This is a genomic window from Pantoea eucrina (assembly GCF_002095385.1).
Taxonomy (GTDB): Bacteria; Pseudomonadota; Gammaproteobacteria; order Enterobacterales; family Enterobacteriaceae; genus Pantoea; species Pantoea eucrina.
On the sequence record NZ_MIPP01000019.1, the window covers coordinates 1 to 57,671 of the forward strand.

Sequence of the window (57,671 nt, forward strand, 5' to 3'; positions counted from 1 at the left end):
GGCGGCAGGTGTCAGCCTGCGCACCGGGCGCTGGCAGCTGGCGGCGCTCTGCCCGCTGGCGCTGGCGCTGCTGGTGGGATTTGCTATTCCCGACCGGATACGGGACGCCAAACAGCCGCAGAACTTTGTTCGCCACATAGAGGAGCGGCTTGCGCAGAGCCGCTTTATCCTGGCGGATAATCCCGGCGTCGCCTCGGCGATCGCCTGGCAGCTCAAACGCAGCGATATCTTTTTTTACAGCAGCAAAGGCGAGCTGGAGTATGGTCTCAGCTATGCCGATGCCCGAAAGCGCTACGTTGCCGGAGCGGAGTTTGCCGACTGGCTGCGCGTCCATCGCAGAGAGGGTGGTGTCGCGCTGGTACTGATGCTGGATGCCGGGCAGAAAACGCCGGATGCGATGCTGCCGGTGCCGGATGATGTCTGGCAGCAGGGACGGCTGGTTTATTACAGCTACCGTCGCGCGCCATGAATCTGCTGCTGATTGTTCTGGTCAGCCTGCTCAGCTGTGCAGCCCAGCTCTGTCAGAAGCAGGCCGCGCTGATGGCGTCAGGCGGCAGGCGCATGGCGCTCTGGGTCGCGCTCAGCCTGCTGCTGCTGGGGGCGGCGATGCTGCTCTGGCTGCTGGTATTGCGCAGTGTGCCGGTCAGCCAGGCCTATCCGATGCTCAGCCTTAACTTTGTGCTGGTGGCGGCAGCCGCACGCCTGATCTGGCGCGAAGCCTGTACGCTGCAGCAGTGGCTGGGCACGCTGCTGATTGTCGCGGGGGTGGCGCTGATGGGGAGTCAGCTATGAAAGGTACAGGGCTGGCGCTCGTAAGCGTCGCGCTGGTGACGCTGGCGCAGCTGATGCTGCGCAGCGCGATGATGGAGTTTCCCGCGTTCAGTGCGCTGCTGCAGGGCGGCGCACGCCCTGTGCTGATGCTCTGCGCCGGCCTTGCAGCCTACGGGTTATCGATGCTCTGCTGGCTTGCCGCGCTGCGCTATCAGCCGCTCAGTCAGCTCTATCCGCTACTCAGTCTGAGCTACGTACTGGTCTGGCTGGCTGCTGTCGTTCTGCCGTGGTTTCATGAGCCTTTTCGCTGGAGTAGCCTGGCGGGCGTAGTACTGATTGTGGCGGGCCTGCTGGCGGTATCGCTGCCGCGCGGTAAAAAACAGGACTACTGATATGCGCTTAGTCAGCACGATACGGGGCTGATGTAAATCACTCAAAGAAGCAGCGGAGCCGCTCAGCCTGATGTTTTAGTATCCCTTCAGTTGCCTTCCAACCCGTACGCATCAGGACTGAATATGACCGGTAAACTAAGCAGCGACCGCCTCTGTATTAATCGAAAAATTGCTCCCGCTCTGAGCATCAGTGAATTTTTTGCGCTGGTGGCAAAGCTGGGGCTGCACAAGGTTGAAATCCGCAACGACATGAAAAGCGGCAGCGTGACCGACAATCTCGGTGGCGCGCAGGTCAGCGCGCTGGCGCGCGAGCACGATCTGACTATCGAAACAATCAATGCGGTTTATCCATTTAACCAGCTCAATGATGAGGTTCTGGCAAAGACCCGCGGCCTGCTGAAAGACGCAGCTGAAAGCGGTGCCAGAGCGCTGGTGCTCTGTCCGCTCAACGATGGTGCGCCGGTCAGCGACGCACAGACTATCGATGCGCTGCAAACGCTGGCGCCGCTGTTTGCAGAATACGGCATTCAGGGACTGGTTGAGCCGCTGGGATTTCCGCAGAGTTCGCTGCGCTCTGCCGCGCAGGCGCAGCAGCTGATTAAACAGGCCGGGGTGCCGTTCAAAATTGTGCTGGATACCTTCCATCATCATCTTTATGAAGGTGCCGAAGCGGACTTTGCCGGGCACGTCAACGTGCATGAGATTGGCCTGGTTCACCTATCCGGCGTGACCGATACGCGGCTGGCGGCAGAGCTGACGGATGAAGAGCGTATTATGCTCAGCGCCGATGACAGACTGCAGACAAAACAGCAGGTGGCCCGCCTTGAAGAGATGGGGTATCGCGGGATCTATGCGTTTGAGCCTTTCTCATCGGTGATGGAGAGCTGGAGCGCTGCTGAAATTGAGCAGCAGATCCGCAGCAGTATCGACTATCTCAACCGCTAACCGCAACCGGCTCAGGAAACAGACTATGACACTCAATATTGGCGTAATTGGCACCGGTGCAATCGGTCGTGAACATATCCGGCGCTGCAGTCAGGTGCTGCAGAACGCGCGCGTAGTGGCGCTGAATGATATCGACCGCCGTCAGTGTGAAGAGGTCGCAGCTGCGCTACAGCTGCAGGCGGAGATCTACGACAGCGCGCACAATCTGATTAATGCGCCTGACGTACAGGCCGTGCTGGTGACCTCCTGGGGTCCCACTCATGAAGAGTTTGTGCTGGCGGCGATCAAAGCGGGCAAGGCGGTGTTTTGTGAAAAGCCGCTGGCAGTGACGGCGCAGGGCTGTATGAACATCGTTGAAGCGGAGATGGCCGGCGGTAAAAAACGCGTACAGGTCGGCTTTATGCGACCTTATGACAGCGGCTATCGCGCGCTGAAGCAGGTGCTGGAGAGCGGTGAGATTGGCGCGCCGCTGATGCTGCACTGCGCGCATCGCAATCCGGAGGTGGGTGACAGTTACACCACGGATATGGCGATTACCGATACGCTGATCCATGAGCTGGATGTGCTGCGCTGGTTGCTGAATGATGATTACGTCAGCGCGCAGGTGATCTGGCCACGCAAAACGCGCCACGCCAGTTCACACCTGAAAGATCCGCAGATTGTTCTGCTGGAAACGGCGCAGGGTACGCGCATTGACGTCGAAATTTTTGTTAACTGCCAGTATGGCTATGACATTCAGTGTGAAGTTGTCGGAGAAAGCGGCATTGCCCGGCTGCCGGAACCTGTGGCGGTGCAGACGCGCAGTAACGCAGCGCTCTCTGTGGCCATCCTGACCGACTGGAAAAAGCGCTTTATCGATGCATACGATGTGGAGCTGCAGGCGTTTATCAACAATGTGCTTGCCGACGAGCTGACCGGACCTTCGGCTTGGGATGGTTATGCGGCGGCGGTGGCAGCAGACGCCTGTGTTGCCGCTCAGAAGAGTGGCGATATTGTTCAGATTACGATGCCGCCCCGTCCGGCTTTTTATCAGTAATCCCGCCTGAACCGCGCGCCTGCTCTGCAGGCGCGCTGCTGTCATTATCTGCTTACAACCCTGCCAGTCTGTTTTTGCGTTTTGTACTCTACATACTAGTACATGATGTGTATCATCCCGCCTTTGCTAATTTTCTGAGTCGTCTTAATGTCAGTACCTCAACTCACGCCGCGCCAGCCCTCAGTCTGGTGGGGCGCTATGATCATCTGTGGCACCGTTGTGGGTGCCGGTATGTTTACGCTGCCTGTGGTTATGGCAGGAAGCTGGTTTGGCTGGGGCGTGCTGCTGCTGTTTATCAGCTGGGGCGCGATGCTGCTCTCCGGCCTGCTGTTTATGCGCGTCAGCCTGCACTATACTGCCGGCGCCGGCTATGACACGCTGGTGCGCGATCTGCTGGGACGCGGCTGGGCAAGGCTCAACGGATTAAGCATCCTGTTTGTACTGGGTATTCTGACCTACGCCTATATTTCAGCCAGCGGCCCGGTCTATCAGCACTCCCTTAATCAGCTGGGTCTGCCGCTGACAGCGGCCGGTGCGAAAATTGCACTGACGCTGCTGGTTGCAGGGGTGGTGCTGCTCGGCACGCGTGGCGTGAGCCGGCTTATGACCTTCTGCGTAGTGGCAAAAATTGCGCTGCTTATTATGCTGTTCGGCGGACTCCTGATGCAGGTTGACAGCGCCTCACTGCTGCAGCCAGCGCCAGAAGGCAGCGCTTACTGGCCCTATGCGCTCGGCGTGCTGCCTTTCTGCCTGGCCTCTTTTGGGTATCACGGCAATATCACCGGGCTGGTGAGCTACTACCATCGCGACCGGCGCAGGATCGCGCGTGCGCTGCTGCTCGGGACCCTGATGTCGCTTGCGCTCTACCTGTTCTGGATCGTCAGCACGATGGGAAACCTGCCGCGCAGCGCGTTTCCGGGTATTGTCGCGCAGGGCGGGGATATCGCCGCCCTGATGGCGGCGCTGGGCTCGCATCTGCAGGTACCGGCATTAACCCTGATGCTGTCGCTCTTTTCCCATTTTGCCGTTATCGCTTCGTTTCTTGGCGTCACCGCAGGATTGTTCGACTATATCGCCGACCGTATGGGGCAGGGCGATACGCGCCGGGCACGGGTGAAAACGGCGCTGCTGACCTTTTTGCCGCCGCTGCTGGCGTCGATTGTCTGGCCACACGGGTTTGTGGCGGCCATCGGCTATGCCGGGTTGTTTGCCACCCTGTGGGCGGTGATCATCCCGGCCTTACTGGCATTGCGGGCAGAAAAGCGCTTCGCCACGCATAAAAAATCCTCGCTGGCGATCATCCTGGTACTGCTATTTGGGGGACTGAACATTGTGGCGTGGCTGCTGAGCTGGCTGGAGTGGTTGCCGCTATTTGGCGCAGGCTGACAGGAGAACGCGCTGGCCTGACGCCAGCGCGTTTTAAAAATCAGTTACCGCGATAGGTTGAATAGCCATACTGGCTTAGCAGCAGCGGTATATGGTAATGCTGATCGGTTTTCTCAAGATTAAAAATTACCGGAATTTCCGGAAAGAAAGTCTGCTGATTAACTGATTTATAATACTCCCCGGTTTTGAACACCACGCGATAAATACCTGACTGCGCCATTTTATCTTTCGGATAGAGTGCCGGGATCCGCCCCTGCGCATCCGTGGTGGCTTCTGCCAGTTTTGTCCAGTTATCGCCTGCTTTCTGATCCAGTTCTACTTTTACGCCGGCGGTGGGGATGCCGGTCTGCAGGTTGAGCACGTGCACGCTCACCGGGTTTTTCATGGTATCGGCCGCGGCGACGCCAGCGGTGCAAAGTAAAACAGCAGAAAGCAGAAGGTGTTGAGGTTTCATTTCATCGTCCTTTAATGTGAATGCGTGAAATGAAGCATAGAGGCTAAGGGCCGGAGCGCCTCACGCTGGCCGCAATCTGTGAAATTTCCCAGAGGGGTGCGGCAGGCGGAGCGCCTGCCGCAATGGATCACTTGTTGTTCTGTACCAGAGTGCCTTTCAGACCGTGCGGCTCTGAACGCAGATACTGCGGCGGAGCCTTAACGGTGGCGCCCAGCTCAGCGGCAGCGTGCCACGGCCAGTGCGGATCCCAGAGCATCCCGCGCGCCAGCGCAATCAGGTCCGTATCACCGGTGTGCAGAGCCTGTTCCGCCTGCTGCGGATCGGTTATCAGTCCGACACCGATTACCGGGATATCCACCACTTTGCGAATATCGCGCGCAAAAGAGAGCTGATAGCCTGGGCCGATATCGATCTCCTGATCGGGCGACAGTCCGCCGCTGGAGACGTGAATATAAGCACAGCCTGCGGCGGCCAGCTGCTGGCTGAACGCAATAGACTGCTCATTATCCCAGCCGCCTGCGACCCAGTCAGTTGCTGAAATACGCACGCCCACCGGTACTGAATCTGGCAGAGCATCGCGTATCGCCTGAAACACTTCCAGCGGATAGCGCATGCGGTTTTCCAGCGATCCGCCATATTCATCATCGCGCTTGTTACTGAGCGGAGAGAGAAACTGATGCAGCAGATAGCCATGGGCAGCATGCAGTTCAACCAGCTCGATACCGATGCGGACCGCGCGCTGCGCGCTGTCAACAAAGGCCTGTTTCAGGCGCATCAGCTCCTCTTTACTCAGCGCGTGTGGCGCCTGTTCGCCCGACTGGTAAGCCTCTGCGGAGGGAGCCACCGTCTGCCAGCCGCCCTGTTGAGCCGAAAGCTGCTCGCCGCCTTCCCACGGCACGGCACAGGAGGCTTTGCGACCTGCGTGACCCAGCTGGATACCTATTGGCAGGGTTGCCCATGGACGGATATCCTCCAGCACGCTGGCCAGTGCCGCCTCAGTCTCATCGTCCCACAATCCCAGATCGCCCGGCGATATGCGGCCGATATCCTCAACGGCTGTTGCTTCGATAATCAGTAAGCCCGCACCGGACAGGGCGAGCTGCCCCAGATGGATACGGTGCCAGGCGGTGGCTTTACCCGCCTCAGCGGAGTACTGACACATGGGCGCAATAATAATGCGATTCTCCAGCGAGAGCTGTCCCAGTTTCGTGGCGCTAAATAACAGACTCATCTTAACCTCATGTTTTCAGGGGATCTCAGGTGAAATAAGTGTAGATGGTCATCGGCGAACGGAGGCGGCCCGGCACAGGGATTCTGTTTCTAAGCGTTAACCGGAAAGATTTGGCTTTCTAGTTACAACATACCATTTTACTATAAATACACCCTCTTCAGCCGCGGCAATGATATCGCCTGGCAGGGCTTACGGTGGCCTTTAATTTACCTCTGAAGCGAGCAGAGATAACGATAAACAGCGGCATCCTGCGGATCCGGCCTGAAGCGCTGGCTATTACGACACTGAGCACAGATGGTACGATAGTGCCGGTTCAGTCCAAGTTCGCATAAAATACGCAGCCAGCCATTGGCTCCGTAGCACTGTTGTTCATAGATTTTTTCCCGCATCTTCTTAACGTCGAGACGCAATAACACAGCATTCAGATCGCTGTACTCAGGATGTTTTTTGGTTTTACCTATCCGGGTAAACATGAAATTGCGCATATAAAAAGGCGCTACGTTCTCTTTAACCTGAATAAGCAGATCGTCTACCTGCTCCACAAAAATCGTATAAATCATAATCCTGAGATAGAGCATAAACACCAGATTGTCCTGCTGCTGCGTCTGCTTGACCGACAGCGTACCCAGCTCTACGACTTTCCGGTTTTCCAGCCCGAGGGCGGCTATCTCTGCACCAAACAGCAGGGAGCAGGGCAGCTGCTGGTTTCGCTGAGCAATCACGCTGATTGTGCCGAGGATCTCCTGTTTTTTACGCGCCAGAAACAGGGTGCTGTCAGGATGAAGCAGGCCTTCGTTATAAAGGAACAGCGCACGCTTGCTCTTGATAATACCGCTACGCTGGTAGGCGCTATGCGTGACTTCCATGCCTTTCAAAAAATCGAGAAAAGCGGTCGCCGGCGCAATATCGATCAGCTTATCGCTATCATTAAGCAATCTGCATAGTTTGAGCGTTCTTTTACTCAGAACGCCATCGGATACTGCGCTGACAGTCACTGATTTCCTTAGCGAATCCACAATTATCCCTGACAATAGATTTTAGTATCGCTAATGTATTCAGGGTATCTAATGATTGGAATTAGTTTTGATCGAAAATTTAGTAATCACTGCTTAAAGCAAAATCTGTTATTCAGCTTAAAGAGCAGCAGCGCCACTGCAGCATTTTATGCTTAATGTTAAGCGGTATGTCGCACGTGCCTGTGGCCTCAGCGCAGTCTTTCAAAGTGTCTGTAACAGATAATACTGGAAAAAACCTGCTGAACGTTCGCTATAGCCGCTTGTCATTTTAAGAGCAATGTTTTTGCCCCGCACATGATTTTCAACATCACAATTTACAGGGGTATGACCAAAAATAATTAAATACCCTTTCTTATTAAGCAGCGTAATCAGTTTATCGATAACAGGTGTTGCCTGATCGTGCCTTATCACTTCATGATTGGCGAAGCGGCAAAAAATAATATCATACCTGTCACGGTCACCGGATTGCATAAAGTCGCTCTGTACAACCTGCGGCAGCTGCTGCCTGGCCTTCAGGACCATTTTTTCCGCGCGATCGGCAGCGAAATAGTTTAGCAGGGGAAGCTTTTGTTTTACTGAGGCAATGAAGGTTCCGGTAGAGCAGGCCGGGTCAAATACGCGGCAGTCGGGAAAAGCAATCTCACGCAGCAAATTTACGGTATGCCGGCGGAAGTGCGCTTCCTGTATGTCCAGCTTCTCCGGTGTACCGGCCATCTGGTCCCAGAATGATTCCGGGCATATAGCCTCATTCCCTTCATCATCCAGCGGCGGCCATGGAAAGTGGATATTGTAATCCGGGCAGGGGGGAAGTAATTTTTCACGCCACGCCGGATCGTCCGGCACTCTGATGCCGAGGGTTATTTCATCTTTGGTTTCATCCAGCGAAATGAGCGGGCCTTTTATCATATCGGGAAGAATGATGCTGTAAGCCACGTGGCTTAACGGCTTTCGTATGCCGGCAAAAATCGATTCAAAGGTTGTCATGATAAAAATATCATGCCGTTCCCGATTCGGGACCCGGATGTAAATTATTCTACTCATATCTGATCCTGATAGCTTCGGCAGGGAATAACGACGTTACCCAAACTGACCAGGGCAAATCGCTCCATACCGGGCATGACGGCACAGGCCAGTGATACGCCGGCAGGATCGCTGTCTATTTCTTTAAGCCATACAGATAATCCGGCCATTTCGCACAGGGTTGTCAGGCGGTGAAGGTGCTCTTGCAGAGTCAGTTCAGCGCGTTTCTCTGGCAGCTCAACGCTGACAGAAGCGAGGCTGCCAAAATCGGCAACAAGGCTGCGATATAATTTTTCATGCTCTCTCAGGTTATGCTGGTGTTTTTCCAGTTCCTCAGTAAAGCAGGTAAAATTATCGGCCAGTTTATGCAGCTGAACCAGTTCTTTGATAGCCCGGGCAACCGCATGGTCAGCATAGATTGAACAGCCAGCGCCGTAAATGTTTATCCCCAGGCGCGGCTTACTCTTACAGTAAGCAAGATAAACAGCAGGCAGTAACGGTTCTGAGGCATCAATAATATTGATTTCATCCTCTAAGGCAGACTGAGCATCATTGAAAAGTTTTTCAGCTGCAGGGGGCAGTGAGTCCGTATTAACAAGTCGGATCTCTTTTTGTACACCATAGAAAAATGTTTTTGCCAGCAGGATACCTGTGCAGTGCCGCTCTATTATTTCCCCGATGGCGTGAATCGCTGCTTCAGTAAAACCATAACCCGCAGCGATACCTGCATTACTGGTATAGCGTCGCGCTGCGCTATAGTCTGTAGTGTCTCCCTGAATGATATGGCTGAAATATTCGCAATCCGTTAAAAAAAGAGGCCAGAGCAGTGACGCACAACCCTTTTTATCTGTAAATTCTACTGCTGCAATTTTGGCGGGTGATGATTTCGCAAGAATAGTCAATGGCAACATCCCGCGAAGTTCTGCCTGCTGAATGACTGACCCGAAGGGATATAACCTGCTTTTCTCTCTGAGTGCCGGAAAGCTTCTGTAATGTTCATAAGCTTCATAGAGTGCACCAACGCTGGCTTCCTCTGCATAGCCTTTACCGCAGCCAGAAATCGGTTTGGTGCCACTTTCCCTGTTTAACAGCGTAACCGTAGCTGAAAGCGTATTGCCAAAGTTGTCATTTTTTATCTGTATATTCTGGCGGGAAAAATAACGCTCTATTGCTTTTCTTGACCGGGTAAGGGTGACAGATCTTTCAGGCAGGATAGTCATGATAAATGTCCATATTAAAGCGGCACAATAATGTGCCGCTGAAATGTTAGTCTTCAGACTGACTCTCTTCATCCGCCTGCGAGGCGGACGCTAACACTTCCTCTTCTTCAATAGTGAGTACGGCTTTGTTTGCATTCTCGCTATTGCTGTTGCTGATGCCTGAGTTCAAATATCCCATGATTAGACTCCTTTATTAGCAAGCTGCTGATTGCGGAGGGGATATATTTAATTAATGTCCATTCTTAATTCAAATCCTGAATAATAGAAATGTGCGCCAGATCAATTTATGTTTACTGAAAATTTTGGCGGTTTTATCTTTAATTTTTCATATTATTTTCCCGGAAATATTACCATTTAAAAAATAATTCCTTGCCGCTTTATCGTTCATTTTCCGGGTGATTGATTTTAAAGGTAATATCAGAATTTTTATCTGCGCGGCTATGCCTCTTTTTTTCTAAAGAATTTCCTGATGGAGTTGCATAAATCAATCATTTCTTATTCCAGGGGAGGTCGGGTTCAGTAAGAAAAAATGTTGATTATTTCCCTCGCCAAAAAAAAGACGGCCCGGGGGCCGTCAAACGCCCCAGCGGTGGTTAAACACCGGGGCAGCGAGGTCACACAATGATGAAGAGGTTAGCCTTTAACACCGCCCGCTGTCAGACCGCTGACCAGCCAGCGCTGTGCCAGCAGGAATACCAGCGTAATGGGAATGGCAGACAACACCGCAGCGGCGGCAAAGTCGCCCCAGAGATAGTTCTGCGGATTTAAATATTGCTGCATACCAACGGCCAGCGTATAGCTGTTAACGTCACGCAGCAGCAGCGAAGCGACCGGCACTTCGGTGACCGCGGCGATAAAGGCCAGAATAAAGACCACTGCCAGAATCGGCACCGACAGCGGCAGCAGCACCAGACGAAACGCCTGCCAGGGCGTTGCGCCATCCAGCGCGGCCGCTTCTTCCAGCGAGCCATCGATGGTTTCGAAGTAGCCTTTAATGGTCCAGACGTGCAGCGCAATGCCGCCAAGATAGGCAAAGATTACGCCGCCGTGCGTATTGAGTCCGAGAAAGGGCACATACTGACCCAGCCGGTCAAACAATGCATAGAGCGCGACCAGCGACAGCACCGCCGGAAACATCTGGAAGATCAGCATACCTTTCAGCAGGGTTGCGCGGCCGGCAAAACGCATGCGGGCAAAGGCGTAGGCACAGGTCGTGGATAGCGTCACGATACCCAGCGCGCTTATCGCTGCGATCTTCACCGAGTTCCACAGCCAGAGCAGTACCGGGAAGGGTGGCGGTGTGACGCTGCCATCCGGCTGAGTCACGCTGAATCCCAGCGCCAGCTTCCAGTGCTCCCAGGAGATCTGCTCCGGGATCAGCGAGCCGGTCGCAAAATTGCCGGAACGCAGTGAAATAGCGACCACCATCAGCAGCGGAAACAGGATGGCGGCAATAAAAACCAGCAGCAGCAGATGCGTCAGCAGCAAACGAAGCTTTTGTGATTTGGGTTGTACCATTGCCATAATTTTTCCTCAGTCAAACTTCATGCGCACGGCTTTCAGGTTGATGACCGCCAGTGCCCCGACCAGCATGAAAATCAGCGTTGCAATCGCCGCCGCGAGGCCAAAGTCCTGCCCGCCGCCGCCCTCAAACGCAATACGCCAGGTGTAATTGACCAGCAGATCCGTATAGCCGGCGGGCGTGGTAGTCCCGATCCGATCCGGTCCGCCGTTGGTAAGCAGCTGCACCAGAACAAAGTTATTAAAATTAAAGGCAAAGCTGGCAATCATCAGCGGCATAAGGGGCTTAAGCAGCAGCGGCAGCGTGATGCGGAAAAAATTCTGCAGCGGACCCGCGCCATCCATCGCGGAAGCCTCATACAGATCGTCCGGGATAGCTTTTAACAGCCCCATGCACAGAATCATCATGTAGGGATAGCCGAGCCAGGTATTCACGATGACCAGCATGGTACGCGCCAGCGCGGGATCGCTGAACCAGGCAGGCTGGACGCCAAACAGCGCCTTGAGCATGACGTTAACTTCACCAAAACTCTGGTTAAACAGCCCCTTGAAGATAAGGATGGAGATAAAAGCCGGTACGGCGTAGGGCAAAATCAGCATCACGCGGTAGATAGCCTTACCGCGCAGCGCTTCCCACTGCACCAGACAGGCCAGCACCATGCCCACTGCAACGGTCAGGATCACCGTCACCAGCGAGAAGATCAGCGTCCAGCCAAAAATGGCGAGAAACGGTTTCTGGATCCCTTCGTCAGTAAAGACGCGAACAAAGTTTTTCCAGCCCGCGTTAACGGTAAATCCAGGGCTCAGTTGTTCACTGCCCCAGCTGCCGTCAGCCGCAATCTGCTGGTAAAACCCCGTGTTCTGATTAGCCTGATAGCGTACGCCAGTTTGCTGATTTTTCAGCACGCCCTGGTGCCCGGCAACATAGAGCGGACGGGTACCCGAGAACTGGCGTAAGGAGCTCATCACCAGCTCACGTCCATCCGGCAACCGGGCACGGATCTGGCTTAGCGCCTGGCGATGCGTGGTGATGACTTTCAGCGTGGCGCGCTGAGTAGCGGGCAGCGGCGCCTGCTGCAGCGTCAGGGTCTGCGCGCCGCCGAAGTCGAACGGCGTGGAGACGTAGCGTTCATCGCTGCTGCTGTCGCTGAGCACCAACTGCCAGCGCCGATCGGCCGGGTAGAGCGCAAAATTCAGCCCGGCGCCATCCTGATACTGCCTGCCAAGCAGCACCTGCTGCGCCCGTTCCTGCGACAGCTGATTGGTACTGCTGTAATTGGTGAACGCGATAGCGATAGTGCAGGCCAGCGGAAACAGCACAAAAATAGCCATGCCGGCCAGGCCCGGATAGACATAGCGCCAGGCATAAGCGCGGCGATTAGCATAAATCCAGATGCCGGTTGCGCTGACAATCAGCGTCATGAGCGCAAACAGGTACTCTCCCTGCACATACATCAGCACCAGCAGATAGCCGACTAACAGACAGCAGCCGCCAACCAGTACGCCTTTCAGCATCTGGCTGTACCGTTCCGTTTTTCCTGACATGATCCGAAATTCCTCAACAGCTGATAAAAAGCCGGACAGCGCCGGCTTCAGACAGGGTTTACTTGTTCAGACGGGTCTGCGCATCTTTCAGCGCGGCGTCCACGCTCTGGCGTCCTTTCAGCGCGTTAAGGGTGGCAGTGCGCATGGCGTACCAGAAGGCGGACATCTGCGGGATGTTTGGCATGATATCGCCGTTCTGTGCGTTGCTCATGGTGGCGGCGATACGCGGATCTTTCTCCAGAATTGCCTGATACGATTTCAGCGCCACGGCGCCCAGCGGCTTGTCTTTATTGACCGCCTCAAGCCCGCTGTCGGTCAGCAGATAGTTCTCCAGAAACTCTTTTGCCAGCTCTTTGTTGGGGCTGGCGGCGTTGATACCGGCGCTCAGTACACCGACAAAGGTTTTAGAGGGTTTGCCATTGAGCGTTGGCAGGGTGGTCACCCCGTATTTGATGCCGCTCTTGTCGATGTTGCTCCACGCCCACGGACCATTAACCGTCATCGCCGTCTGCCCTTTATTGAATGCCGCTTCAGCGATGGAGTAGTCGGTATCCGCATTCAGCACTTTGGCTTTGACCTGATCCACAAGGAACTGCATGCCCGCTTTCGCCCCGGCGTTATCCACGCCGGTGTCTTTGATATCAAATCCACTTTGAGTGGGTTTGAAAGCATAGGCACCGCCTGCCGCCAGCAGTGGCCAGGTGAAGTAAGGCTCCTGCAGGTTAAACATGATGGCGCTCTTGCCTTTGGCGCGCAGCTGCTTGTCCAGATCGGCGATGGCTTCCCAGCTTTTTGGCGGTTCGGCGACCAGATCTTTGTTATAAATCAGCGAGAGGGACTCGACCGATACCGGATAACCAATCAGCTTGCCGTTGTAGCGCACCGCATCCCAGGTAAAGGGAAACAGCTTGTCCTGCACATTTTTGTCAGGTGAGATCTCCGCCAGCAGACCTGACTGCGCATAGCCGCCAAAACGGTCGTGAGCCCAGAAAATGATATCGGGGCCATCACCGGTGGCGGCCACCTGCGGATACTTCTCCTCCATCTTATCCGGATGTTCCACGGTGACTTTGATGCCGGTCTCCTGCTCAAATTTTTTGCCAACCTCGGCCAGTCCGTTGTAGCCCTTGTCACCGTTGATCCAGATAACCAGTTTTCCCTCTTCGATCTTTGCGAGAGCCGAAGCAGAGAACAGCACGGCGGAGAGCGCGGAGAGGGCGAATAAGCGCGAGACGGTTTTCATTGTCATAAGTCCATCCTGTAAACGAAAGCGGGAAGTAAGCGTCCCGTTTATTGTCAGGTTCTGCAGCACGGTTTCATCCTCCTGCTCTCTACGCCTGCAGGCGTAAACGCGTGATCCTGCTTGCAAAAATCCCTGTTTTTATGGGCTGGCGCACACTTTCTCCCGCTTTTTTCTGCGTCTGACATCACAAAAATTTCTTCATCCGGCAGCTGGCAGCCGGCACGCATCCTTTCTCCTCCTCCCGGCTCATCCCCCGTGCATTCACGTTGTGGTGGAGGATGTCAGCGGCTGCCGGGGCTTTCATGATGAGCCACAGAATCGGCCAGCAGTCATATCAGCCAACAGGGCACGTTGAGAGGAAAAGTATTATGGCGAGCGTTGCGTTACGTCATGTCTCCAAAACATGGGGTGAAACCGAAGTCTCGAAAGATATCAATCTTGAGATTGCCGAAGGTGAATTTGTGGTGTTTGTCGGACCCTCCGGCTGCGGTAAGTCGACCCTGCTGCGGATGATTGCCGGGCTTGAAACCATCACTAAAGGCGACCTGCTGATAGGCGGCAAGCGCATGAATGAGGTACCGCCAGCAGAGCGCGGGATCGGCATGGTGTTTCAGTCCTATGCGCTTTATCCGCATCTGGACGTTGCGGAAAATATGTCCTTTGGCCTGAAGCTGGCCGGCGTCAGGCGCGCCGAGATCCAGCAGCGTGTAAACCAGGTAGCCGAGGTGCTGCAGCTGGCGCATCTGCTGGACAGGCGGCCCAAAGCGCTCTCTGGCGGTCAGCGGCAGCGGGTGGCGATTGGCCGGACACTGGTGGCTGAACCGCGCGTTTTTCTGCTCGACGAGCCGTTATCCAACCTTGATGCCGCGCTGCGCGTCCAGATGCGCATTGAAATTTCGCGACTGCATAAACGGCTGAAGCGCACCATGATCTACGTTACCCACGATCAGGTAGAAGCGATGACGCTCGCCGACAAAATTGTGGTGCTCGAAGCAGGGCGCATCGCGCAGATTGGCAAACCGCTGGAACTTTATCACTACCCCGCCAATCGCTTTGTCGCCGGATTTATCGGTTCCCCGCGGATGAATTTCCTTCCGGTAAAAGTAACCGCCACCGCAATCGATCAGGTTCAGGTGCGTCTGCCCAACAATCAGCTGGTCTGGCTGCCGGTCGAGAGCACCGGCATGCAGATCGGCAGCAACATGTCGCTGGGTATCCGGCCTGAGCATCTGCTCTCCAGCGACATCGCCGATGTCACGCTGGAGGGAGAGGTGCAGGTCGTTGAGCAGCTCGGCAATGAAACGCAAATCCACATTCAAATCCCCGCCATCCGTCAAAACCTGGTTTATCGCCAGGAGGACGTGGTGCTGGCAGAAGAGGGCGCCCTGATGGGCATCGGCCTGCCGCCGGAACGCTGTCATCTGTTTCGTGAAGATGGCAGCGCCTGTCGCAGGCTGCATCAGGAGCCTGGTGTGTACCCTGCAAAACAATAAAAGCAATGATCTCAGGAGATAAATAAATGATAACTCTGCGCAAACTCCCCGTGGCGATCGCTATCGCTGCGGGTACCCTGTCCGCCTCCTCTATGGCGGTGGACTTCACCGGTTACGCCCGTTCCGGCATTGGCTGGACCGGCAGCGGCGGTGAACAACAGTGCTTCCAGGCGACCGGCGCACAAAGTAAGTACCGTCTGGGTAACGAATGTGAAACCTACGCCGAGCTTAAGCTGGGACAGGAAGTCTGGAAGGAGGGCGATAAGAGTTTCTATTTTGACACCAACGTTGCCTACTCCGTATCGCAGCAGAATGACTGGGAGGCAACTTCACCTGCCTTCCGCGAAGCCAACGTTAAAGGCAAAAACCTGATTGATGCTTTGCCAGGCTCTACTATCTGGGCCGGTAAGCGCTTTTATCAGCGTCACGACGTGCATATGATCGACTTCTACTACTGGGATATCTCCGGTCCCGGCGCAGGCCTGGAAGATGTTGACCTCGGCTTCGGCAAACTCTCTTTCGCCGCCACGCGCTCATCAGAAGCGGGCGGCTCCTACACCTTCTCCAGCGATCGCATCCGCGACTACGCAACCAGCACCGCGAACGACGTGTTTGATGTGCGCCTGGCGGGTCTGGAGACCAACCCGGATGGCGTGCTGGAACTTGGCGTCGACTATGGCCGTGCTAATGCGCGCGACGGGTATCGTCTGGAGGATGGCGCGTCCAAAGATGGCTGGCTCTTCACCGCCGAACATACGCAGAGCATGCTGAAAGGCTACAACAAGTTTGTACTTCAGTACGCAACAGACGCGCTGACTTCGCAGGGCAAAGGGCTGCCGCAGGGCACGAATATCAATAACGACGGCAAGATGTACCGCGTGCTGGATCACGGTGCCATCTCGCTGGCCGAGCGCTGGGACCTGATGTACGTCGCGATGTATCAGAACACCGACCTCGATAATAATCGCGGCAACGAGTGGTACACCGTGGGCGTGCGCCCGATGTACAAATGGACGCCTATCATGAGCACGCTGCTTGAGCTGGGCTACGACAACGTGAAGTCGCAGCAGGTCGGCGATCGCAACGGGCAGTACAAAATTACCCTGGCCCAGCAGTGGCAGGCGGGCGACAGCATCTGGTCCCGTCCGGCGCTGCGCCTGTTTGCAACCTATGCCAAATGGGATGAGAAGTGGGGCTATAGCAAAAATGCGGATGGCAACCTGACCACGCTGGCCGCAGCTGACAGCACCGGTAACGGCCTGTTCACCAACAGCCGGGGCGACAATGACGAGTGGAGCTTTGGCGCACAGATGGAAATCTGGTGGTAAACCTCAGCGTTACCCTGTAACAGAATGGCCGCACCCGTCGGTGCGGTTCACCGATTAGGCAGCGCTGGCCATTGCCTGGTGCCGGCGCTTCCTCCAGCTATCAGAGATAAAACGATGAAAAAAACGCTTACCGCGCTCTGCCTGAGCGCTGCGCTGCTGACCGGCGTTACGCTGCCCGCTGTCGCTGATATTAATCTGGTGCCGCAGGATCTCTCCACCGCGCCCGCCGTTTCACCTGAAACTCTGCAGCGCCTGAACTGGCAACCTGCTGACACGTCGCGTGCGGTAACCACTCAGCTGCGCGACAGCGGCACCGGAGATGCTCTGCCGGGGATCCGTGGTCCGGTTGCGGCGTATAGTCTGCCAGCCAGTCAGGGTGAGCTGACCGTTACGCTGAGCAGTGAGGTTGCTGACAACCGCGTGTTCGCGCCTAATGTACTGGTGCTCGATGAAAACCTGCGTCCGGCAGCGTGGTTCCCGTCGCAGTTCTTTGCTTACCAGCAGCCGGGCGTCATGAGCGCCGATCGTCTTGAAGGCGTAATGAAACTGACGCCGGTGCCGGGACAGCAGAAAATTTATCTGCTGGTCTTTACCACCGACCGGGATCTGACCCAGACCACCACGCTGGTCGATCCGGCCAAAGCTTACGCGAAAGGCACCGGCCATGCGGTTCCTGATATTCCCGATCCGGTTGCCACACACAGCCAGAGCGGCAGGCTGAAGCTGAAAGTCTCCACCAGTTCCGCGTCCTCTATTCTGGTCGGCCCGCTGTTCGGTTCATCGGCATCGGCTCCGGTTGTGATCGGCAATACTCAGGCGCCTGCGCCCGCTGCCGTGCGTCCCGCCTCTGCCGTGAAGCCGGTGCCGCTGGAAAACGACACCGAAAGTTACTTCAATCAGAATATCCGTCAGGCGGTCAGCCAGGGCAACATTGATAAAGCGCTGAAGCTTCTGAATGAGGCCGAGCGACTGGGGTCAACCTCAGCGCGGCAAACGTTTATCAGCAGTGTAAAAGGCAAGGGGTGAACCTGCCCCGACAGTGCTGAGTTGCAGCACCTGGTGCGCTCCGGCGCACCTTTTTTATTGCAGAAACCGCCCCGGTCCGGGGCGTCTGATCAGGGGTGCCGCTGACGCACGTGACTGACCTCCTGCAGCAGGTGCGTAATCCCTTCATCCGTAAACATCGCCTCCAGCGACAGCGTGAGCTTGCGGCGCCAGTTAGGGTAACTGTCCACCGTACCGGGCACGTTTACCGGCCGATCCATATCGAGCCACTCCTCCGGCTGCAGGCCAAGCAGGGCGCTGTTACTGGCCGCCACCAGGCGGTGAACCGCACGGTTTATCGCGCGGCGCATGGGCGCACGGCCGCGCTGAAGCGGATAGCGGTGCGCCAGCGCTCCCTGCTGCTGCAGCGTATGCAGCAGCGCCTTTTTTGCCGCCGCGCGCTCGCGGTACAGACCCGCCAGGATCGCTTTATCCGGATAGAGTCCCAGCCTGCTGCCCAGCGTTAAGTCATCACTCTGCCACCAGCCGCGCAGGGTAGGCATATCATGCGTGGTGACAACCGCCATCGCCTGCCGTGGCCAGGCTTCCGGCGCGCGAAACGCGCGCGTTGCCGTCTGCTCAAAGTAGAGCACTTTGTAGGAGTAGACGCCGCTGTCGCGCAGCTTAGCGACAATCGCTTCCGGTACGGTGCCCAGATCCTCACCTATCACCATACAGCGATGGCGCTGGCTCTCCAGCGCAAGAATGGCCAGCAGGGCATCAACCGGATAGTGAACGTAGGCGCCCTCAGCGGCCTTCTCATGTTGCGGGATCCACCAGAGGCGCAGCAGTGCCATTACGTGATCAATGCGCAGCGCGCCGCAGTCGCGCATATTGGCCCGCAGCAGATCGATCCACGGGGTAAACGCACGCATTGTCAGGATCTGCGGATCCATCGGTGGCAGCCCCCAGTTTTGCCCCAGCGGCCCCAGAATATCGGGCGGCGCACCCACGCTGGCCTGCAGACAATAGAGATCGCGTTCGCGCCAGGTCTCTGCGCCATCCTGTGCGACGCCTACCGCCAGATCGCGGTAGAGGCCAACCGGCATCTGCTGCGCGCAGCACACGGACCAGCAGGCCGCGAACTGAGAGGCAGCCAGCCACTGCAGCCAGAGGTAAAAGCGTACTTCGTCGCTATGTTCAATACGAAACGCCAGCACGGCGGCGCTGTCGGGATGCTGATACGCTTCCGGCCAGCTTTTCCAGCCGTACAGCGCAGGATTTTTGGCGCGCTGGTGCGCCTGCAGCGCATCAAACAACGCCTGACTCAGCAGGCTCTGTCCGCCCGCTTTAACAAACGCATCAAATTCCTGCATTACCGGTTCATCCGGCGAACGTCGCCTGAACTGTCTCCAGGCAAGGCGTAAGCCTCCAGCTTTAGCGCGGTAACGGCGGCGTAATCCACGTATTCGCTGTCACGCGCGGCCGCAAGCCGCTGTTGGGTATCAGGCTGCTGCCACCACGCCTGCGCCGCCTCACTGAGTCTGAAATCCTCCACGCTATTGACGTCGATATAGAGCACATTCAGCCAGCGGCGCGAGGAGGGGCTGTAAGGGCTGGCACCCTCAGGATTAGCCGGAAAGAGGGCGTGCAGCGGATTAAGCCCGATAAATGCGCCGCCGCGCTGCGCGATCTCTGCCGCCATCTGGCGCAGATCGCCAAAGTCGCCGATGCCCCAGTTGTGCTGCGATCGTAGCGTATAGAGCTGCACGCAGCAGCCCCAGAGCTTGTCGCCGGCCAGCAATGCCGGTGGCTCATAGCAGCGCGGTGGCGCAACAATCAGGCTGCAGCGCGACAGCAGCGCCGGCTGCGTCAGGGTCAGCTGATGATAGCCTTCCGGCAGTGCCGGCAACCGCAGCGTTTCACCAGGCTGGCACTCACCTGACCAGCGCTCGCCCGCTTCACTGGTCAGCTCCCATGCTGCCGCCCCGCTCAGCGCTGGCTCTACTACCACGGCTTCTCCGCCACGAAAAATCGCTACCGGGGGCAGCGCTGACGGTGTAGCGAGAGGCGGCTGTATGATCGTGTGCAGCCACTGCTCGGTGGCGGCCGGAATGCGGCGCGGTCTGCCGTGAGCATCAATATATTCCGGCGCGATCAGCGCTGCCGGAGTAAGCGTTGTCATTGTCATCTTCAGCGCACCGCCTGCCAGATTCGTTGCTGATAGTCACGAATAGCGCGATCGGCGCTGAACATGCCGCAGCGTGCGGTATTCAGGATCGCCGCGCGGGTCCAGGCTTCACTATCGGCCCAGCGTTTTTCTGCATCCTGCTGCGCATTGAGATAGTGACGGAAATCGGCCAGTACCAGATAAGGATCGCCACCCTCCGCCCCGAGACTTTTCACCAGCGCATCAAATGCCGTGCAATCGCCGTCGCTAAACGTGCCATCCTCCAGCGCCGTCAGCACCTGATGCAGCTGTTTATCTTTTTTGCGCCAGACTGCCGGGGCGTAGCCCGCGCTCTTCAGCGCGCTGACCTGCTCCACGGTATGGCCAAAGATAAAGATGTTCTCGTCGCCAACCTCGCGGGCAATCTCCACGTTAGCGCCATCCAGCGTACCGATAGTCAGGGCGCCGTTCAGCGCCAGTTTCATATTGCCGGTGCCTGACGCCTCTTTGCCGGCCGTGGAGATCTGTTCCGAGAGATCGGCTGCCGGGATCAGCCTTTCTGCGACCGAGACGTTATAGTCCGGGATAAACACCACTTTCAGCCGATCGCCCACGCGCGGGTCAGCATTTATCGTCATGGCAACTTTGTTAATGGCATAGATAATATTTTTGGCCAGCGCATAACCAGGTGCAGCTTTTGCGCCAAACAGCATCACGCGCGGCGCCAGGTTGGCCTGCGGATCGCTGACCAGCGTCTGCCACAGCGCAATAATATGCAGTAGCATCAGATGCTGACGCTTGTACTCATGCAGCCGTTTTATTTGTACATCAAACAGCGCGTCCGGATTGATCACAATGCCGGTTTTCTGTTCCACCCACTGTGCCAGATCGCGTTTGTTCTGCTGTTTGATGGCGCGATATTCTGCGCGGAATGAGGCATCCTCTGCCAGCGGCTCCAGCGCGCGCAGCGCGTCGAGATCGGTCAGCCAGGGTTTATTCAGCGAGCGGTCGATCAGTGCAGCCAGTGCCGGGTTGCACTGGTTGATCCAGCGGCGCGGCGTCACGCCGTTTGTCACATTGTGGAATTTCGCCGGCCAGAGCGCGTGATATTCCGGAAAAAGATCCTCTGTCACCAGTTTTGAGTGCAGGGCAGCAACGCCGTTAACGGCAAAACAGGTCACCACGCAGAGGTTAGCCATACGCACCTGATGATTATGCACCACCGCCAGTCTGGCCCAGATGGCAGCATTACCGGGCCACTGCGCCTCAACCTGCTGCTTAAGTGCCGCATTGATGGCATTCACAATCATTATGTGGCGCGGCAGCAGGGTACGGAATAGCGTCAGATCCCAGCACTCCAGCGCCTCCGGCATCAGCGTGTGGTTGGTATAGGCGAAGGTGCGCTGCGTCAGCTGCCAGGCGCTTTCCCAGCTGAAATCATACTCATCCAGCAGCAGGCGCATCAGTTCCGGAATCGCCAGAGTGGGATGCGTATCGTTGAGCTGAATGACTTCGCGATCGGCCAGCGTGTCAATAGCGTGACCCGCCTGCTGATGGCGGCGCAGAATATCCGCCAGCGAACAGGCGCACTGAAAATATTGCTGCATCAGGCGCAGTTTCTTACCCGCCTGATGGTTATCGTTAGGGTAGAGTACTTTAGTCAGCTTCTCTGCATCAATGCCCTGCTTTTCCGCCCGCAAAAAATCGCCGTTATTGAACCGCTGCAGGTCAAATGGCTGCGCGTGGCTCGCCTGCCACAGGCGCAGCGGCTGAACCACCCCGTTCTGGTAACCCACAACCGGCAGATCCCAGGCCTCACCCTGCAGCTGAAACGCCGGGATCCAGCGGTTTTTTCCCTGCTCAGTTTTCACCTTGCCGCCCAGATTAACCGTTACCGTCAGCGCCGCATTATGGCGAAACCAGGGGTAGCGATTTCGCCCCCAGTCATCCGGCCGCTCCTGCTGCGCGCCGTCGCTGAAATGCTGCCGGAACAGTCCATACTGATAATTGAGGCCATAACCGATAGCGGGCTGACCCGTGGTTGCCATCGCATCGAGAAAACAGGCGGCCAGGCGGCCCAGACCGCCGTTTCCCAGCGCCGGATCGATCTCCTGTTCCAGCACATCGCTCAGCGACTGCCCCTGTTGCTGCAGCAAATCGTTCAGCGCCGGGTACCAGCCGAGGTTAAGCAGGTTATTGCCGGTCAGACGGCCGGTGAGAAACTCCATCGAAATATAGTTAACGTGGCGCTGCGGTCCCGCTGCCGGCTGCGCGGGCAGTTCAGCCAGCAGTTCGGCAAGCGCACCGCTCAGGGCATGCCACCACTGCTGCCGGCTCATCGCCTGCGCGTCGGGCAGGCCAAAGCGCTGCCACTGTCGCGTCAGGGCAGCAGTAAAACGGTCGGAATCAAAAGGTAACTGGGTCATGGCTTAAGCATCCGTCAGAGGAAGAGGTCAGCGTGCATTTTGCCTGCGCCGGTTGTGTATCTCCTCCTCCCCGGCACTATTCAGGCAGGAGGATAGAGAGGGAGGAGAGGGTAAGGAAACTCCGAAAGCGTGACAGGAGTGTGATACCCCTCGCTTTTGTTAAGCCGCGCTGCTGAGTTCGCTTGCATTAAGATGGCGTATGGATAACGTGTATGTCGAATAATTACGAAGCGTAAAATAATACTGCGCAGACGTTAACGGAGGAGCGTGCGTCGATGTTGATCCCGTCAAAACTGAGTCGTCCTGTGCGCCATGACGCCATGGTGGTCCGTAGCCGTCTGCTGCAGAAACTGAATGCCGCCGCCGTTTACCGGTTAGTGCTGATTACCAGTCCCGCAGGGTACGGTAAAACCACGCTGATTTCGCAGTGGGCGGCAGAAAAGCGCGACCTGGGCTGGTATTCGCTGGATGAGGGGGATAATCAGCCGGAACGGTTTGCTGACTATCTGATTGCTGCGCTGCAGCAGGCCACTCAGGGCAGCTGCAGCCGCAGTGAATCACTGGCGCAAAAGCGGCACTACGTTAATCTCAATGCGCTTTTCTCGCAGCTGTTTATTGAGCTGGCTGACTATCAGCGTCCGGCCTGGCTGGTTATTGACGATTACCATCATATTACCAATCCGGTTATTCATGAGGCGATGCGCTTTTTTCTGAAGCATCAGCCGGAAAATCTGACCCTGGTGGTGCTGTCGCGCGGTCTGCCACAGCTGGGCATCGCCAATTTGCGCGTGCGTGAACAGCTGCTGGAGCTGAGCAGCCAGCAGCTCGCCTTTACGCACGATGAAGCTAAACAATTTTTTGATAACCGGCTGCAGGCGCCGCTGCCCGGTGAAGAGAGCGACCAGCTGTGTGATGATGTGGCTGGCTGGGCGACCGCACTGCAGCTGATTGCTATCTCAGCCCGGCAGGGCGCAGGCTCAGCGCAGGACTCCGCGCGCCGTTTATCAGGCATCAACGCCAGCCATCTCACCGATTATCTGGTTGAGGAGGTTTTGGATACTGTCGATGCCGATACCCGCCAGTTCCTGCTGAAGAGTGCGCTGCTGCGCTCGATGAATGATGCCCTCGTGACGTCAGTCACGGGTGAAAATAATGGCCGCATGCGGCTGGAGGAGATTGAGCGGCAGGGGCTGTTTTTGCAGCGCATGGATAATGCGGGCGAGTGGTTCAGCTACCATCCACTGTTTGGCAGTTTTCTGCGCCAGCGCTGTCAGTGGGAGCTTAGCGCGGAGCTGCCGGCCCTGCATCGTGCGGCGGCGCGAGGCTGGATGAGGCAGGGTTTCCCGGGCGAGGCGATCCACCATGCCCTGGCCTCGGGTGATACCGATATGCTGCGCGACGTGCTGCTGGAGCACGCCTGGACCCTGTTTAATCAAAGCGAACTGGCGCTGCTGGAGTCTTCCCTGCGGGTTCTGCCATGGCCACTGTTGCTGGAAAACCCGGAGCTGGTGCTGCTGCAGGCGTGGCTGATGCAGAGCCAGCATCGTTTTTCCGAAGTTAACAGCCTGCTGGCGCAGTTTGAACAGCAGCGCTGCTGTGAGATGGATGCCTCCCTGCAGGGCGAGCTGCACGCAATACGCGCTCAGGTGGCCATTAACGATGGCAATGCGGAAGAGGCCGCGCAGCTGGCGCGTCTTGCTCTGCAGCTGCTGCCGGCGTCGAAAAGCTACAGCCGCATTGTCGCGACCTCTGTCCACGGTGAGGTCATGCACTGTAAAGGAGAGCTGGCTGATTCACTGGCGCTGATGCGTCAGACAGAGCAGATGGCGCGGCAGGAAGAGACCTGGCACTACGTTCTCTGGAGCCTGATCCAGCAGAGCGAGATTCTGTTTGCGCAGGGATTTTTACAATCGGCATGGGAGATGCAGGAAAAGGCGTTTCGTCTGGTTCACGAACAGCATCTCGCACAATTTCCGCTGCATGAGTTTCTGTTACGCATTCGCGCGCAGCTATTCTGGGCCTGGGGTCGGCTTGATGAAGCTGAACAGGCGGCTCGCAGTGGTATGCAGGTACTGCGCGGCTTTCCTCCGCAGCAGCAGATCCAGTGTCTGGGACTGCTGATCCAGTGCTCGCTGGCGCGGGGTAATCTGGATAATGCCCGGTCGCACATTACCCGGCTGGAGAATCTGCTCAATAATGGCACGCTGCATATCGACTGGATCGCCAACGCGGATAAAGCGCGTATCCTTTACTGGCAGCTGACCGGGGATAGCGCCAGCGCCAGTCAGTGGCTGCGCGTTACCTCCCGGCCGGCCAGCGCCAATAATCACTTCTTACAGGAGCAGTGGCGTAACGTGGCGCGGGCACAGCTTCTGGCGGGCGATCTGATTCAGGCGGAAGTGATTCTGGATGAGCTGAATGAGAATGCCCGGACGCTTCAGCTCACCAGCGATTTTAACAGCAACCTGCTGCTGCTTAATCAGCTTTACTGGCAGACTAATCGTAAACCCGATGCACAGCGGGTGCTGATTGCCGCCCTGAAGCTGGCGCGCAGTACAGGGTTTATGAGTCAGTTTGTGATTGAGGGCGAGATCATGGCGCAGCAGCTGCGGCAGCTGTTGCAGCTTTCGGTGCTGGAAGAGATAGATGAACATCGCGCCCGCCGCATCCTGCACGAAATTAATAAGTATCACCGGCATAAATTTGCCCATTTTGATGAGGGCTTTGTCAGCCGTTTACTCAACCACCCCGATGTTCCGGAGCTGGTCCGCACCAGCCCACTGACGCAGCGCGAATGGCAGGTGCTGGGTCTGATCTATTCCGGTTACAGCAATGAGCAGATTGCCGGCGAGCTTGATGTCGCCGCCACCACCATTAAAACCCATATCCGCAACCTCTATCAGAAGCTGGGAGTGACCCATCGCAATGAAGCCATGCATGAGGCGCGGTCGATGCTAAGGCTAATGGGGTATGTGTAAACGCCATTAAGCGATACGCAATCCCGCATTACGCGCTATACCTTACCAGTACGCTTTTTTTTACCCATCGGTGAGGTGAAGCATGAGTTCAATCGCATCAGCGACAGAACAGGCCAGCGATCTGTCTGCATTTATCGGAACCCATTTTGTTTATACCTATGACAACGGCTGGAAATATGAGTGGTATGCCCGTAACGCCACCACCTGCGACTACCGTATTCATCAGGGACTGGTAGGGGGACGCTGGGTTACCCATCAGAAGATGCATGCGGTGCAGTTTGCACCCGGTATCTATAAGGTTGACTGGCATGAACCCACCGGCACCTGCGTAAGCCTGCTGTTCGACCTCGAACGTAAACTTATTCACGGTACGATTTTTTTCCCGCAGTGGATCGCCGGGGAGGGGCAGCATCCGGAAAAAACGATCTGTTATCAGAATGAATTCATTGAAGATATGCAGCGTTTTCGTGACGAGGGACCGGCCTATCCCTATATTATTATCCCGGAATTTGCTCAGGTCACTTATATGAAAAATGAGGGGCCGGACAATGACGACGTGATCAACATGGCACCGGGACAGATGCCGGCAAATTACTTTGAAAATAAATAACGCTATAACCGGAATCTCCCACTTTAAGTGACAGCGTCACTTAAAGTGGGAGATTCCGGTTATCAATATAAGTTTTCATTTCCTGGCATTATTAACTATTAAAAGCAGTTGGTTACAGGCGTCCTGGCCAGACTTCGCTATGCTCAATAGTGCGCTACGCTAACATTATGTGCCTTTACGCTGCGAGGTAAGAGAAGGATGCTGCTGAGAAAAAAGAAGTTACGTTCGCACAGCGAAGATCGCCTGCTGGCGCTCACGCTGGCGACCACTGCAGGTATACTTAACGCCATGGCATTCGGTGCTTTTGGTTTTTTCCCCTCCCACATGACCGGTAACACCTCCCAAATCTCCGCTGAAGTTTCAGGCTCCGATCTGCAGGATCTGCTGTTTCTGGCCGGCTTAATTCTGGCATTTGTCACCGGCTCAATGATCGCGCGCCTGACGGTTGCCTGGGGTCTTAAACGCAATATCAGGACCATTTTTTGTCAGGTGCTTTTCATTGAGGGACTGCTTCTGCTACTGACGTCAGTGGTGGAGATCCTGTGGTACTCAGAACGTAACAACGGTGAAATCCTGGTCACGCTCGGACTGCTGATGGGGATCCATAATTCCACCTCGACACAGCTCTCGTCTGGTCGCGTACGCTCAACGCACGTAACCGGTACGCTGACCGATGCCGGTATTGCGCTGGGCTCGTTTCTGCGGGCAACGTTCAGCAGCAGCGAAGCGGGGGAGCGCCATCTGCATCGCAAGCTTCTTTATACCCACCTTGTAACCATCTTCTCTTTTCTTACCGGCTGCGTGGCGGGCTATCTGCTGTTCCGGCACTTTGGCTTTAACGCAATGGCTATGCTGGGAATCGCGCTTTCGCTGATTGCAGCAGGCGGCATTGCCCGTACGCTGCATCTTACCGGCGTACGTTTCTGGTAACCCGACAAACTATACAGCACTCCGGTGCTGTTTTTTGCTGATAAAACCGGCAACGCTGGGTGAATTCTGCAGGGTACCAGTGCTGCAATACCTGCAGAATTCACGTAGCGACGCCGATTTTTTGAGCTGAAGCGCCACACCCATCATCACAACTCCCGTCAATGCCCTCTTTATAAGTTCATATAAGTCCAATTATATGAAGTTGGTGACTTCAGGCACGCATAACGCGATAAGGCAGAGGGATGGGGCATGAAGCGTGTGTGCTGGCTGGTAAAGCGCTTCCGGTCGCTATACATACATGGCAACCCTGTAACACAAATGCGGAAATCACGTAAGGTGCGCATTCATGCGCACCTGGTTACTCATGCATCTGCTTACGCCGTAGGTCGTCTTTTATCATCCCGTTTAACAGCGGCGAAGAGTTAACTGGCATTTGCATACTCTCCGGTAATGCTGGCGAAATTGCACATATCATTTATGGCCATGCGTTTTCCGGTTCTGATAAAAGCATTTTTACCGCATCAGATTTGTCAATCGGTTTTTATTAAAATATGCTAACGTATAATGAAATTATTTTTTGTTGGAAATAATGTATTGATGAGATAATGTTTGCTGGAAACCCTCCCGTCTTTTTTTGTAAAAATTCTCTAAAGAATTGGCTGGTGCTGCCGATATTAAGGTTAAAGCCCAATTGATAATAAAAAGACGTTAATTGGCTATTTTTCGCTTCAAGGATGAATAAAATGAAATTCAAATTACGATCAGCTCTGCTGATTGCAGCAATTGCGGGCCTTTCCGGCTGTGATAAAAACGATATCGATTGTGATACCAGCTCGCTGCAGGACAGCCTGAGCAAACGCCTTCTCACCGTTTTTGCTGAAAAAGCTGGTAGCAATGAAAGTCTTAATGACCTGCTGAAGCATGTTAAAGTCACCCTCGCTGATTATCATAAGGATGAGGAGCACTCTACAGAAAACATGGCGCAATGTTCCGTCAAGGTTACTTTTACTGACGCGCGCGCATCCAGCACTGCAATAGTCGGAACAGCTAATTATCAGCTGTTGAAAAATGGCGATCGTGATCCGTCAATCAACGATGCTTCCATCTGGGATGGCATTGATCGGAAAAACTTCAAACCTGTTAAAATCGATGAAACCGTTGAGCAAAAAGAATGGCGCGAGCAACAGGAAAAGATTGCAGCCGATAAAGCACGTGCAGAAGAAGCGATAAAAGCGAAAGAAGCAGCAAAACAAGCAGAATTGTTAAAAGAGATTAACTCAGCTAAGCAAAGCAGCAATGATGCGTTTAAAGCGGTAAATAGTGACCAACTTATGCTGTTGTTCCTGGCGAACTCCGGCAGACAAGTCAGTGATGAAGAGAAGTTAAGCCTTCTGAGTGGCCGATGGAATGCTGAGCGCGATCCTTTTAAGAAAAACGACATGAAGCAGTCGGAGCTGGAATCTGCTGAAAACCAGCTTGCCGCATTTAAAGGCATTAAATTGATTAAAATCAGTCGTCTTAATTACCGCATGAATGGTAAAAAAGCGACAGCGGAAAAAAGCATAGTCACCTCAGCTTTTATGAACATGCGTAAACCGGACGATTATGATTTTGACACAAAGAGTTTCCCGATGAACATGTCCGGTTGCAATGATTCGCTCAAATATGGCCCTGAACTTCTTTATAACACGCGGCAAAATGTTAAAGTAAACCTGATTAAAAACGCCGCAGCCTGCAGTTATTCGCCAGCGAATGAAGATGAAGCCCGCCGTATCTCTGGCATTCTGTCAGACATTCCGCCGGCTGCGTTCAGCGCAGACAGCACTGCATATCTGCTGATCACGGATTATGATGCCGATAAGGTAGATATCAATACTGTCCTGATTCGCTCTGACGTTGATATCTTCAGTCGTTCAGTGGATGTACTCAATGACAAAGCCCCGGTTTTAACCTGGACTTTGCAGTGATTTTTAGGCATTTAAACTGATAATTAAATTTTGACACTTAATCTTTCAGGCTGCTGCGAAAAATCAATCTTCGTACTGCCTGTTATTAAAGGAATATGGGATGAAAATGTTTAAAATTGCTGCTGTCGCTATTTTTGCCTTATCACTTTCGGGATGCAACAGTGAACCTTCAGAAAGTGATATTCAGCAGGCTGCACAAAAAAATATTGATGATACCAATGCGCAGGCGCGTAAAGTGATGTCCGGCAGCAGTATTAATAGTGAGAACATGCTTACTAAGCTTAACTCATTGCGTAAAATTGCCTGTGATCCAAACGGGAGTAATTCGCAATATAAATGCAAAGTCGAATTAGACATCACTGCGCCGTTTGTTGGAAATCGTAAAAACATTGTCGAACTAAATGTTATCGATGATAACGGCGAGTGGCGCCTGGTTCAGTAAGAGAACCCGCATTCACTACTTTAATAAACCAATAATTTTAACACGACTCTGGAGTATATAATGTCTGAACAGACGCAACCCGTCGATATTCGCCTGCACTCACAAGTTTCTACTATTAAAATCCTCTATATTCTGTTTGTGGTGGGATATTTCACTGGCGGCCTGACATCACTTATTGCGGTCGTTATGGCCTATATGAACCGCGGCGGGTCAACTGACTTTGAGCGTGCGCACTTTGATTATTTGATTAAAATTTTCTGGATCAGTTTTGTCACAATGATTGTTGCGCTGATAACATGGGTCATGCTGATCGGTATGGTCATCGCACTCGCCTGGTTTGTCTGGTCACTCATTAAAATTATCAAGGGTGTTTCACGCCTTGGTGAAGGCAAAATGCCAACGCAGCGTTAAGATACCTGTGGGAGCAGGCTGTCTGGCCTGTTCCCATTGCTAAGCTTTCCTTTTATCTACTCCGCGCCACTCTCTTCTTCAATCAACGTAAACCTTCGGTAGCGCATGCAAAAATGCCGCTTTAAAACCCGCCTGACTATCCTTTTCCCGGAATATGACTGTAACTGGTATTGCCATGTAAATGTCCTATGCTATCACTGCGCTGTGCACAGCAGGCATTAACTACTCAGAGTATTGAGTTAACTTCGCGCCTTTTCAGCGGTTATAAGAGAGGGAACAGAGAGTGATGTTTCATCTGATTTTCAGCATACCGGCTTGGTATGTTATCGCACGCTTCATTTTTCCGCTCGCTATGCCGTTACTTCTGAAAATTGTTTTATCTGTTGTAGTGCTCCTCGCGTCCCAGTATCTGTTGATTAGCCGTTTTACGTCGGGCGGCATCTTCTCACCTGAAATGCCCCGTGCGGTGATTATCCTGTTCAACTGGGCTTTCGGCACGGTTCTGTTTTTGGCGTTTACCCAAATCCTGATTGATGTTGTGGCAGTCAGTTCACTGCTGTTACGGCATCCGCTGGAGATTCCATCGGGAGTACGTTATCTGGCCGCGCTTTTTGCTATGGTACTGGCAACCATCGGCGTCTATCAGGCCATACGCGTTCCGCCAGTGAAAGAGGTGACCATCCGCATTCAGGATCTTCCACCCGCATTTGAGGGCTATCAGCTCCTGCAGCTCACTGACTTACACATCAGCAAATTATTCAACGCTGCATGGACCTCCGCCATGGTTAAGCGGGCGATGGCGCTGGATGCTGACCTGATCCTTGTGACGGGGGATGTCATTGATGGCACGCTGGCAAATCGCAGGGACGACGTTGAGCCGCTGAGAGGCCTGCAGGCGCCAGACGGCGTTTATGCCGTTACCGGCAACCATGAGTATTTTTTTGAGCAGCAACGATGGACCGATCATTTAGCGACGCTGGGACTGCAACCTCTGCTGAACAGCCATATGGTCATCACGCGCGATGACTCAGCGCTCGTGATCGCAGGCCTGCCTGATATCTCAGCATCACGCAGAGATGCAATGGCCCCTGATATTGAAAAAGCGCTGAAAGGTGCACCTGATAAGGCTCCGGTAGTATTGCTTGACCATCAACCGCGCAATGCCCGTCAAAATGCGGCTCATCACGTTGATTTACAGCTCTCGGGTCATACTCACGGCGGGCTGATTGCTGGCTTTGATCGGCTGTTTTCGAAACCCAACGCGCGTTTTGTTTCAGGGCTTTATGATGTGGACGGCATGCAGCTTTATGTGAATAACGGAACCGCGCTCTGGCCGGGTATGGCGATAAGGTTAGGGCGCTACTCTGAACTTACGCGTATTACGTTACAACGAAAAGAGTAATCGTCCGCCATTCCTTACGCTGATGTGGCGGTAGGGGACACTGTGAGTCTGCATGCCGGGCTCACGGCTGATTGATGATCGGCAGTACAAGTATTACCTGTATGTTCTATTTAACATAATCATGATTATGCGCACTTAAAAGCGTGTAAGGCACAGCGCATATTCGCGCGTGCCTTACACCTTGCCGGATAAGTTTATCTGCACCAGACTATTTCGCCGTCAGCATGCCGTGCGGATCCAGCACATACTTGGCGGCTACGCCAGCGTCGAACTGGGCATATCCCTGCGCCGCTTCTTCAAGCGGGATCACTTTGGCATTAACGATTTTCGCAATCGGCAAACGATCGTGCAGGATGGCGTTCATCAGCTGCCGGTTGTAACGCACCACCGGGGTTTGCCCGGTATGGAATGACTGCGCTTTAGACCAGCCGAGGCCGAACTTCAGGCTCAGGGAGCCTTCCTGTGCTGATTTATCGTGCGCGCCCGGATCTTCCGTCACATACAGACCCGGAATGCCGATATTACCGGCCACGCGGGTGATCTCCATCATCTGATTCAGCACCACCGCCGGCTGCTCCTTGCCAGAATGGCCGCGCGCTTCAAATCCGACGGCGTCGATAGCTGAATCGACTTCCGGCGTACCAGTGACCTGCGCAACCATCTCTCCCAGGCGGTCATGCTGACTCAGGTCGATCGGCACAAAGCCCATTTTCCTGGCGTGCTCCAGACGCTCTTTGTTGAAGTCACCTACCATAACCACCGCCGCACCGAGGATCTGTGCTGAGGCCGCCGCGGCCAGGCCAACCGGACCGGCGCCTGCAACATAGGTGGTTGAGCCGACGCCCACACCCGCGTTGATCGCGCCGTGAAACCCGGTCGGTAAAATGTCAGACAGCATGGTCAGATCCAGAATCTTCGCCAGTGCCTGGTCACGGTCAGGGAATTTCAGCAGATTAAAGTCCGCATAGGGCACCATCACATATTTCGCCTGCCCGCCTACCCAGCCGCCCATATCAACATAGCCAAACGCGCCGCCCGCGCGTGCCGGATTGACTGTCAGGCAGACGCCGGTATCGAGTTCACGGCAGCACCGGCAGCGCCCGCAGGCAACGTTAAACGGCACAGAGACAATATCACCGACGTTAAGCATCTCAACGTCAGCGCCCTTTTCGATAATTTCACCGGTAATTTCATGGCCGAGCACCATACCCGCAGGCGCGGTGGTACGTCCGCGCACCATATGCTGATCTGAGCCACAGATATTGGTGGAGAGCACTTTCAGGATCACGGCGTGCCCAATCTTCTTGCCGGCCGGATTAGCAAAGACCGGATCGGCAATATCCTGCACCTCGACTTTGCCTGGCCCCTGATACACCACACCGCGGTTGGAATTTGCGCCCATAAAATCTCCATTATATGTTGATATGCACATTAACTGCCGGACACTTACGAAACCGTAAGATAATAAAGAGTGATGACGCGTTAAATCTAATACGCAATAGTGCGTAATTAAACAGAGAATGGATTACGCGTGCCGGAGTTGTGACTGGCTTCATGAATGCAACAAGTGGATACACAGGAAAACCCATTAAATACATGTAGATAAATATATTAATTTTGAAATACCCGTGTTATGTCGCAAACTGACAGTACAATGTCGCACAGTGATACGCTATTAATTAAAACAGTTATTCGGGCAGGGAATTATTATTATCTCATCTGCCATTTTCCTGCTTATATTTGAATAGAAGATAGCGTAATCAATCGCACGCATTATTTACGGTGCGGCGGTTTCTCAAACCACGGCGTGATCAGTAAATGCGGGATAGCGAGCGCGGCCAGCGCGGCAAACAGTGAACGCACGCCGGCGGTATCGGTAGGATGCATCATAAACATGATCAGTACCGCCAGCAAAATAGCTGCCGTCAGCACCGGCCAGACGGCACGCAGGTAGCCAGCGTAATGTCTGAACCCCAGCAAATCGCGCCGTTGGCGGGTCTGCGGTAGCGCATGCAGGATCAGAAAGCCTACAGAAAAACCGACAAAAGGCGGCAGAAGCAGCAATGCCAGCGTCCCGGCCAGCAGACGCCTGTCGCGCCGTACAATGCCTGTCAGCAACAGCGCTGCGGCGGTAAAGCCGCCCGCTATAGCCAGACCCGCAGTCACGCTATCCGGCATGGCAGATGCCAGCCCGGCCTGATGTAAAATCGTTCTGTACGCTGTCAGATGCAGCGCGGCAGGCGTTGCAATCAGACTGATGCCGCGCGCCAGTCGTTCAGCCAGAGAGCCGTGCGGCGCATCTTCCAGCGCAAAATGGATGGCAGAGGCGAGCAGAAAGCCCGGTAGCGCGATTGCCGGACGCCAGTGCCACCAGAACAGGCACAGCACAATCACTACGCCGTAACCTGCCAGAAAAGCGCACTGCTGTTCGCGCCTGACAATCTCAAGATCGCTTGCACCGTGCGCCATGCCGATAATGCCAATGGCCACGACGGCAAACAGCAGCTGAACCGGCAGCGGGCTGAAAGAGGCAGCCAGAGCTGCCCCCCAGAGCGTCAGCCAGCCGGTATGCTGCCGCAGGATCATACCCGCACGGCACCATCGCGTTTTGCGTAGCGCAACGCTTTTTCCAGATTCGCCGCCGCGTAAAAGGCGTAGAAAACTTTGGCGATAATATCGAGAATCAGAAATGCCCAGATTGAAGCAGGATCAGAAATGATCTTCAGCCCTTCCGGCCCGATCAGAAATACCACCGGATAGATAAACCAGACTACCGTCAGCAGTGCCACGTTTTTGTTGTAGGTGCCTGCCAGTGCGCTGCCCCGCTCCGCCGCCATCGTACGCAGCGGTCCCCACAGCAGATAGATCACGCCGAGGAATGCAGCGCAGGACCAGAGATACCAGACCCATTTTCCTGCTGCGGTTTCCGCCAGCGAGGAGACAAGGCCGGTCACAATCATCATCACATCCAGCACGATAATAGCGGTCAGAAAGCCGCCCATCTCGCCTGGCTTGCCATGCTCATGAAAGGCCAGCATAACCAGCCCCGCCAGCAGAATCGGCGTGGTCACAGACCAGTCAGCATAACGCGCCATATAGACCGTCGTGCCGCTGTCCAGGGTGAGGTTGCCATAGCCAAACGCCATTGCCAGATACGCCGTAGCGGCAATAAAAGGCACTGATGCATGCATCAGGGTGTGGTGACGGGAGGGAAACGTTTTACTGCCGGTGGCGTAAATCGCCAGTGATGCAAGCGCCATCACTGAAAATCCAATGAGAAATGCAGTCTGATCCATGTTGATTGCTCCTGTACAGCGGCGTCATTATCACGCCCGCTGCGCTGCCATAGAAAATTAAAAGGTAATGTTATATTCCGGGAGAGAATACGCTTAAAGTATATGGCGCTATTTGTATTGTGCCATTATTCAAAGCCATGATGGTCTTCAGGATAAAGAACTGGCAAAAAGTATCGTCCTCCGCGGGACATTATTTGTTTTTAATCAGGCATAAAATGTAATTTTTTATGTAAAGAAGAGTATACAAAATAGACACTTGCGGTTTAATGAAACAGAAAGTTAATTAATTTACTTTAAAATCAAAAACATAAATAGATGCTGCTGCACCAGCCTGATGTAGTGCACAAAAGGGATTGATGCAGGAAATTTATTTACCTGCATCTCTGATTTTCATTTTCTGCTATCAAAGCAATAACGCTGCTTTAGCGTGCAATAAACCTTTCGGGGAAGTCGGGAGAGAGGTGCTTAACGTCGTCATAGCGGCCAAAAAGGCGATAGCGGTTGCGGGCAATAAGGTTATATATCGCGTTGCTTACCGCATCGGGGAAATAACGCAGCAGCGCAAAAATACGCCAGCGACTGTGAAGGTTTTTCATTACGCGACAGATTGCCTGGGCGCGCAGCCAGTGTCCGTTTTCACCAATCAGCACGATGGTGCGGATATCGTCAACGGGCATGCTGACATGACGCAGCAACGTTTTGCCCTCCTCACTCTGCACGGTGGCAAACCGTACCCGCCGATCCAGCCGGTGTCGCAGCAAAAATGCCACCCAGCCATTGCAGAGTTTGCACACGCCGTCGTAAAGCACTACCTGTTCACCAGGCCTGAGATAGGGAATAGTCATGTGAGCGCCCACGGGATGAAGCGGCGGCATCCTCCTGACGCCGCCAGCCTGCATTAATCGATCAACTTCTCCAGGGAAAGCGGCAGATCGCGAATGCGCTTGCCGGTTGCGTGATAGACAGCGTTACTGATAGCCGCAGCCATGCCGACAATACCCAGTTCGCCCACCGCTTTGCCGCCCATCAGCGTGGCGTGATGATCCGGTTCACCCACGTCGATAGTGATAATCTCCGGCACGTCAGCGTTGACCGCAATCAGATAGTCAGCGAGATTATTGTTCACGATGCGGGCGTTACGCGGATCGACCGCTCCACCCTCCAGCAGCGCCTGCCCGAGCCCCATCACCATTCCGCCAATCCACTGGCTGCGTGCAAGTTTGGGGTTGTAGAGCCTTCCGCTGTCAAAGGCAGAGACCATACGTCTGACGCGCACCGTACCGAAATCCTCGTCAACGCGCACTTCAACAAACTGGGCACCCCAGCTGTGTGAAGAAAATTCTTCCGGCGTGGTCATTCTCGACATCGAGTGCACCGCTTTATCACGCTCCTCTGCACTTTCGTCCGGCTTAAAGGTACCGTCCGTTACCGCCAGCGTCTCTTCACCGCTCAGCCGCACCAGATCGCCCAGCGATACCGCCCGCTCCGGCTGACCTTTCAGGCACACGCCTCCTGCGCAGAGCGTCAGCTGCTCAGCGTCGGTCTGCGGGAACGGCGCATCGGAAGAAGCGCCTGCCAGCGCGTAGAGCCGGTCACGCAGCGCCACCGCCGTCTTATGCACGGCACCGGTCAGGTTGCCGGCCAGCTGCGAACCGCCCGCCACGCCGGCACGCGGCAGCCGGGTATCACCCAGTTCAACTTTAATGCGGGTAGAGTCAAGACAGAGCACTTCTGCCGCTGTCTGCGCCAGAATGGTGTAGGTTCCGGTGCCGATATCAGCACCTGCACTCTGCACCACCAGCTCACCCTGACTGTTGAGGATCAGGCGCGCCTCAGCCGGGGCTTTGTTTACCGGATAGGTTGCCGTTGCCATGCCCCAGCCTATCAGCTCGCGGCCTTCGCGCATTGAGCGCGGTGCCATAGTGCGATCTTTCCAGCCGAACGCTTCAGCCGCTGCGCTGTAAGCCTCTTTCAGACGGCGCGTACTCCACGGCAGATTTTCCTGCGGATCCTGTTCTGCATAGTTGCGCAGACGCAGCTCCAGCGGATCGATACCCAGCGCATAGGCCATCTCATCCATCGCCACCTCAAGTCCGAACGCGCTCGGGTTCTCACCGGGCGCACGCATCCAGCCTGGCGTAACGGTGTTGATAGCAGCCACATAATGACGCGAATAGACGTTTGGCACATCGTAGATACGTCCGGTGACTTTGTTCGTCCCTTCCACGAACGTGTCAATGAGCGAGGTATCGCTCAGTCCTTCATGCAGGATCGCCAGCAGTTTTCCATCCTGTGCGGCACCCATCTCAATAGTCTGCTGCGTCGCCGGACGACCGCCCAGTCCGGTAAAGGTCTGCGGGCGCGACAGCGCCACTTTCACCGGACGCGTCAGCGCGCGCGATGCCACGCAGGCCAGCGCCACATGGGTATAGGGCACGGGTTTTGATCCAAAACCGCCGCCCACATAGGGAGAAATCACCCGAACCTGCTGCTGCTCAATGCCGAGCCATTCAGCTATTTCAGTCTGTGCTCCCATCACCCACTGGCTTGGCTCCCATACCGTGAGCGCATTATCCTGCCATGAGGCGATGCAGGCGTGCGGTTCCATCGGCATGTTATATTCACGCGGTGTGGCGTAGCAGCTTTTGATTTTCACTTCTGCCTGCGCCATCGCCTGCTGCGCATTACCCATTTCAACGGTAGCGCTCTCCTGGCGCTCTGCTGCCGGATCGTCCATCCAGACCAGCGGCTTCGCTTCCTCATAGCGCACTTTCACGAGGCTGGCAGCCCAGGTCGCCTGCTCAAACGTTTCTGCCACCACCAGCCCGATGTTCTGACCGTTATGAATGATTTTGTCATCCTGCAGCGGTGTGTAGGTAGACTGCGCCGCGCCGCCGTCAGCAATGGCGGTGGGCTTGTTGATCTTCAGCGGATTGAGATGGGTATAAATCGCCACTACGCCAGGCTGCTGTTCCGCCTCTGCGGTGTCAATATCCATCATCCGGCCGCTGGCGATAGTGGACTGCACCACCACGCCATACAGCATATTCTCAGGCTGATACTCCGCCGCATAGCGCGCGGCGCCGGTGACTTTCACCACACCGTCGCCCCGACTGCGTCCGGCACCGAGTGCCTGATAGTTCTGTTCCTGCTTGTCCATACAATTTCCCCGTTACGCCTTGCCGCCAGCCTGAAGTAGTGCACGTGCAATCACGCGCGGTGTCAGCACTTTTTTGTGCTGATTCTGCGGCAGGGTTTTCGCATCCTGCACGATACGCTCTGCGGCACGACGCAGCGTCTGTTCATCAAACGGCTGGCCGCGCAGCGCCCCTTCCACCTGCTGCGCCCGCCAGGGTTTTGTCGCCACGCCGCCGACGGCGATACGCACGTCGCGGATCCGGTCGCCATCCAGCTCAATACCGACGGCAGCGCTGGCGGCAGCAAACTCATACGAGCTGCGATCGCGCACCTTCAGGTAGTGTGAATGTTTCAGCGCGGCGGTGCGCGGCAGTTCCACCGCGATAATCATCTCATCGCTGGCGAGATCGTGCTCGAGATGCGGCGTATCGCCGGGCAGCAGATAGAACTGATCGATCGGGATACGGCGCTCCCGCTGTGTGGCATTGCGCACGATAACCACGGCATCAAAGGCGGTCAGTGCGACAGCCAGATCGCCCGGATAAACCGCAATACAGCTGTCACTGGTACCCAGAATGGCGTGGTTGCCGTTAATGCCCTCCAGCGCGGCGCAGCCCGAGCCCGGATTGCGCTTATTACAGGCGCTGAACGTATGCGGATCGCGGAAGTAAACGCAGCGGGTACGCTGCAGCAGGTTGCCGCCGATGGTGGCCATGTTACGCAGCTGCGGCGACGCCGCCTGCCACAGGCTGTGATAAATCGCCGGCGCTTCACGCTGACACTCTGCGTGATGCTCCAGTTCACTCATGCGCGTCAGCGCGCCAATGCGCAGGCTGTCAGAGCTGAACGCAATTTCCCGCATCTCCTGCAGGCCGCTGATATCCACCAGCGCTGCAGGCTGTTCCACGTCACATTTCATTAAGTCAATCTGCGTGGTGCCCCCTGCCAGAAACCGGCTGCTGGCACGCTGCTTCTGCTGCAGCGCCTGTTCAGGGCTGCTCGCCGCAAGGTAGTCAAACGGATTCATCGCGCCTCCGAACTGAGATCGGCGGCGGCCTGCTGAATAGCGTCGACGATATTAGGATAAGCACCGCAGCGGCAAAGATTACCGCTCATATATTCCCGGATCTCATCGGCAGATCCGGCATGTCCTTCGGCAATGCAGGCGGCGGCAGACATGATCTGCCCCGGCGTGCAGTAGCCGCACTGAAACGCGTCATGCTCCAGAAAACGCGCCTGAACCGGATGCAGCGTGCCATCAGGTCGCGCCAGACCTTCAATAGTGGTGACCTGCTGCCCGTTGGCCTGTACAGCCAGCGTCAGGCAGCTCAGCACCCGCTTGCCATTGATATGCACGGTACAGGCGCCGCACTGGCCCTGATCGCAGCCCTTTTTTGTACCGGTCAGCGTCAGGTGTTCACGCAGCGCGTCCAGCAGCGTCACGCGCGGGTCGACGCTAAGTTCAATGGGCTGCCCATTGACTTCGAGGTGCAGTTGTATGTTTTCTGACATGGCTCATTTCCAATAGTGAAAGAATCGATCGGGATGCGCGTTTAGGATCTCTTAATAGCGTGCGCACCCGCTAAGTCTAGACGCTGAGCGCATTTCGGAAGGCGTTGTCAGAAAAAAGGACAAACTTTGTGAGGGATTAGCGCAAAAATGCCATAGCGCAAAGGGCTATGGCTGCCGGAACGGGCTTACTGGCGTGCTGCAAGGCCATTTTTATGGCGCACAATGTCCGCCATAATCGATAGTGCGATTTCTGCCGGCGTTTTGCTGCCAATATCCAGCCCCACCGGCGCGTGAATGCGCGTCAGCTGCTCAGGGGTCAGTCCGGCGATCTCCGCCAGACGCGACAGCCGCCGGCTGCTGTTGCGCTTCGAGCCCATCGCGCCGAGGTAAAATGCCGGCAGCATCACCGCTTCCATCATCGTCAGGTCATCGATTCGCGGATCGTGGGTCAGTGACAGAATCGCCGTTGCGCTGTGACACCCCTCACGCTCCAGATAACGGGCCGGAAAACAGCGTATAATCCGCACGCCAGCCTGTAACTCCGCACCCATATTCTCCAGCACCTCATCGCGATGCTCGCAGACCAGCGTCTCAAACCCCAGCGCCTGCGCAAAGTTGGCGCAGTAAATGCCTACGCTGGAGAGACCGGCGATAATCAGGCGCGGCGGCGCAGAGAGCGTCAGCGTAACCTGGTTGCCAGTAATGTGCGCTGCGGTCTGCTGCGTATAGGGGTGCGTCTCTATGCCGGCGCAGGGGTGCGGCAGCAGCAGCGTTTTACTGATGGCTTCGGCCCGAACCAGCGCATCGTGCATCTGACGCAGATAGTGAATGGATGCCGCTCCCTGCGGCAGCTTTTCCACCAGAATATCCAGCACGCCGCCGCATGGCAGTGCCCGGTCAGGCGTCAGCCCGCCATCGCCATAGCGCACAACAGCGCTCGCCTCGCTGAAAGCATCTGCTGCTATGCGCTGGCGAAAATCCTCCTCCACACAGCCGCCGGAGAGCGAGCCGCAGAAGTGTCCATCGGCGCGGATCGCCATCATGGCGCCCGGCGGACGCGGCGAGGAGCCAAAGGTGCTCAGTACGGTACAAAGCCATACCGGATGTGCTTCTGCCCAGTGCTGCGCGGTTTCAAGAACCTGCACATCAAGGTGATACATGAATTGCTCCGTCGTAATGTCCCCCTTTTTTACCTGCAGGGACCTGAATCTTCCTATGAGTAAATGTCACATTTGGCGTTTCGTCTAATCGGCGCGGAATTTTTCCCGCCCGTGACGTTTACCGGCCCCGCCCGCTGCGTCACAATAGCCGGTTCGTATAACGCAACCCTTTACAGGAGTGGTATGAAACCTCTGTTTGTCTACGGTACGCTGCAGCCCGGGCACGATAACGCCTGGCTTCTGGAGCAGATAGGCGGCGAGTGGCTGGCCGGCAGCGTCAGCGGCACCTATTATGCGCGGGGCTGGGGCGCTGCCGCGGACTTTCCCGGCGTGGTGCTCTCACCGGAGGGCGCGCGCGTACCGGGCTATCTGTTTTTCTCGCCGCATCTCGACGCGCACTGGCCGATGCTCGACGCGTTTGAAGAGGGATACGATCGCGTGCCCGTAACCGTGACCACCCATCGGGGTGAGCAGATTAGCGCCTGGGTTTACGAGCTGCAGCCCGCGACAGAGTAACTATCCTTATCGGATCAGCTGATAAGGAGAGATTATGATTACGCTCTGTACTGCCTGCGGCACCTCTTACGCCGAACCGGCTCCCCGGCGCTGTCCCGTCTGTGAAGATGAGCGCCAGTTTATTCCGCCAGGCGGACAGCGCTGGATAGCCCAGGCGGATTTACGCGCCGCACATACCAACCGATGGCAGCAGCACCTGCCCGGACTGCTTTCGCTGCAGAGCGTGCCGGCATTTGGTATTAACCAGCGCGCTTTTCTGCTCTGCACCCCGCACGGCAATATTCTCTGGGACTGCATCGCTCATCTGGATGACGCCACCGAAACGCTGATCCATGCGCTGGGAGGCGTGCAGGCGATCGCTATCTCCCATCCCCACTACTACACCACGATGCAGGACTGGGCCGCCGCTTTCAGCGCCCCCGTCTGGCTGCACGCCAGCGACAGAGAGTGGATCATGCGCGACAGCCCGTGGATCCGGTTATGGCAGGAGGAGGAGCATGACCTGCTGCCAGGCGTTACGCTGCTGCGTCTTGGCGGGCACTTTGCCGGCGGCACGGTGCTGCACTGGCAGCGCGATTCGGGCGTGATGCTGAGTGGCGATATTTTGCAGGTGACGCCGGGCGCGGATGCCGTGTCGTTTATGTGGAGCTATCCCAACATGCTGCCGCTCTCTGCCCGGGTGGTGCGCGACATGATGCAGCGGTTGCAGAACCGGCATTTTGCCCAGCTTTACGGCGCATTTGACGGCCGTGAGATCCTGCAGGATGCCGATAGCGCCGTCGCACGTTCCGCGCAGCGCTATCTCAACTGCCTGAAGTAGCGCATAACTTATGCAGTAAAAGCATAAGCCACCTGTTAATTATGGATGTACAGACGTCTGGACGCATATTATAGTCCGGGACTGACAAGAATAAGGATGCTGCAAACATGAAAAAACATTTACTGACCGCGCTGCTGGCCGCTTCTGTTACGCTGCTTAGCGCCTGCGACAATAATAACGACGAAAAAATCAAAGTTGCGATCAACAGCGGCCCGGATGAACAGCTCTGGCAGACAGTGAAGCAGGTCGCCCATGACAAATATAAGCTGGATGTTGAGGTGATTGCGTTTAACGATTATGTGCAGCCCAACGAGGCGCTCTACAATAAAGACGTGGATGCAAACGCCTTCCAGAGTCTGCCCTATCTTGAGATGCAGTCAAAAGAGCGCGGTTATAAATTTGCGGTAATCACCAATACCTTTGTATTCCCGATTGCCGGCTACTCCCGCAAAATTAAAAGCCTGAACGAACTGCCGGATGGCGCGACGATCACGCTGTCAAATGAAGCCACCACGCTGGGTCGCAGCCTGCTGCTGCTGCAGGCGCAGGGCCTGATTAAAGTGAAACCTGAAGCGGGTCTGCTGCCTACCACGCTGGATATCACTGCTAATCCTAAAAAGCTGAAGTTTGTTGAAGTTGATACGCCGCAGCTGGCACGCACGCTGGACGATCCGCAGGTCTATCTTTCCATCATCAATAACAACTTTGCGGCACTGGTAAATCTCTCCGCCTCACGCGACGGTATGTTTATGGAAGGTAAAGCATCGCCATACGTCAATGCCATTGTGGCGCGTGAAGATAATAAAGAGAGTGCGAACGTGCAGAAACTGAAAGAGGCCTTCCGCTCGCAGCCGGTACTGGATAAAGCCAACGAGATTTATAAAGGCGATATTATCAAAGGCTGGTAAGCCTGAACCGCATGCCGCCCTGACGGGCGGCTTTTTTATGGCTGTTAAACGCGCAGCGATATAAAAAACGCGTAAAAATTTGCGCTCCCGGCGTAAAAATGGTGTGTAAATATTCGCCACCCTCTCCCTGCCTGCGCCGAAAACCGCTATCTTCGCCGCTATAACTCCGGCGCTGAAGAGACCGCGCCTCTCTGTTAACCTGAGCAGGAAATTCATGAAACACCCGCACAAAGCCTCGCTGCCTGCCGGCATGCTGGCTGCTGCCGGTATCGTCTTTGGTGATATCGGGACCAGCCCGCTTTATACCCTGAAAGAGTGCCTGTCGATTCTGCCCGACGGCAGCGTCACACCGGCTGCCGTCATGGGCTTTTTATCGCTCATCTTCTGGGCGCTGACGCTGATTGTTACCCTGAAGTATGTCTGTTTCGTCATGCGCGCGGATGATGACGGAGAGGGAGGCATCCTGACGCTGATGGCGCTGGCGCGACGCGGCGTCAGCAGCAAAGCGGGGCACGCTGTGATGCTGGCCGGTCTCATCGGCGGCGCGTTCTTTTATGGTGACGGGGTGATCACCCCGGCGATTTCGGTGCTCTCCGCCATTGAAGGCATTGAAGTGGTTTCACCGGCGCTGGAGCGGTTTGTGGTCCCGCTGGCGCTGGTTATTCTGACGCTGCTGTTTGTCATTCAGCGCCAGGGCACTGAAAAGGTCAGCCGCATATTCGGGCCGGTAATGTTTGTCTGGTTTGCCGCCATTGCGCTGCTCGGCGTACGCGGCATTTTGCTTAACCCGCAGGTGCTTCAGGCGCTGAGTCCGCACTATGCGCTCGACTTTTTGCTGAGCCACTCTGCGCTGTCGCTGGCGGCGCTCGGCATGGTGGTGCTGGCCGTCACCGGTGCCGAGGCGCTCTATGCTGACATGGGGCATCTGGGTAAAACCCCTATCCGCCTCGCCTGGCTGGTTATCGCTATGCCGGCGCTGGTGCTTAACTATTTTGGTCAGGGCGCACTGGTGATGGCGAACAGCGCCGCGATCAGTAATCCCTTTTACCTGCTGGCGCCGTCGTGGGGGCAGATCCCGCTGATTGTGCTCTCGACGCTGGCAACGGTTATCGCCGCGCAGGCAGTGATTTCGGGCGTCTATACGCTGACGCATCAGGCGATACGGCAGGGCTTTCTGCCGCCGATGCGCATTATCTTTACCTCGCATACCGAGTCAGGTCAGATCTACATTCCGGTCGTGAACTGGCTGCTGTTTACCGCCGTGATGCTGGTGGTAGTGGCCTTTCGTGAGTCGTCGGCGCTCTCCTCTGCTTACGGCATTGTCGTGACCGGTACAATGGTGATCACCGCCGGGCTGGCAGGCGTGGTGGCGCAACGCAACTGGCGCTGGCCGCTGCCGCTGGCGGGGCTGTTCCTGCTGATGATGCTGTGCATCGACGTGCCGCTGTTTATCGCAAACCTGATGAAGCTGCTGTCAGGCGGCTGGATCCCGGTGCTGCTGGCGCTGACCATGATGGCGCTGATGCTTATCTGGAGCAGCGAGCGCAACCGGCTGATCCGGCGTCTCGACAGCAGTCAGGCCAGCCTGCTGGCGCTGGTCAGCTCGCTGGAAAAAAGCCCGCCCAGCCGCGTGGAGGGCACCGCCGTGTTTCTGGCGCGTAAAGAGTTTGAGATCCCGCAGGCGCTGCTGCACAACCTTAAACATAACCGCGTGCTGCACCGTCGCGTCGTGCTGCTGCATATCCGCACCGTCGACACGCCGCGCGTGCATAACCAGCAGCGTATAACGCTGACGCCGCTTTCCGCCTCCTTCTGGCAGGTCACTGCCGCCTATGGCTGGCGTGAAACGCCGTCGATGGCTGAGATCCTGCACCTGTGCGGGCTGGAGGGCTTTGGCTGCTCGGTCAATGAAGCGTCTTTCTTTACTTCCCACGACACGCTGGTGATGAAACAGCGTCGTGGTCTGGCGCGCCTGCGCGGCGGCATTTTTCACTTTTGCCAGCGCAATGCGCTGCGCGCTCATGAACAGTTTCATATCCCGCCCAACCGCGTCATTGAACTGGGTGGTCAGCGCGAGTTTTGATCGGGTAAGTGCACCAAAACACAGCATAAACCTGTAAGCAGATGCAACCAGGTTGCTGTAAGAGTGACAAAGTTGTGGCAGAATTTTTCTTAACAACTTATTAGCAATTAAAGCTAAACCAGACGGCGCGGCAGAGTGTTTAGTCACTCTGTCGCCCGCGCTTTTTAAGCCGGGCAGAAAAATGCATAACGAACCCATATCGTGCAATTCTCTCAGGAGCAGGCCTATGAAAGCGTTAATCAATGATGTTATCTCTATTTTTACCCCGCAGGATATTCAGCCGGTGCTGGTGCGTGCCGATCTGACGCCACAGCAGATCGCTTCGCTGCGCCCCACCAGCGTAACCAGCGTGAGCTGGGCAACCTCAATGGAAGATCTGACCGATGCGGTGGTTAAAAAGACGCTGGCCGCCGGGGCGGCGGGATATCATATCAGTGATGTGGAGTCGCATGAGCCGGCGCATGACGGGCACCCGGTGCTGGCGGCGAAAGCGACGCTCTATCACACCGGTGATGAGATTGCGCTAAACGGCTAACGCTCTGCGCCTGCTGAATAACCGGCGGGCGCAATTATCCGCACTTTTATTTGCTTTAAGTTCAGCCTGTGGTTATAAAGAATAACCGCGCAACAGAAGCGGTTATCCTGCTGATATTGACATCGCCTCTCCCGCCTTATTTGCTGCTTATTTAACCTGAATATAATTATGTAACTTAATTAATCCGCGTAAATAGTTAAATAACTAAAAACAGGTTAATCTTTCCGTAACAATATTTTAATTTGCCATCCGAATTTTTAACGTTCATCTGCATTGAATAAAGAACAGGACTGGCATGAATCAGACCAAAAAAATTGTGTCCGCGCTTTCGCTGACCGCACTGCTTGTTTCTTCAGCGGTTCACGCTGAGAACGCACCAGAAAAAACCGACGTGCTGCTGATTGGCGGCGGGATCATGAGTGCCTCTCTGGGCACCTGGCTGCAGGAGCTGCAACCGGGCTGGAAACAGCTGATGGTTGAGCGTCTCGACGGCGTGGCGATGGAGTCGTCCAATGGCTGGAACAATGCCGGTACCGGTCACTCTGCTAACATGGAGCTGAACTACACGCCAGAGCGTGCAGACGGTTCAATCGACGTTAGCAAAGCGCTGGAGATCAACGAATCATTCATGATCACCCGCCAGTTCCTGACCAGCCAGGTTGAGCGCGGTGTGCTGCACGATCCGCGTTCGTTCATCAACTCTACGCCGCACATGAGCTTTGTCTGGGGTGATAAGAACGTTGAGTATCTGACTAAACGTTACGCCGCGCTGCAGAAAACCACCCTGTTCCAGGGCATGAAGTTCTCAACCGACCACAAGCAGATTGAGCAGTGGGCACCGCTGGTGATGGAAGGCCGCGATCCGGCACAGAAAGTTGCTGCGACCTGGACACCGGTCGGTACTGACGTCAACTACGGTGAAATTACCCGTCAGCTGATCGGCAGCCTGAAAAAAGATCAGAACTTCACGCTGGAAACGTCGTCTGAAGTGACCGATTTCAAACGTAACGGTGATAACTCCTGGCACGTCACGATTAAAGATGTGAAGAGCGGTAAAGATCGCAGCGTTGATGCGAAGTATGTCTTTATCGGTGCCGGCGGCGCGGCCATCAAGCTGTTGCAGAAAACCGGCATTCCGGAAGCGGATAATTACGGCGGTTTCCCGGTAGGCGGCTCATTCCTGATGACCGAAAACCCGGAGATCACCAGCCGTCACCTGCAGAAAGTGTATGGTCAGGCTTCCGTAGGTGCACCGCCGATGTCGGTTCCGCATATCGATGCGCGTAACCTCGACGGTAAAAAAGTGGTGCTGTTCGGGCCGTTCGCCACCTTCTCAACCAAATACCTGAAAAATGGTTCGCTGTTCGATCTGCTGAGCGCGACCACCACCAGCAACGTTATGCCGATGACCCACGTGGGTATCGATAACTTTGACCTGGTGAAATATCTGATTGGTCAGGTGATGCTGAACGATGACGACCGCTTTGCCGCGCTGAAAGAGTACTATCCGAACGCGCGTAAAGAGGACTGGAAACTGATCCAGGCGGGTCAGCGCGTACAGATCATCAAGAAAGATGCGGACAAAGGCGGCGTGCTGAAACTCGGTACAGAAATTGTCACCGATCAGCAGAAAACCGTGGCGGCCCTGCTGGGCGCGTCACCGGGTGCTTCAACTGCTGCGCCTATCACTCTGAACGTAATGAAATCGCTGTTTCCGCAGCAGTTTGCTTCACCGGAGTGGCAGGAAAAAATCCGTACTATCGTGCCGAGCTTTGGCCAGAAACTGAATGGCAATACCGCGCTGACGCAGCAGGTGTGGGATAACACCGCGTCTGTACTCCAGCTGACCAAACCACCTGTCATCAATATGAGCGAGCAGCAGGCCGCGCCGATGCAGGCTAAGCCGCGCGAAGAATCTGCTAAACAGGATGTGGCGCTCTAATCGCGACCAGCCCTGAATCCCGAGCCGGACACTGTCCGGCTTTTTTTATGCCGGTAATCCGTTAGCGGAGCGCGCAAAATAGCTGTTGAGCAGACGCCAGAGATAGTGCGCAGCGGGCGTCATGCGGTGATCGGCGCTGTGCAGCAGTTGACACTGACTCTCGCGCGCAATGCGGTGATCGAGCGGTATCGCGACCAGCCGATCGCAATCGTGAATGCTTCTCAGCGTCTGCGGCGTCATAAACGCCACGCCCTGCCCGGCCAGCGCCAGAGAAACGGCGCTGGTAAACAGGTTACAGCTACAGGCGGGCGTAAAGATGAGTCCTTCACTCCTGAACATGGCATTCAGATAGCGCTGGAGACCAAACTGCTCATCCATGCCGATGAGCCGGTGCTCAGCCAGCTGTGACAGCGTAACTTTATCCAGCGCGGCCAGCGGATGTGAGGGGGGCACGACCGCACAGATCGGACCGCGCCTGAAGCTGTTACAGCGGAGTCCGGGCGGGCCGGAGGGGCCAAAACTCACCGCCATATCCACCTCACCTTTTGCCAGCAGCGTCAGCGTGGTCTGCATATCTCCCGACTGAATATTCACAAAAACCGCCGGGTAAGCCTGAGAGAACTCGGCAATAACGTGACGGATCACTTCGTCTGCCATCCCCTGGCCCACGCGCAGCGTAACGCTGCCGCCGCGCATATGGCGCATATCCTGCAGCTGCCGCTCCAGCTGACGGCGGCGCTGACTGGTCAGCGCATAATCCTCTGCCAGCAGTTTACCCGCATCGGTCAGGACCACATTTCTGCCGCGTCGTTCCAGCAGCGGCAGCTGCAGCGCGCGCTCCAGCTGCGCCAGCTGGCGGCTGATGGCGGAAGCATTGACGCCCAGCGCATCTGCAGCGCGGCGGATCCCGCCGTGCATTCCGACCTCATACAGGTAGCTTATCGATTTTTCGGGATAGCTGGATAATGTCATACTTTCCGCTTATCTGTTGACCTGAAAGCAACAATAATAGCCGGAAGGGCTTATTTTTCTGTAGCATTTTTTCTGCGCATACTGCCTGTGCAAACCCGACAGACAGGAAAACTATAAAATGAAAGCGATTACTCTTTATCTGGAACAGCATGCCGCAGATATTCTGGCGGACATAAAAACGCTGGTGGCGGCTGAATCTCCCTCTGATGACAAATCTGCCGTTGACGCCTGCGGTGAAGTGCTGCAGCAGCTATTTCAGCAGCGTCTTAACGTGCGGGCGGAAATAACACCGCAGCAGCACTATGGTAATAACCTGAAATTTTCGCTGGGCGGACAAACGCCGCAGAGCACCATTATTGGCCATTTCGATACCGTCTGGAATAAAGGCGAGCTTACGCTGCGTGAAGAAGAGGGACGCCTGTACGGCCCCGGCATTCTCGATATGAAAGCGGGCCTGGTGCAGGCGATCTGGGCAGTACGCGCACTGCAGCAGCTTGATCTGCCAGGCTGGCAAAATGTGGTGTTTCTCTGCAACAGTGATGAGGAGCTGGGCAGCCCCGGTTCGCAGCAGTGGATTGAAACCCACGCCCGGGGCTCCGCCCAGGTCTTGGTTGTCGAGCCAGCGGTAGCGGGCAGCGGCGCGCTGAAGGTCGCCCGCAAAGGCACCGGCCGCTATGACCTTACGCTGACCGGCCTGGCGGCGCACGCCGGCAACAATCCGGAAGAAGGTGCCAGCGCGGTGCTGGAGATGGCGCAGCAGATTCTGGCGCTGCACGCGCTCAACGCGCCCGAACGTGGCACTACGGTCAACGTCGGCGTTGCCAGCGGCGGCAGCCGGGCGAACGTGGTGGCGGATCGCGCGCGTCTGGAAGTGGATACGCGCGTCACCTCTGAAGAGGAGGCGGCCCGCCTGCACGCGGCAATTATGCAGCTCCAGCCGCATGACCCGCGCGTGACCCTGCATATCAGCGGTGAACAGGGGCGCCCGCCCATGCGCCAGAGCGCGGCATCACGCGCACTGTTTGCCCGCGCGGCGCACATCGGTCGTCAGCTGGGCCTGACGCTGGAAGGCGCCTCCGTGGGCGGCGGCAGCGACGGCAACTTTACCGCCGCACTCGGGCTGCCCACGCTGGATGGGCTGGGCGCCACCGGTGCCGGTATTCACGCGCGGCATGAGCATATTATTGTTGCGGAGGTGGTGCAGCGTACGGCGCTGCTGGCTGGCCTGCTGAGCGGAGAGACGCCATGACACAGATATCGCTGGAAAAACCGGACAGGGCTGTGCGCCCGCGGGAGGGCCTCAGCCCCTACCTGCTGCTGTTTATTATTCTGGCGCTGGCCGCCGTGGCGACCTGGATTATACCGGCGGGCGTCTACGATTATGAGACGCGCGACGGCATTAAGTTTGCCGTCAAAGAGAGTCTGCATGCGGTGCCGCAGAGCGGTGTGCTGCCGCTGGAGATCTTTATGGCGATCGCTGCGGGCATGGTTAAACAGGCCCCCATTATCTTTCTGATCCTGTTTACCGGAGGCGTACTGGCGGTAATCGAGAAAACCGGGGCGATAGCGACGGCTCTGCAGGCGCTGTCGCGCAGCAGCACGCTGAGTGATACGCGCATCATCATTATTTTCGCCGTGATTTTCTCGCTGCTCGGCACCACCGGCGTGGTCGTCAATGCGGTGGTCGCCTTTGTGCCGATCGGACTGCTGGTGGGGCGCTCACTCGGACTCTCCCCTATGCTTGGGGCCTCGCTGGTCTATCTGACCTGCGCCGCCGGATATAATGTCGCGATCCTGAATCCGGCCACCACCGGGCTGACGCAGCATCTGGCGCAGCTGCCGCTGTTCTCCGGCATGCTGCTGCGCGCCCTGACCTGCCTGCTGTTTGTGGTCAGCGCCGCGCTTTATCTGATCCACGCCGTGCGCCGTGCGCGTAAAAACGGTGAGTGCCGGCCCGCTATGTCTGCCGCTGCGGAGAGTATTGCTCCGGTAACCGGACGACATAAGCTGATTCTGGCGACCACGGCGCTGGCGCTGCTGCTCTTTATTGCCGGTACGGTGCGCTATCACTGGGGCACCCGTGAGATGTCAGCGATGTTTATTCTGCTGACTATTATCGTCGGACTGATGGGCCGTCTCTCAGGATCGGACATTGCCAACACCTTCCTGGCAGGCTGCGCCACGCTGGTCAAAGGGGCGTTTATCGTGGGGATGGCCGCTGCCATTTCACTGGTGCTGCAGCAGGGCAATGTCCTCGACCCGATCGTCGGATTTCTTTCCGATCTGCTGGAGCCGGTGCCCGCCTGGCTGGCAACGATTGGCATGTTTATCAGCGCCGCACTGATCCACTTTGGTATCTCATCCGGCTCGGGAGAATCGGCGCTTCTGATCCCTATTTTCTCACCGCTGGGCGATAACCTTGGCCTGACGCGCCAGGTGATGGTGCAGTCGGTACTGCTGGGTGAAGGGATCGTCAACTGTATGAGCCCGACGTCCGGCGTGCTGATGGCGGTGCTCGCCACGGCAGGCGTTTCATTCGGTCAGTGGCTGCGCTTTGTTGCCCCGGTCATCGCAATCTGGTTTGTGATCTGTGTGGTGATGCTGCTGACAGGGGTCGCTATCAACTGGGGGCCGTTCTGACCCGACGCTTTTCAGGCAGCGCCGCCTGATACCAGGCGCTGCCGTATCCGGTGGCGGGGATCCGCTTATTTAGCGCGATCCTGTTTTCCCCGACGCCATATTGTTCTGGATCATCATTTATTTATTTATAAAAAGACGAACGTTAAAAATAGATATCAAGCTTCTGTGAGCCGTGACGATAGTAAATTGACGGCAGAGCACGCGTTCCGCCTCCCTCTGACCTGCATTTCATTATCTCACTAAAGGTGAATTTTATGGGCCTTGCTCACTCCCTCTCAAATATTAAAATCGGAAAGAAACTGGGAGCCGGTTTTATTATCGTGATAGCCGCCTCACTGGCAATCACTGTTATCGCATTTGATTGTTTTCGCAGCATTAAAGATAACTCAGCCCGGCGCACCGTGACGGTTGAGATGGTGAATACGCTCAGTAAAGCACGGCTGAATCGCACTCTGTATCAGTACACGAAAGATGAGCAGTTTGCCGTGCGGAACGTTAAGGCGCTGAAAGAATTTACCGCGCTTTATCAGCGTCTGGAAAGCTTTAGCTGGAACGCAGAGGGGCTGCAGAAAGTGAACCAGCTGGGTGAACTGATGCACAGCTATCAGGATCAGCGCGAAAAATTTATTGCCGCCGCTAAAGAAACCACCGCGGCCTTCAGTGCAATTACGCCTGCCGCGCTGATTAAGCTGGCACATCAGCTGGAGTCGCTGAATCGCGGCCTGACGCCAGAGACCGCGCCGCCGGTTATGCAGCTTACGGCGACCCTCTACGATACCGCTAATATTGAAGAGAACTTCCTGAAAAATCCCGGCGAAACCAGCAGAGACGCCATAGCGGATAAATTTATCACCATCACCACCCTGACCGAACTGCTCGACAGTTTTAATCAGGGGGATATCACTACCGCAACGCAGGCCGTGCTGGCCGCGGTCAATCAGCAGCGCCCCGCCCTGGCGCCCTACCTGAACGCTTTTAACAGCGAGAAAAGTGAATCCATCATCCTGACGGGCGCGGCGGAGCGGCTGAATGCGGGCGTGGCAGATATGTTCAGCTATCAGTCGCAGCTTTCTGCCTCGTTTATCAAAGGCGCTGAGTGGCGCATCGCTATCGCTGCCGCGATCTGCGTGGTGCTGAGCCTGCTGATTGCCTGGCGCATTACGCGCAGCATTACGCACCCGCTGCGTGAAACGCTCAGCGCGGCGCAGCGCATTGCCGCAGGCGATCTGAGCACGTCGCTGAAAACCACCCGTGGCGATGAGCTGGGAGAGCTGATGCAGGCGGTTGACAGCATGAACCATAGCCTGCAGACGATTATCGCTAACGTGCGCAGCGGCGTCAGCAGCGTGGCGCGCGCCTCCGCAGAGATTGCCGCCGGCAATACCGATCTCTCTTCCCGCACCGAGCAGCAGAGTGCTGCCGTGGTGCAGACCGCCGCGAGTATGGAACAGCTGACCTCTACGGTGAAGCAGAACGCTGAGAATGCGCATCACGCCAGCCAGCTGGCGGCCGACGCCTCCGGCAATGCTGGCCGCGGCGGCGAGATTGTTCGCGACGTGATCGCTACCATGAGCGGTATCAGTCAGAGCTCCGGTAAAATTGGTGAAATCATCAATGTCATCAACAGTATCTCGTTCCAGACCAATATCCTGGCGCTGAACGCAGCGGTTGAAGCGGCGCGGGCCGGAGAACAGGGACGCGGTTTTGCCGTGGTAGCGGGCGAAGTCAGAAACCTGGCGCAGCGCAGCTCCGTGGCGGCAAAAGAGATTGAGACGCTGATCCGTGAGTCACTGGATCGCGTCAGCGACGGCTCGGCGCTGGTGGATCGTGCCGGTACGACAATGAATGATATTGTGCAGTCGGTGACGCAGGTGCGCGACATTATGGGTGAGATTGCCGCCGCCTCTGATGAACAGAACCGGGGCATTTCGCAGATTGCGCAGGCGATGTCGGAGATGGATACCACCACCCAGCAGAATGCGGCTCTCGTTGAGGAGTCTTCAGCCGCAGCAAGCTCGCTGGAGTCGCAGGCGATTGAACTGGAGAAAACCGTGGCCATCTTCCGTCTTTCAGCGGAACAGGAAAATGCCGCCCGGGTTGCTGCCAGGCCAGTGCTGACGCCGTCGCCGGCTAAACCCCGGCCTGTGGCCACAGCGGACGCCAGCTGGGAAAGCTTTTAACCCGCGCTGACCAGAAAAAAGCCCGTAAGCGGATAAACCAGCTTACGGGCTGTATGTTTGCCGGCGTCAGGCTGTACGCCGGCAGCGTATTATCCGATCAGAAATCGTAACCCACGGTCGCGACAATTGAGCGCTCAGCGCCCCAGTAGCAGTAGCCCGTGCCGTAGCAGGCGGCGACATATTCCCGGTCGGTGAGGTTATTGGCATTAACCTGTACATAAGCCCCTTTCAGCTGGCTGTTCCAGGCACCGAGATCGGCGCGGACCGACGCGTCAAACAGAGTGGCAGAAGGCAGGCGCCGGGTATTTTCATTATCAGCCCACTGTTTGCCGATGTAACGCACGCCGGCACCCACGCTCAGACCATAGTCAAACTGATATTTACTCCAGAGCGAAGCCATAGAGTTGGGGGTGACATATGGCGTGTGGCCATCGTTGCCATCCACCGAATCTTTATACCGTACGTGACTGAGGGTGTAGTTAGCGATGGTGCTGAGACGCGGCGTCAGCTGGGTATGCGCCTCCAGCTCCAGCCCCTGTGAATGCACTTTACCGGCAGGCACAAAATAAGAACCCTGCACAATACGGTTGCCGACATCTTTCTGCGTAAGATCGTACACCGCTGCGGTGTAGAGATCGGAGGTCCCCGGCGGCTGATATTTCACGCCCGCTTCATACTGCTCTGCGGTAGTGGGTTTCAGCAGGTTGCCGTTCTGGCCCGAGAGCGACTGCGGCGTAATAGCCTGGCTGTAACTCACATAAGGTGAGACACCGTTGTCAAACGCATAAAGCAGCGCGGCACGCCCGCCCACGTGGTCATCCTGACGCCGGTTTTTGGTTGCCCGATCGTAATTTTCGGTCTGCGACACAATACGATCATAGCGGCCCGACAGATCAAGATGCCACTTATCCCAGACCATCTCATCCTGCAGGTAGACGCCGGTCTGATAGTAGTAGCGCTGCGAGCGGGTGAAATTGAACACGTCGTTGGCGCCCACTGAAGCCCCGGTCCGCGCATTCAGCTGGCTGGCGTAGCCGCTTGCGTCATGCAGGTCATTTTTATACTGGTGATATTCCGCGCCCAGCACCACTTTATGGTCTAGTGCGCCGGTGGCGAAATCTGCTTCCAGCTGATTATCGATCGCGTACGCTTTCAGCGATGAGCGCGAGCCGGAGTAGTAGCGGTTCAGCAGATCTGAACTGTTCCCTGTCCAGCCGATTTGATACACCTGATCGAGATCGACGTTTGAGTGAGAGTAGCTGGCATTAGAGCGGAACGCCCAGGTGTCATTAAAGCGGTGGGCAAATTCGGCGCTGTAGATCTGCTCGCGGCGTTTGAACTGGTCGAGTGAGCTCTGGCCGTCGTAGAAGCCATTGCTCAGCTTATAGCCGTTGTGTTCGGTGATGCTGCCCTCACCCGGCACCGCGCTGTGGTAGCCGCCTGACGGATCTTTCTGCAGATAGGCGCGCAGCAGCAGCGAGGTATCTTCCGACGGCTGCCAGAGCAGCGAGGGTGAAATCGCATATTTCTCCTCCCGCGTGTGTTCGTACTGGGTATCGCTGTTGCGCGTAATACCGGTCAGGCGGAACGCCAGCTGATCGTTCAGCGCATCGGTGTAGTCAAAGGCGGCTGAGCTGATGTTGTTGTTACCCGCCGAGAGACGGAAATGCCCTTCCTGCCGGAACTGCGGACGTTTTGACGTCTCCATCACCAGCCCGCCCGGCACCGTCTGACCATAAAGCGCAGATGAAGGACCTTTAATCACATCGATACGCTCCAGGAACCAGGGATCAACCTGCAGCACGTTATAGCTGCCGGGATCGCTCATGAGTCGCAGGCCATCCAGGAAGACATTGTCGACATCGCCACCGTGGAAGCCGCGCAGTGATACCGTATCGTAACGCGACGCCGCACCGGCGAAGTTTGTAAAGGCGCCTGCGGTATAATTCAGCGCCTGATTTACGCTCATCGCGCCCTGATCTTCCATCTGCTGACGCGTCACCACTGAAACGGCCTGACCGGTAGTGATCAGCGGGCGATCGGTTTTAGTCGCGCCCTGGCTGGTTTTCGCCGTATAGCCGGTGGTGGGAGTCGTAGCCGTTTCAGCCGGCTGCGCGGTGACAACCAGAGTCTCAGCTGCATACAGCAGCGGTGATGCAGATAATGCGACGGAGCAGAACAGAACAGAACGCTTCAGAGTAAAAGGCACTCGCATGGTTAATTCCCTTAAAAACACGCAGTTCTCTCCGGTGCAGCCGGAGAGCCGATGGATGCCAGAGGCAATGGTAATGCTAATATTAATGAGAATTATTATCTTTTTGATAGTGGCATTTCAAGATGTGTCTGCAGTTAAATTTTCTGCCGGAAACCGGTTAAAAAGTGGGGGAATGGCTGAAAAGCGAGCCGCAGCTCGCTTTAGATAAATGCGTCAGGCCTGCTGCAGCGCGGGCTGCCGCCGCCGGTTTTCACGCAGAAATGCGCGGATCAGCCCCAGCCAGAGCAATCCGCAGGCCAGATTAATCAGGCTAAAGCCGGTACTGTAAAAGCTGAAATAGGCGTATTTTGCCGCTTCAATGCCGAGTGCAAAAATCAGAATTGTTACCATACCCACCATCGCTGCCACGCTGCCCTTGCCCGCCTGGCTGGAAAAAAGCGTCATACGATAGAGTCCGGCATTAACCAGTCCGGTGCCAAAACCGTAAAGGCTGAGGCCGGCGGTCAGCCACAGATAGCTGTGCCGATCGGCTATGGTCGCGACTGCCGCCAGCGCAAGACCCGCTACCACCGGCCAGGCTCCCAGCTGCAGCGGTCGCTGGATCGGCAGCCGGCTGCTGAGGCGCCCCAGCGTCAGGTTACCGGCGATCATCGCCAGAAACACCGGCAGCTGCAGCAGCGCATACTCCATACGGCTCAGGCCGGCATCGTGCATCAGAATAACCGGCGACAGCGCTACCCAGGCGAGGCAGGGAATGGTCACCAGGCCGATTGCCAGCGAGCCGCGCATAACCTGGCGATCGCGCAGCAGCTGCCAGTAACCCCTGCCCAGCGCGCCGGGTGAGATCGAGCGCGTACGATCCCCTGCGGTTTCCGGCATAGTGCACCACAGGCCCAGCAGGGCCAGCGCCGTCACGCCGCCGAAGAGCCAGAACAGGGTGCGCCAGTCGCTGATAGTCAGAAAAGCGGCCCCGGCCAGCGGCCCGGCCAGCGGAGCCAGCAGCGCGACGTTTGCCATCAGCGCCATGATCTTCACGCTCAGCGCTTCACTGAACGCCTCCTGAATAGCGGCGTAGCCTACAGAGCCGATAAAGCACAGGCTGACTCCCTGCAGAAAGCGCAGCAGTACGAACTGCTCAATGCTCTGCACCCAGTGAGTGGCAATGCAGGTCAGCATAAAAAAAGCGACGCCGCTAAGCAGCACCGGACGCCGCCCGATGCGATCGGAAAGCGGCCCCAGCAGCCACTGCAGCATCATACCGCCGATCAGATAGGCGGTTAGCGAAGCGGAAACCCACTCAGGTCCGGCACCAAACTCCTCAGTGACCAGCAGCATGCCGGGCTGGATCATGTCATGCGCGATATAGGTGGCGAATTCAAACAGTACCAGCGAGAGCGGAAAAATTATGCGGCGGCGCGTGAGCTGCGACACCGGTTCATACAGGGCCATTACCGATCCTTACCCGTTGCAGAATGATAAAAAACGCGGTTGCCGGAGCAACCGCGTCACAGATGTCAGCCAGCGAACGCCTTATCAGCGCCAGCGGGCAATCGGGTTATCCAGCGTACCGGCAAACTTGAGATTTTCCGCCGGGTCGGTGAGGTTAATCATCTGCTGATTATTCGCCAGCTGCAGCCGGTTAAGGCAGGAGCGGGTAAACGCCGGGGTAAACATATCAAAGCGTGCAAATTTAGCTGCCAGCTGCGGATGCGCCTGCTGATACTCTTTCACGCACTGCGCTACCGCCTGCCAGAACTGATCCTGCGACAGCGTACCGGCGTCGTGCAGAATGGCGCTGATAAAGCGGAAAATGCAGTCGAATACGTCGGTAAAAATCGACAGTAACTTGAGATCGTCCGGCACATCCACTGCCAGTCGGCTCACTTTTTCCGGCAGCTGCGCGTCCGGATCCATGACGGCAATCTCTTCACCAATATCTTTCATGTAGGCGCTGACCGGCACATTATTCTCCAGCAGCACGATCAGGTTTTCGCCGTGGGGCATAAACACTAAATCGTGCTGGTAGAAGCAGTGCAGCAGCGGGCTGAGATAGCAGTTCAGATAGCGCGCCACCCACTCTTTTGCCGGCAGGCCTGAGTCAGCGATCAGCGCTGGTAACAGCGCCTGCTGGTGGTGATCAACATGCAGGAGTGCGGCCATCGTCATCAGACGCTGACCCGGCTGCAGGCGGGCTGCCGGATTATCCCGCCACAGCGCAGCAAACATCTTTTTATAGGCGGAATCGCCGCTGATGGCCTGCTCGTAGTAACGGTTGTGATAGCCCACCGCCGCAACCTCCCGCAAAATACGGAAATCACAGCGCTGCAGCCACGCATCCCTGCTGACCAGCTGTTCCAGCCACTCGTTAATCGCGGGCGTGGTCGCCATATAATAGGGTGAGAGACCGCGCATAAAGCCCATGTTAAGCACCGACAGCGCGGTTTTGACGTAGCGCTTCGCGGGCTGACTGCGGTTAAAGAAGGTGCGGATCGATTGCTGCGCCTGATAGCGATCGTCGCCCTCGCCGAGCCAGACGATATCCTGCTGAGCAATATCGGCCGCGAATACTGTCAGCAGTTTGTTTTGCCACTGCCACGGATGCACCGGCATCAGGATATACTCATCCGCATTCAGCCCGCGCGCGCTCAGCTGCTCTGTAAACCGCGCCAGAGTCTCCGCGCCCAGCTCATCACGCATCAGCTGCTCATAACTCAGCGTACTCAGACTGGAAAAATGGGCGTTGCGCTGATGTACCGCAACCCAGATAAGCTGGACCGGTGCGGCGGCCTCTGGCGCAAAAGCGAGATAATCGCGGGCGTCAAAACCAATGCGG

The 57,671-nt window shown here is 56.0% G+C and carries 46 protein-coding genes and 2 pseudogenes (1 of these 48 running past the window's edge); 25 read left to right on the forward strand and 23 right to left on the reverse strand.

The window, feature by feature from the left end; all coding sequences use genetic code 11:
• The 6 genes and pseudogenes from arnT to HA43_RS10055 all read left to right on the forward strand — a co-directional run.
• Positions 1 to 469 (forward strand): annotated as a pseudogene (gene arnT / locus HA43_RS18880) (4-amino-4-deoxy-L-arabinose lipid A transferase); the annotation flags it as partial.
• Positions 466 to 792 (forward strand): 4-amino-4-deoxy-L-arabinose-phosphoundecaprenol flippase subunit ArnE, encoded by a 327-nt coding sequence (gene arnE, locus HA43_RS10035; RefSeq protein WP_040113474.1) that lies wholly within the window; start codon positions 466 to 468, stop codon positions 790 to 792. The pseudogene arnT and the gene arnE, both read left to right, overlap by 4 nt.
• Positions 789 to 1,163: a 4-amino-4-deoxy-L-arabinose-phosphoundecaprenol flippase subunit ArnF gene (arnF, locus tag HA43_RS10040; RefSeq protein ID WP_094111579.1), complete on the forward strand. Its 375-nt coding sequence runs from the start codon at positions 789 to 791 to the stop codon at positions 1,161 to 1,163. The genes arnE and arnF overlap by 4 nt, the downstream gene beginning before the upstream one ends.
• Before the next feature lie 123 nt (positions 1,164 to 1,286).
• A complete protein-coding gene (locus HA43_RS10045) occupies positions 1,287 to 2,108 on the forward strand; it encodes a TIM barrel protein (RefSeq protein WP_094111580.1) in 822 nt (273 codons plus the stop codon).
• Between the two features lie 25 nt (positions 2,109 to 2,133).
• Entirely contained in the window at positions 2,134 to 3,144 is a 1,011-nt protein-coding gene (gene iolG / locus HA43_RS10050) for a bifunctional inositol 2-dehydrogenase/D-chiro-inositol 1-dehydrogenase (RefSeq protein WP_094111581.1), read from the forward strand.
• A gap of 147 nt (positions 3,145 to 3,291) precedes the next feature.
• Positions 3,292 to 4,530, forward strand: coding sequence for an aromatic amino acid transporter (locus HA43_RS10055; protein ID WP_094111582.1), 1,239 nt, complete (start codon positions 3,292 to 3,294; stop codon positions 4,528 to 4,530).
• 40 nt (positions 4,531 to 4,570) lie between these two features.
• Here HA43_RS10055 and uraH read toward each other — a convergent pair whose 3' ends face one another.
• The 9 genes from uraH to malE form a co-directional block, all read right to left on the reverse strand.
• Positions 4,571 to 4,984 carry a hydroxyisourate hydrolase gene (uraH, locus tag HA43_RS10060; RefSeq protein ID WP_071668326.1) on the reverse strand — a complete coding sequence of 138 codons (414 nt, stop codon included), beginning with the start codon at positions 4,982 to 4,984 and terminating at the stop codon, positions 4,571 to 4,573.
• A 127-nt stretch (positions 4,985 to 5,111) separates the two neighbouring features.
• Complete coding sequence (locus HA43_RS10065) at positions 5,112 to 6,215, reverse strand: NADH:flavin oxidoreductase/NADH oxidase (protein ID WP_094111583.1); 1,104 nt, start codon at positions 6,213 to 6,215, stop codon at positions 5,112 to 5,114.
• Between the two features lie 206 nt (positions 6,216 to 6,421).
• Positions 6,422 to 7,210: an N-acyl amino acid synthase FeeM domain-containing protein gene (locus HA43_RS10070; protein WP_128083807.1), complete on the reverse strand. Its 789-nt coding sequence runs from the start codon at positions 7,208 to 7,210 to the stop codon at positions 6,422 to 6,424.
• 222 nt (positions 7,211 to 7,432) lie between these two features.
• Positions 7,433 to 8,215, reverse strand: a complete 783-nt coding sequence (locus tag HA43_RS10075) for a class I SAM-dependent methyltransferase (RefSeq protein ID WP_158086445.1) — start codon at positions 8,213 to 8,215, stop codon at positions 7,433 to 7,435.
• A 53-nt stretch (positions 8,216 to 8,268) separates the two neighbouring features.
• Positions 8,269 to 9,471 (reverse strand): YcaO-like family protein, encoded by a 1,203-nt coding sequence (locus HA43_RS10080; protein ID WP_158086446.1) that lies wholly within the window; start codon positions 9,469 to 9,471, stop codon positions 8,269 to 8,271.
• A gap of 46 nt (positions 9,472 to 9,517) precedes the next feature.
• Complete coding sequence (locus tag HA43_RS19320) at positions 9,518 to 9,649, reverse strand: hypothetical protein (RefSeq protein WP_255402130.1); 132 nt, start codon at positions 9,647 to 9,649, stop codon at positions 9,518 to 9,520.
• Between the two features lie 455 nt (positions 9,650 to 10,104).
• Positions 10,105 to 10,995: a maltose ABC transporter permease MalG gene (gene malG, locus HA43_RS10085; RefSeq protein ID WP_094111587.1), complete on the reverse strand. Its 891-nt coding sequence runs from the start codon at positions 10,993 to 10,995 to the stop codon at positions 10,105 to 10,107.
• Between the two features lie 9 nt (positions 10,996 to 11,004).
• Entirely contained in the window at positions 11,005 to 12,537 is a 1,533-nt protein-coding gene (malF, locus tag HA43_RS10090; protein WP_094111588.1) for a maltose ABC transporter permease MalF, read from the reverse strand.
• Between the two features lie 58 nt (positions 12,538 to 12,595).
• On the reverse strand, positions 12,596 to 13,786 hold the full coding sequence (gene malE, locus HA43_RS10095) for a maltose/maltodextrin ABC transporter substrate-binding protein MalE (RefSeq protein ID WP_071668331.1): 1,191 nt from the start codon (positions 13,784 to 13,786) through the stop codon (positions 12,596 to 12,598).
• A 362-nt stretch (positions 13,787 to 14,148) separates the two neighbouring features.
• Here malE and malK point away from each other — a divergent pair, with 362 nt between their 5' ends.
• From malK to malM, 3 genes are all read left to right on the forward strand, one after another.
• The gene (gene malK, locus HA43_RS10100) at positions 14,149 to 15,273 is read left to right on the forward strand and encodes a maltose/maltodextrin ABC transporter ATP-binding protein MalK (protein ID WP_094111589.1); all 1,125 of its coding nucleotides are present in this window, start codon (positions 14,149 to 14,151) and stop codon (positions 15,271 to 15,273) included.
• A gap of 26 nt (positions 15,274 to 15,299) precedes the next feature.
• A complete protein-coding gene (locus tag HA43_RS10105) occupies positions 15,300 to 16,601 on the forward strand; it encodes a maltoporin (protein ID WP_040113487.1) in 1,302 nt (433 codons plus the stop codon).
• A 114-nt stretch (positions 16,602 to 16,715) separates the two neighbouring features.
• The gene (gene malM / locus HA43_RS10110) at positions 16,716 to 17,627 is read left to right on the forward strand and encodes a maltose operon protein MalM (protein ID WP_040113488.1); all 912 of its coding nucleotides are present in this window, start codon (positions 16,716 to 16,718) and stop codon (positions 17,625 to 17,627) included.
• Positions 17,628 to 17,716: 89 nt separating this feature from the next.
• Here malM and malQ read toward each other — a convergent pair.
• Positions 17,717 to 19,776: pseudogene (malQ, locus tag HA43_RS10115) on the reverse strand (4-alpha-glucanotransferase).
• A 2-nt stretch (positions 19,777 to 19,778) separates the two neighbouring features.
• Positions 19,779 to 22,181, reverse strand: coding sequence for a maltodextrin phosphorylase (malP, locus tag HA43_RS10120; protein ID WP_094111590.1), 2,403 nt, complete (start codon positions 22,179 to 22,181; stop codon positions 19,779 to 19,781).
• 275 nt (positions 22,182 to 22,456) lie between these two features.
• Here malP and malT point away from each other — a divergent pair, with 275 nt between their 5' ends.
• The 7 genes from malT to HA43_RS10155 all read left to right on the forward strand — a co-directional run bounded on the left by malT (position 22,457) and on the right by HA43_RS10155 (position 30,921).
• Complete coding sequence (malT, locus tag HA43_RS10125) at positions 22,457 to 25,159, forward strand: HTH-type transcriptional regulator MalT (RefSeq protein ID WP_094111591.1); 2,703 nt, start codon at positions 22,457 to 22,459, stop codon at positions 25,157 to 25,159.
• Positions 25,160 to 25,241: 82 nt separating this feature from the next.
• Entirely contained in the window at positions 25,242 to 25,769 is a 528-nt protein-coding gene (locus HA43_RS10130; RefSeq protein ID WP_040113491.1) for a phenolic acid decarboxylase, read from the forward strand.
• A gap of 198 nt (positions 25,770 to 25,967) precedes the next feature.
• A complete protein-coding gene (locus tag HA43_RS10135) occupies positions 25,968 to 26,699 on the forward strand; it encodes a YoaK family protein (RefSeq protein WP_040113492.1) in 732 nt (243 codons plus the stop codon).
• A 743-nt stretch (positions 26,700 to 27,442) separates the two neighbouring features.
• Positions 27,443 to 28,666, forward strand: a complete 1,224-nt coding sequence (locus HA43_RS10140) for a hypothetical protein (RefSeq protein ID WP_094111592.1) — start codon at positions 27,443 to 27,445, stop codon at positions 28,664 to 28,666.
• A 100-nt stretch (positions 28,667 to 28,766) separates the two neighbouring features.
• Positions 28,767 to 29,108: a YceB family lipoprotein gene (locus HA43_RS10145; RefSeq protein WP_094111593.1), complete on the forward strand. Its 342-nt coding sequence runs from the start codon at positions 28,767 to 28,769 to the stop codon at positions 29,106 to 29,108.
• A gap of 60 nt (positions 29,109 to 29,168) precedes the next feature.
• The gene (locus HA43_RS10150; RefSeq protein WP_094111594.1) at positions 29,169 to 29,519 is read left to right on the forward strand and encodes a DUF4870 family protein; all 351 of its coding nucleotides are present in this window, start codon (positions 29,169 to 29,171) and stop codon (positions 29,517 to 29,519) included.
• Positions 29,520 to 29,805: 286 nt separating this feature from the next.
• Complete coding sequence (locus HA43_RS10155; RefSeq protein WP_094111595.1) at positions 29,806 to 30,921, forward strand: metallophosphoesterase; 1,116 nt, start codon at positions 29,806 to 29,808, stop codon at positions 30,919 to 30,921.
• Positions 30,922 to 31,129: 208 nt separating this feature from the next.
• Here the strand turns inward: HA43_RS10155 and fdhA are convergent, their stop codons facing one another.
• The 8 genes from fdhA to HA43_RS10195 all read right to left on the reverse strand — a co-directional run bounded on the left by fdhA (position 31,130) and on the right by HA43_RS10195 (position 40,027).
• On the reverse strand, positions 31,130 to 32,323 hold the full coding sequence (fdhA, locus tag HA43_RS10160; protein WP_071668338.1) for a formaldehyde dehydrogenase, glutathione-independent: 1,194 nt from the start codon (positions 32,321 to 32,323) through the stop codon (positions 31,130 to 31,132).
• 371 nt (positions 32,324 to 32,694) lie between these two features.
• Positions 32,695 to 33,507 (reverse strand): Brp/Blh family beta-carotene 15,15'-dioxygenase, encoded by an 813-nt coding sequence (locus HA43_RS10165; RefSeq protein ID WP_094111596.1) that lies wholly within the window; start codon positions 33,505 to 33,507, stop codon positions 32,695 to 32,697.
• On the reverse strand, positions 33,504 to 34,217 hold the full coding sequence (locus tag HA43_RS10170) for a bacteriorhodopsin (RefSeq protein WP_094111597.1): 714 nt from the start codon (positions 34,215 to 34,217) through the stop codon (positions 33,504 to 33,506). The genes HA43_RS10165 and HA43_RS10170 overlap by 4 nt, the downstream gene beginning before the upstream one ends.
• Before the next feature lie 422 nt (positions 34,218 to 34,639).
• On the reverse strand, positions 34,640 to 35,062 hold the full coding sequence (locus tag HA43_RS10175; RefSeq protein ID WP_094111598.1) for a thiol-disulfide oxidoreductase DCC family protein: 423 nt from the start codon (positions 35,060 to 35,062) through the stop codon (positions 34,640 to 34,642).
• A 53-nt stretch (positions 35,063 to 35,115) separates the two neighbouring features.
• Positions 35,116 to 37,377, reverse strand: coding sequence for a xanthine dehydrogenase family protein molybdopterin-binding subunit (locus HA43_RS10180; protein ID WP_094111599.1), 2,262 nt, complete (start codon positions 37,375 to 37,377; stop codon positions 35,116 to 35,118).
• 12 nt (positions 37,378 to 37,389) lie between these two features.
• Positions 37,390 to 38,382: an FAD binding domain-containing protein gene (locus HA43_RS10185; RefSeq protein ID WP_094111600.1), complete on the reverse strand. Its 993-nt coding sequence runs from the start codon at positions 38,380 to 38,382 to the stop codon at positions 37,390 to 37,392.
• Complete coding sequence (locus HA43_RS10190; protein ID WP_071668343.1) at positions 38,379 to 38,867, reverse strand: (2Fe-2S)-binding protein; 489 nt, start codon at positions 38,865 to 38,867, stop codon at positions 38,379 to 38,381. Before HA43_RS10190 ends, HA43_RS10185 begins: the two co-directional genes overlap by 4 nt.
• A gap of 185 nt (positions 38,868 to 39,052) precedes the next feature.
• On the reverse strand, positions 39,053 to 40,027 hold the full coding sequence (locus HA43_RS10195) for an XdhC family protein (protein WP_040113498.1): 975 nt from the start codon (positions 40,025 to 40,027) through the stop codon (positions 39,053 to 39,055).
• Between the two features lie 183 nt (positions 40,028 to 40,210).
• Here HA43_RS10195 and HA43_RS10200 point away from each other — a divergent pair, with 183 nt between their 5' ends.
• The 6 genes from HA43_RS10200 to mqo all read left to right on the forward strand — a co-directional run bounded on the left by HA43_RS10200 (position 40,211) and on the right by mqo (position 46,831).
• Positions 40,211 to 40,543, forward strand: a complete 333-nt coding sequence (locus HA43_RS10200; RefSeq protein WP_094111601.1) for a gamma-glutamylcyclotransferase family protein — start codon at positions 40,211 to 40,213, stop codon at positions 40,541 to 40,543.
• Between the two features lie 34 nt (positions 40,544 to 40,577).
• The gene (locus HA43_RS10205) at positions 40,578 to 41,363 is read left to right on the forward strand and encodes an MBL fold metallo-hydrolase (protein ID WP_094111602.1); all 786 of its coding nucleotides are present in this window, start codon (positions 40,578 to 40,580) and stop codon (positions 41,361 to 41,363) included.
• Between the two features lie 107 nt (positions 41,364 to 41,470).
• A complete protein-coding gene (locus HA43_RS10210; protein WP_040113501.1) occupies positions 41,471 to 42,271 on the forward strand; it encodes a MetQ/NlpA family ABC transporter substrate-binding protein in 801 nt (266 codons plus the stop codon).
• A gap of 214 nt (positions 42,272 to 42,485) precedes the next feature.
• Positions 42,486 to 44,354: a low affinity potassium transporter Kup gene (gene kup, locus HA43_RS10215; RefSeq protein WP_094111603.1), complete on the forward strand. Its 1,869-nt coding sequence runs from the start codon at positions 42,486 to 42,488 to the stop codon at positions 44,352 to 44,354.
• Positions 44,355 to 44,580: 226 nt separating this feature from the next.
• Positions 44,581 to 44,889: a YdgH/BhsA/McbA family protein gene (locus HA43_RS10220; protein WP_040113505.1), complete on the forward strand. Its 309-nt coding sequence runs from the start codon at positions 44,581 to 44,583 to the stop codon at positions 44,887 to 44,889.
• A gap of 295 nt (positions 44,890 to 45,184) precedes the next feature.
• Complete coding sequence (mqo, locus tag HA43_RS10225; RefSeq protein ID WP_094111604.1) at positions 45,185 to 46,831, forward strand: malate dehydrogenase (quinone); 1,647 nt, start codon at positions 45,185 to 45,187, stop codon at positions 46,829 to 46,831.
• 45 nt (positions 46,832 to 46,876) lie between these two features.
• Here the strand turns inward: mqo and HA43_RS10230 are convergent, their stop codons facing one another.
• Positions 46,877 to 47,803, reverse strand: coding sequence for a LysR family transcriptional regulator (locus HA43_RS10230; protein ID WP_040113507.1), 927 nt, complete (start codon positions 47,801 to 47,803; stop codon positions 46,877 to 46,879).
• Positions 47,804 to 47,921: 118 nt separating this feature from the next.
• Between HA43_RS10230 and HA43_RS10235 the strand changes: the two genes are divergently transcribed.
• The 3 genes from HA43_RS10235 to HA43_RS10245 all read left to right on the forward strand — a co-directional run bounded on the left by HA43_RS10235 (position 47,922) and on the right by HA43_RS10245 (position 52,623).
• Positions 47,922 to 49,052 carry a M20 family metallopeptidase gene (locus HA43_RS10235; RefSeq protein ID WP_094111605.1) on the forward strand — a complete coding sequence of 377 codons (1,131 nt, stop codon included), beginning with the start codon at positions 47,922 to 47,924 and terminating at the stop codon, positions 49,050 to 49,052.
• Positions 49,049 to 50,443 carry a YfcC family protein gene (locus HA43_RS10240; RefSeq protein ID WP_094111606.1) on the forward strand — a complete coding sequence of 465 codons (1,395 nt, stop codon included), beginning with the start codon at positions 49,049 to 49,051 and terminating at the stop codon, positions 50,441 to 50,443. Before HA43_RS10235 ends, HA43_RS10240 begins: the two co-directional genes overlap by 4 nt.
• Positions 50,444 to 50,697: 254 nt before the next feature.
• On the forward strand, positions 50,698 to 52,623 hold the full coding sequence (locus tag HA43_RS10245) for a methyl-accepting chemotaxis protein (RefSeq protein WP_094111607.1): 1,926 nt from the start codon (positions 50,698 to 50,700) through the stop codon (positions 52,621 to 52,623).
• Between the two features lie 97 nt (positions 52,624 to 52,720).
• Here HA43_RS10245 and HA43_RS10250 read toward each other — a convergent pair whose 3' ends face one another.
• The 3 genes from HA43_RS10250 to HA43_RS10265 form a co-directional block, all read right to left on the reverse strand.
• Complete coding sequence (locus tag HA43_RS10250; RefSeq protein ID WP_094111608.1) at positions 52,721 to 54,838, reverse strand: TonB-dependent siderophore receptor; 2,118 nt, start codon at positions 54,836 to 54,838, stop codon at positions 52,721 to 52,723.
• Between the two features lie 213 nt (positions 54,839 to 55,051).
• On the reverse strand, positions 55,052 to 56,287 hold the full coding sequence (locus HA43_RS10260; RefSeq protein WP_094111609.1) for an MFS transporter: 1,236 nt from the start codon (positions 56,285 to 56,287) through the stop codon (positions 55,052 to 55,054).
• A gap of 84 nt (positions 56,288 to 56,371) precedes the next feature.
• A protein-coding gene (locus tag HA43_RS10265) for a GNAT family N-acetyltransferase (protein ID WP_094111610.1) crosses the window boundary here: on the reverse strand, positions 56,372 to 57,671 show its 3' portion. 1,055 nt of this gene lie beyond the right edge of the window; only the last 1,300 of its 2,355 coding nucleotides appear in the window; its start codon lies off the right edge, out of view — the gene reads right to left on this strand; its stop codon occupies positions 56,372 to 56,374.

What these genes read in the sequence shown, in the direction of transcription:
- malG (WP_094111587.1), bottom strand. Translation starts at nt 10,995, where the DNA reads ATGGCAATGGTACAACCCAAATCACAAAAGCTTCGTTTGCTGCTGACG.
- HA43_RS10065 (WP_094111583.1), bottom strand. Translation starts at nt 6,215, where the DNA reads ATGAGTCTGTTATTTAGCGCCACGAAACTGGGACAGCTCTCGCTGGAG.
- HA43_RS10245 (WP_094111607.1), top strand. Translation starts at nt 50,698, where the DNA reads ATGGGCCTTGCTCACTCCCTCTCAAATATTAAAATCGGAAAGAAACTG.
- HA43_RS10230 (WP_040113507.1), bottom strand. Translation starts at nt 47,803, where the DNA reads ATGACATTATCCAGCTATCCCGAAAAATCGATAAGCTACCTGTATGAG.
- HA43_RS10170 (WP_094111597.1), bottom strand. Translation starts at nt 34,217, where the DNA reads ATGGATCAGACTGCATTTCTCATTGGATTTTCAGTGATGGCGCTTGCA.
- kup (WP_094111603.1), top strand. Translation starts at nt 42,486, where the DNA reads ATGAAACACCCGCACAAAGCCTCGCTGCCTGCCGGCATGCTGGCTGCT.
- HA43_RS10165 (WP_094111596.1), bottom strand. Translation starts at nt 33,507, where the DNA reads ATGATCCTGCGGCAGCATACCGGCTGGCTGACGCTCTGGGGGGCAGCT.
- HA43_RS10045 (WP_094111580.1), top strand. Translation starts at nt 1,287, where the DNA reads ATGACCGGTAAACTAAGCAGCGACCGCCTCTGTATTAATCGAAAAATT.
- HA43_RS10195 (WP_040113498.1), bottom strand. Translation starts at nt 40,027, where the DNA reads ATGTATCACCTTGATGTGCAGGTTCTTGAAACCGCGCAGCACTGGGCA.
- HA43_RS10140 (WP_094111592.1), top strand. Translation starts at nt 27,443, where the DNA reads ATGAAATTCAAATTACGATCAGCTCTGCTGATTGCAGCAATTGCGGGC.
- fdhA (WP_071668338.1), bottom strand. Translation starts at nt 32,323, where the DNA reads ATGGGCGCAAATTCCAACCGCGGTGTGGTGTATCAGGGGCCAGGCAAA.
- uraH (WP_071668326.1), bottom strand. Translation starts at nt 4,984, where the DNA reads ATGAAACCTCAACACCTTCTGCTTTCTGCTGTTTTACTTTGCACCGCT.
- HA43_RS10240 (WP_094111606.1), top strand. Translation starts at nt 49,049, where the DNA reads ATGACACAGATATCGCTGGAAAAACCGGACAGGGCTGTGCGCCCGCGG.
- mqo (WP_094111604.1), top strand. Translation starts at nt 45,185, where the DNA reads ATGAATCAGACCAAAAAAATTGTGTCCGCGCTTTCGCTGACCGCACTG.
- HA43_RS10190 (WP_071668343.1), bottom strand. Translation starts at nt 38,867, where the DNA reads ATGTCAGAAAACATACAACTGCACCTCGAAGTCAATGGGCAGCCCATT.
- arnE (WP_040113474.1), top strand. Translation starts at nt 466, where the DNA reads ATGAATCTGCTGCTGATTGTTCTGGTCAGCCTGCTCAGCTGTGCAGCC.
- malP (WP_094111590.1), bottom strand. Translation starts at nt 22,181, where the DNA reads ATGACCCAGTTACCTTTTGATTCCGACCGTTTTACTGCTGCCCTGACG.
- malE (WP_071668331.1), bottom strand. Translation starts at nt 13,786, where the DNA reads ATGACAATGAAAACCGTCTCGCGCTTATTCGCCCTCTCCGCGCTCTCC.
- iolG (WP_094111581.1), top strand. Translation starts at nt 2,134, where the DNA reads ATGACACTCAATATTGGCGTAATTGGCACCGGTGCAATCGGTCGTGAA.
- HA43_RS10155 (WP_094111595.1), top strand. Translation starts at nt 29,806, where the DNA reads ATGTTTCATCTGATTTTCAGCATACCGGCTTGGTATGTTATCGCACGC.
- HA43_RS10220 (WP_040113505.1), top strand. Translation starts at nt 44,581, where the DNA reads ATGAAAGCGTTAATCAATGATGTTATCTCTATTTTTACCCCGCAGGAT.
- HA43_RS10135 (WP_040113492.1), top strand. Translation starts at nt 25,968, where the DNA reads ATGCTGCTGAGAAAAAAGAAGTTACGTTCGCACAGCGAAGATCGCCTG.
- HA43_RS10205 (WP_094111602.1), top strand. Translation starts at nt 40,578, where the DNA reads ATGATTACGCTCTGTACTGCCTGCGGCACCTCTTACGCCGAACCGGCT.
- HA43_RS10185 (WP_094111600.1), bottom strand. Translation starts at nt 38,382, where the DNA reads ATGAATCCGTTTGACTACCTTGCGGCGAGCAGCCCTGAACAGGCGCTG.
- HA43_RS10075 (WP_158086445.1), bottom strand. Translation starts at nt 8,215, where the DNA reads ATGACAACCTTTGAATCGATTTTTGCCGGCATACGAAAGCCGTTAAGC.
- HA43_RS10105 (WP_040113487.1), top strand. Translation starts at nt 15,300, where the DNA reads ATGATAACTCTGCGCAAACTCCCCGTGGCGATCGCTATCGCTGCGGGT.
- HA43_RS10250 (WP_094111608.1), bottom strand. Translation starts at nt 54,838, where the DNA reads ATGCGAGTGCCTTTTACTCTGAAGCGTTCTGTTCTGTTCTGCTCCGTC.
- HA43_RS10260 (WP_094111609.1), bottom strand. Translation starts at nt 56,287, where the DNA reads ATGGCCCTGTATGAACCGGTGTCGCAGCTCACGCGCCGCCGCATAATT.
- HA43_RS10150 (WP_094111594.1), top strand. Translation starts at nt 29,169, where the DNA reads ATGTCTGAACAGACGCAACCCGTCGATATTCGCCTGCACTCACAAGTT.
- HA43_RS10235 (WP_094111605.1), top strand. Translation starts at nt 47,922, where the DNA reads ATGAAAGCGATTACTCTTTATCTGGAACAGCATGCCGCAGATATTCTG.
- arnF (WP_094111579.1), top strand. Translation starts at nt 789, where the DNA reads ATGAAAGGTACAGGGCTGGCGCTCGTAAGCGTCGCGCTGGTGACGCTG.
- malK (WP_094111589.1), top strand. Translation starts at nt 14,149, where the DNA reads ATGGCGAGCGTTGCGTTACGTCATGTCTCCAAAACATGGGGTGAAACC.
- malT (WP_094111591.1), top strand. Translation starts at nt 22,457, where the DNA reads ATGTTGATCCCGTCAAAACTGAGTCGTCCTGTGCGCCATGACGCCATG.
- HA43_RS10080 (WP_158086446.1), bottom strand. Translation starts at nt 9,471, where the DNA reads ATGACTATCCTGCCTGAAAGATCTGTCACCCTTACCCGGTCAAGAAAA.
- malF (WP_094111588.1), bottom strand. Translation starts at nt 12,537, where the DNA reads ATGTCAGGAAAAACGGAACGGTACAGCCAGATGCTGAAAGGCGTACTG.
- HA43_RS10130 (WP_040113491.1), top strand. Translation starts at nt 25,242, where the DNA reads ATGAGTTCAATCGCATCAGCGACAGAACAGGCCAGCGATCTGTCTGCA.
- HA43_RS19320 (WP_255402130.1), bottom strand. Translation starts at nt 9,649, where the DNA reads ATGGGATATTTGAACTCAGGCATCAGCAACAGCAATAGCGAGAATGCA.
- HA43_RS10210 (WP_040113501.1), top strand. Translation starts at nt 41,471, where the DNA reads ATGAAAAAACATTTACTGACCGCGCTGCTGGCCGCTTCTGTTACGCTG.
- HA43_RS10055 (WP_094111582.1), top strand. Translation starts at nt 3,292, where the DNA reads ATGTCAGTACCTCAACTCACGCCGCGCCAGCCCTCAGTCTGGTGGGGC.
- malM (WP_040113488.1), top strand. Translation starts at nt 16,716, where the DNA reads ATGAAAAAAACGCTTACCGCGCTCTGCCTGAGCGCTGCGCTGCTGACC.
- HA43_RS10200 (WP_094111601.1), top strand. Translation starts at nt 40,211, where the DNA reads ATGAAACCTCTGTTTGTCTACGGTACGCTGCAGCCCGGGCACGATAAC.
- HA43_RS10180 (WP_094111599.1), bottom strand. Translation starts at nt 37,377, where the DNA reads ATGGACAAGCAGGAACAGAACTATCAGGCACTCGGTGCCGGACGCAGT.
- HA43_RS10175 (WP_094111598.1), bottom strand. Translation starts at nt 35,062, where the DNA reads ATGACTATTCCCTATCTCAGGCCTGGTGAACAGGTAGTGCTTTACGAC.
- HA43_RS10145 (WP_094111593.1), top strand. Translation starts at nt 28,767, where the DNA reads ATGAAAATGTTTAAAATTGCTGCTGTCGCTATTTTTGCCTTATCACTT.